The organism is Amycolatopsis sp. NPDC104819, from assembly GCF_055583145.1.
Map to the genome: position 1 here is coordinate 274,170 of NZ_JBVJON010000010.1, position 57,671 is coordinate 331,840.

Below are 57,671 nucleotides of genomic sequence, written 5' to 3' on the forward strand. Positions count from 1 at the left end.
ACGGGCGCGGTGAGCCGTCAAGCGTCCGAACGGGCGCTCGCTAGGCTGCCCGCCGAGGGAGGACCCGCATGGAGGACAAGGGAACCGGGCGCGTCCAGTCGGTGGACCGGGCGGTCGCGCTGGTCGACGCGGTCGCCGACGCCGGCCCGCTCGGCGAGACCGCGGCGACGCTCGCCGAGCAGTGCGGCCTCAACCGCGCGACAGCGTGGCGGCTGCTGGCCACCCTCGAACACCACGGCGTCCTCGAACGCGACCCGGCGAGCAACCGCTACACGATCGGCCTGACCGCCGACCGCTGGGCCGCGGGCGCCGGCGTCGACGGCCTGGTGCGGCGCGCGCACGACACCGTCGTCTCGCTGTCCGAGCAGACGGGCGAGACGGCGAACCTGGCCGTGCCACGGCAGTTCGGACTGACCTATGTGGACGAAGCCGTGCCGTCGGCGGTGCTTTCGGCGCGCTGGCTGGGCTGGCAGGCGCCGCTGCACGCGACGTCGACCGGCAAGGCGTTCCTCGCCGCGTTGCCCTGGTCGGAGGTCGCGAACCTGCTGCCGGAGGAGCTGACGCGCTACACGGACTCGACGATCGTCGACCGCGACCGGCTGCGCGCCGAGCTGGGCGGCGTGCGCGAGCGGGGGTACGCGCTGAGCGTCGGCGAGATGGAGACGAACCTGTACGGGGTCTCGGCCGCCGTGCTCGACCGGCGGCGCCGGCCGCTGGCGGTGGTCAGCGTGTGGGGCGCGCTGACGGCCACGGTGTCGTTGGCCGCGCTGGGCGAGCTGGCGACGAAGGCGGCGGCCTCGATCGAGACCGCCGTCAGCCGCCGAACATGACCTTCCACTCGTCCAGCGACCGCGGCCGGTAGACGAAGTTGGTGCGCTTCACCTCCGACAGCGCGGCCGACGGCTCGGCCGAGTACTGGTGCCCGGGGTAGACGACGGGATCCCCGGCCAGGCCGGCGAGCGCCTGGAGGCTGCGGTAGATCTCCTCGGCGTCACCCCCGGGGAAGTCGGTGCGGCCGCAGCCCTCGAGGAACAGCGTGTCCCCCGAGACGAGCTTGTCCTCGACGAGGAAGCACTGGCTGCCCGGGGTGTGCCCGGGCGTGTGCAGCAGCCGGATGGGAATGCCGCCGACCTCGAGCACGTCGTCGTGGTCGTGCGCGCGCAGGTCGGAGTCGGACACCCCGGTGACCCGGCGGACCCACTCGCTCTCGGCCCCGTTGACGTGGATCGGCACCGGCTGGAGGGCGAGCAGCTCGGCGATGCCGGGCAGCGAGAAGCCCATCATGTCACCGCCGACGTGGTCGGGGTGGTGGTGCGTGGCGAGCACCCCGGTCAGCCGCATCCCATCGGCCTCAAGGACCCCCAGCAGATCCTGGACGGCGTAGGCCGGGTCGACGAGCACCGCGTCCCGCGTCTCCCGATCGCCGATGAGGTAGGCGAAGTTCACCATCTGCGTCGCCACGGGATCCCCGACAGCGAAGTCCCGCCCGGCGAGCAGCTGCCGGAAGTAGAGCCGATCTGCCATGGCCACACCCTACGGGGCAGGGGTCCGAGCGCCGGGCGGTGCCCGGTGGGCAACAGTGCGATAACGGGCATCGGGTTGGTGAAACACCGCGGCGGCGAGCACGACCTGATCACCGTGACCGGTCCCGTCCCCTCCGTCGGCTTGACCGCCTTCGTCGCCGACTCACTCGAGCCCATCTCCTGGATCGCCGCCCTGGTCAGTCTCTTTTTCGCCGGGGGATCGGCCTACCTTGCCCGGCGGGACCAGAGGTCCGCTTCCGCTGCGGCAACGGCCGCGGTCCCGAAGGAAAGCCTCGCCGATCGCATCGAAGCACTGCGCTCGAACCTCAAGCAGTCGACCGTCTTGATGGACGAGATCAATGCCGAACTCGGCCTCCGGACGGCGGCGCTCGACCGCATTCGACGGGAGGCCGAAGAGAACCGGCGGCTGGCCGCGCTGCACGCCGACGAGGCCGAAGCCGTGAAGAACCTCGTCGCCAGCACGATCGAAGGTGCCCGGGCTCAAGCCGAGAAGCCCGCGAAGCGGCAGCAGTGGCTGTTCTTCCTGGCCGGGCTCTTCTTCTCGATCCCCCTCGGCGTCGGCGTCAACTTCCTCTACGACCTGATCGCGCACTGACGTCACTCCGCCGCCCACTGGTGGGCGCTCCCCTGGTGCAGGGCCGCGTAGACGCGGTCGCGCAGGACGTTCGCCTCGTGGTCGGACAGCGTGGTGCCCAGCGGGCGGAGGACCAGCCTCACCAGCAGGTTCTTCTGGTCCGGGCGGGCGCCGAGGCGAGCCAGCGCCCGCGGTGGCAGCTGCGCGCACAGTGTCTCCTGACGGATCTCTACCGACTCCACGACGGCCGAATCTTCGCCGAGCGCCTCGCGGACGCGGTCGCCGAGGTCCTCGGCGCGGTCGTCCGCCGCGACCACGATGGACAGGTCGCGGCGGACCGGCGGAAGCGATGACACCGGCCGGTAGGGCGCGAGGTCGGTGAGCTGCGCGGCGACCGCCGGGTCGGGTGAGCGCAGGAGGCGGATGTCCGGGACGCCCTTGAGCAGCATCAGCATCCGGTCGAGGCCCAGGCCGAGCGCGAGGCCCGACCAGCCGTCGCGCAGGCCGGCGCGCTGGAGGACAGCGGGGTGGGCGAGCCCGCACTCGGCGATCTCGACCCACTCGCCGTCGTGGTCGACGTCGAGCTGGGCGCCGTCCACTGTGTACGGATGGCGGCGGTCCTCGAGCCGCCAGTTCCGGTTCGGCAGCAGGGCTTTCAGCAACGACGTCACCATGTCTTCCAGGTCCGCGCGGCTCAGCGGCCGGCGGGTGAGGCGCCACAGGTCGAGCTGGTGCGGGGTGCCACTGTGGAGCCGGTCGATGCTGTCGCGCCGGTAGACGACGCCCGGGCAGACGAGCAGGACGTCGTCGGCCGGGCTCGCGGCCAGTGCCCGCAGCGCGGCCGGGACCATCGCGCTGGAGTGGCTGCGCAGCATGTGGCCGCCGTCGACGTAGCGGGTGTAGCGCGCGTCGCGGGTGACGTCGGCCGGGTCGTAGCCGAGGTTGTCGTAGTTGTCGGCGACCGTGACAACGCGGTCGCCGGGCCACCGCCGGACGGCGCAGTCCCACCGGCCGGCCACCACGGCGACGGCGCGATCGACGACAAGCTGGACGGCATGCGGCCCGGCGGCCGGATCGGTGAGATCACGGACGGCGAGATCACGGATGAGCTGGGCGCGGGTGAGGGTTGCGGGCATGACGGACCTCCGGAGCGTGCGGGTCGGCTGAGGGAGATGCGCTCCCCCTGGCCCGGACACCCGGCAGGTCGGTGCAACGGCGATCGTGGCGGATCGGACGGGCGCCGTTCAGGCAGCGCCCGCCGCGCGCGTGGCACCGAAACCCCGCTGGCACCCGGAAAGGGCCAGAGGGCCGGTAAATCGGCGGTATCCCGCGACGACGGCCACGGAGTCAGGTTAGCGAGCCGGTCACGCGATTTTCCGCGACGACCGCAGGTCACGTCAGCCGCGCACAAGCGCGCACCGCCGCCTTGTCCTCGCCGCGCAACAGACCGAGCGACCCCGCCCAACCACCGCGCCCGCGCACGCAGGGCAACCTCGCCTGCGCCGTCCCGCCGACCGAGCGACCCCGCCCAACCAACCGAACCGGCCCACCCAGCAGCCGCCCCAACCTCACCCCTCCCTCACTCACCCACCTCCCCATCCGCCAACTCCCGCAGCACATCCAAATGCCCCACATGCCGCGCAGTCTCCTGAACGACATGCGCCACCACCCACCGCACCGTGAACTCCGACCGCCGCCGGGTCTTGTCGTCCGGGCCCAACCTCCGCAGCGACTTCTCCGCCCGGGCCCACTCCGCGCGATACGCCGCCACCACCGACGCCGGAGTGTCCTCAGGAGCCAAATCCCAGCTCGGGTCCGGTGTCCCCACCCACAGCGACGGCAGGTCCACTCCCCCCGCCTCGATCGACAGCCACCACCGCTCGACCGCCGTCAGGTGCTTCAGCACCCCCAGAGCACTCAACCGGGGTGACGTCGGCAGCGGGGTCGCCGCCGCTTGGTCGCGGGTCAGGCCCGCCACCTTGTTCACCGCCGTCGCACGGAGGAACTGCAGGAAGTCCAGCTGGAGGCGCAGCTCGTCGGTGGCCAGCGGGGCAGGCCACGACCGATGCGTCTTCGAACTCGTGTTCGACATGACCGGAACCTACCCCACGGGTCCGACAAAATAGAGTGATCGGCATGTGGTGGGGTCTGCTCTGCGCCTTGGGCGCGGCATGTGCGTACGGCGTCGCGTCCGTGATGCAGTCCGTCGCCGCGCAGGCGACCGAGACGGGCGGCGACGGCGTCGACCCGAAACTGCTGGTGCGCGTGCTCGGCCAGTGGAAGTTCGTGCTCGGGCTGTCGCTCGACGTCCTCGGCTTCGTCGCGCAGATCGTCGCCCTGCACGTGCTGCCGTTGTTCGTCGTGCAGGCCGCGCTCGCCGCGAGCCTCGCCGTGACCGCCGTCGCCGCACGGTTCCTCGGTGTCCGGCTCGGACGGCGGGAGTGGGCCGCCATCGCCGTGGTGTGCGCCGGGCTCGCGCTGCTCGGCGCCGCCGCGGAAAGTGAGGGGTCGGACCCCGTCGGGCTCGGGTTCCGGCTGGTCCTGATCGGTGCGGTGGTCGTGCTGGCCGGCGCCGGGGTTGCTGCGGGGAAGGCGCCACGCCGGGTGCGGACACCCGCGCTCGGGCTCGTCGCCGGGCTCTGCTTCGGTGTTGTCGCGATCTCCGGGCGGATCATCCCCAGCCTCGCGCCGCTGGACCTGCTCACCGACCCCGCGACCTACACCGTCGCGGTCGCGGGCGGGCTCGCGATGCTGTTCTACGCGACAGCCCTGCAACGCGGGAGCGTCACCACCTCGACCGCGATGATGGTGCTCGGCGAGACGGTGTTCCCCTCGCTGGTCGGCGTGCTCGCGCTCGGCGACCGGACGCGGCCCGGGTTCGTCGTGGTCGCGATCGCCGGGTTTGCGCTCGCCGTGCTGGCCGCGCTGGCGCTCGCCCGGTTCGGGGAGCCGGCGACCGAATCGCGAACTGAGACGAAGCCGACCGTTTCCCCGTGAGTTCCTTACTTAGACTAGCCTTACCTATCCATAGAGCTGGACAGGGAGGCGCGGGTGAGCACGACCGGACGGGAAGTCCTCCGCCGTTCGATCGCCGGGCAACGGAAGTCGGTGGCGCTCGCGTCGCTGCTGACCGCGGGCCATCAAGGCGGTGAGGCGCTGGTCCCGGTGGTGATCGGCGTCGTGATCGACCAGGCGGTCGCCGGGGGGTCGGTGGGCACGCTGCTGCTCTGGCTGGCGATCCTGGCGGTGATCTTCGCCGGCCTGTCGACCAGCTACCGCCTGGGCGCCCGCTTCGGCGAACGCGCCGCCGAACGCGCCGCCCACGACCTGCGGCTCGACGTCGGCCGCCGCGTGCTGCACCCCGGTGGCGGCGCGGAGTCCGGCAACCTCGCCGGTGAGCTGGTGAGCATCGGGACGTCGGACGCGAAGCGTGTCGGCCAGCTCAACAGCGTGCTGCCGTTCGCCGTCGCCGGGCTCGCCGGGCTGCTCGTCAGCGCCGTCGTGCTGCTCACGATGTCGGTACCGCTCGGCCTGCTGGTGCTGCTCGGCACGCCGCCGATGCTCTACCTCGCGCACCTCGTCGGAAAACCCCTCGAGCGCCGCAGCGAGGCGGAGCAGGAACGCTCCGCCTTCGCCTCCGGCATCGCCACGGACCTCGTCGCGGGCCTGCGGGTGCTCAAGGGCGTCGGCGCGGAACGCGCGGCCGTCGACCGCTACCGGCGGACCAGCCAGGACTCACTCAGGGCGACGCTGAGAGCCGCCCGCGCCCAGGCCTGGCACAACGGCGCGCTGCTCGGCCTCACCGGCATCTTCATCGCCCTGGTCGCGCTGGTCGGCGGCAACCTCGCCGCGGCGGGCGACATCAGTGTCGGCGACCTGGTCGCCGCGGTCGGGCTCGCGCAGTACCTGATCACGCCGTTCTCGATCTTCGCCTGGGTCAACGGCGAGCTCGCGCAGGGCCGGGCCTCGGCCGGGCGCATCGCCGACGTGCTCACCGCGCCGCCCGCGGTCGGCGAAGGTTCCGCGACGCTGCCCGAGCCGTCGAGCGGCCATGTGCGGCTGTCCGCGCTGAGCCGCGGCGCCCTGCGTGAGGTCGACTTCGAAGCACGGCCGGGCGAGCTGCTCGGGGTGGTCGCCACCGACCCCGCCGCCGCGACCGACCTGCTCGACTGTCTCGGCCGCGCCGCCGATCCCGCGGCCGGCTCGGTGTCGGTCGACTCGGTCGACCTGTCCACTGTGGACCCGAGCCGGGTCCGGGAGGTGGTGCTGGTCGCCGCGCACGACGCGGACCTGTTCGCCGGGACGCTCGCCGAGAACGTCGAAACCGGGCCTCGCAGCAGCGAGGCGATGGCCGCGGCCGCCGTCGATGAGGTGGCGAGCGCGCTGCCCGACGGCGTCGCGACCGCCGTCACCGAACGCGGGCGGTCGCTGTCGGGCGGCCAGCGCCAGCGGGTCGCGCTGGCACGCGCGCTGGCCGTCGACGCGCCGGTGCTCGTGCTGCACGACCCGACGACCGCGGTCGACACCGTCACCGAAGCCCGCATCGCCGCGGGCCTGGCCGAGCTGCGGCGTGGCCGCACGACGATCCTCGTGACCACCAGCCCGGCGCTGCTGGCCGCCACCGACCGTGTCGTCCTGCTCGACGACGGGCGGATCGCGGGCGAAGGCAGCCACCGCGAGCTGGCCGGTCGCGCCGACTACCGGGCGGTGGTGCTGTCATGACCCGCGAACTCCTCCCCGTCGCCGACGGCCGCCGGATCCGCGCCGTCGTCGGCGAGCTGCTCGGCCGATCCAAGGGCCGGGCGACCGCCGCGGCCACGATGCTCGTCGCCGCCACCGCGATCGGCCTGCTCACCGCTCCCCTGCTCGGCCGCGTGGTCGACCTCGTCGCGACGCGCCACCCCGCGAGCGATCTCGTCACGCCCATCGTCGGCCTGGTGCTGGTCGCGCTCGCCCAGGCGGTCGCGACGGCGATCGGCGTCTCGATGGTGGCGCGCCTCGGCGAGACGATCCTGGCCGAGCTGCGCGAACGGTTTGTCGAGCGCGCCCTCGGCCTGCCGCTGGAACAGCTCGAGCGAGCCGGCTCCGGCGACCTCACCGCCCGCGTGACGAACGACGTCTCGGTGGTCGCGGAAGGCGTCCGGCAGGCGCTGCCCGAACTGGGCCGCTCGGTGCTGACGGTGCTGCTCACGCTGGGCGCGCTGGCCGTGCTCGACTGGCGGTTCCTGCTCGCCGCGCTGGTGGCCGTGCCGATCCAGCTGTGGACCGTCCGCTGGTACGTGCCGCGCGCGAAGCCGTTGTACGCCAGCCAGCGCGAGGCCGTCGGGGCCCAGCAACAGCAGCTGCTGGACACCATCGGCGGCGCGAAGACCGTCCGCGCGTTCCGGCTGGCCGACACCCACCTCGACCGGGTGCGCCGGCGGTCCGACACGGCCGTCGACCTGGCGCTGCGCGGGATCCGGCTGGTGACGCGGTTCTACGCGCGGCTCAACCTGGCGGAGTTCGTCGGGCTGTCGGCGGTGCTCGCGATGGGGTTCCTGCTCGTCGGGGCGGACGCGGTGACGGTCGGTGTCGCGACAGCGGCGGCCCTGTACTTCCACAGCCTCTTCGGGCCGATCACGACGGCGCTCGCGCTGGTCGACGACGCCCAGGCGGCCGCGGCCAGCCTCGCGCGGCTCATCGGCGTGGCCGACCTGCCCGCGGAAGCGGAGCCCGCGCACCCGGTGCGTCCGGCCGACGCGTCGGTGAAGACGGCGGCGGCCGGCTACTCCTATGTGGACGGTCATCCGGTGCTGCGGGACATCGACCTCGGCGTCGCGCCCGGTGAACGTGTCGCGCTGGTCGGCGCGAGCGGGGCCGGGAAGACGACGCTGGCCAAGCTGATCGCCGGCATCCACCGCACCGACACGGGTTCGGTCACGCTCGGCGGCGTCGGGCTGGACGAGCTGGGCCCCGAAGCCACCCGCCGGACGGTGGCGCTGATCAGCCAGGAGGTCCACGTCTTCGCGGGCCCGCTCGCCGACGACCTGCGCCTCGCGCGCCCGGCGGCGACCGACGCCGAGCTGCGGGCCGCGCTGGCGAAGGTGGGCGCGCTGACCTGGGTCGACAGTCTGCCGGACGGCCTCGCGACGGTGGTCGGCGAAGGCGGTCACCAACTGACCGTGACGCAGTCCCAGCAGCTGGCCCTGGTCCGCCTGGTGCTGGCCGACCCGCCGATCGCAATCCTCGACGAGGCCACGGCCGAGGCGGGCAGCGCGGGGTCGCGGGTGCTGGAAGCCGCGGCCGCCGCAGCCCTGGAAGGCCGGACCGCGCTGGTGGTCGCGCATCGCCTCACCCAGGCGGCGGCGTCGGACCGGATCGTGGTCCTCGACGCGGGCGCCGTGGTGGAGTCCGGGACGCACGACGAGCTGGTCGCTGCCGGAGGTCAGTACGCGACGCTCTGGGCGGCCTGGTCAGGGCAGCGTGCCGGTCACCCGGTCGCTTCGGCGAGCGCGTCCAGCACCGCCGCGACGGCGGGCGGATCGGGCGGATCGCCGTAGGTCGCGGCGTGGATCCGGCGGCTGACGCCGGTCTCCGTCGTGTGGATGCCGGGACGGCGGTGGGCTTCGAGCGCGAGGCCGGGCAGGATGGCGACACCCGCGCCGGCGGCGACCAGTGACTGCACCACGACCATGTCGTCGCTGAGCGAGGCGATGCGAGGGGTGAAACCGGCCCGCTCGCACACCGTGTCCAGCTCTTCCCGGCACCGGGCGCAGCCGCCGATCCACCCGGAGTCGCGGTGGTTCTCCAGGCGGTCGCCGGGTTCCCGGGTGACGAGGTGGATCGGATCGTCACCGAGGTGACGCAGCCGGAAGCCCTCCTCGCCCGGGCCTGCGACGTGGTTGAACACGACCGCGATGTCGATTTCGCCGTGGCGCAGCATGCGCAGCGCTTCGACCGGGTGCTCGTCGACGAGGCTCAGCTGGAGTCCCGGATGCACCAGCGCCAGCTTCTCGGCAGCTTTCGGCACGATCGTGGCCAGCGTCGAGGCGTTGGCGGCGAGCCGCACCACCCCCGCCCGCAGGCCGACCTGCGACGCCAGCTCGGTGGCGGCCGCGTCGACCCGGCCGACGATCTCCGCGGCCCGGTGGGCCAGCAGCCTGCCCTCCGGGGTCAACCGGATGCCGCGGCCGACCCGCTGGACGAGCCGGGCGCCGGTGGCGGCCTCCAGCCGGGACAGGTGGTGGCTCACCGACGGCTGCGAATAGTGCAGCTCACGCGCCGCCTCGGTCACCGAGCCGTGCCGCGCCACCGCGGCCAGCACCTCGAGCTGGACCAGGTTCAGCATTCATCAACATTATCAATGTGTCGGCGCCCGGTTTGGCATTGGACGCCATGGGTCCGGCCCGCCAAGCTGGTGCCCATGACGACGGTGACCTGCGACCTCACGATCTCCCTCGACGGCTACGCCGCCGGGGTGAACCAGACCGAACAGCGCCCCTTCGGCGACGACGGTGGCGACGGCTGGGGCGACAAGCTGCACGCCTGGTTCGGCGAAGGCGCCGAGACGCACCCGGACGAGTTCGCGAGGATGATGACCGCCAAGGCGTTCATCATGGGCCGCAACATGTTCGGCCCGGTCCGCGGTGACTGGGACCGGCCCTGGACCGGCTGGTGGGGCGACAACCCGCCGTACCACGGCCCGGTCTTCGTGCTCACGCACCACCCGCGCGACCCGCAGCCGATGGAGGGCGGCACCACGTTCCACTTCGTCACCGACGGGATCGAGGCCGCCTTCGCCCGCGCCCGTGAGGCGGCCGGCGACGGGGGCATCTCCATCCACGGGGGCGCCCACACCGTGAACCAGTACCTCGCCGCCGGGCTGATCGACGAAATGCGGCTGCACGTCGCCCCGCTCATGCTCGGCGCCGGGTCCCGGCTCTTCGACGGCGTCCCGCCGCTCGACCTCGAGCAGATCGACGCGCGGGCCGCGAAGTCGGTCACGCACCTGCGTTACCACGTCCGGCACTGACAGCGCCGGGAACCCGGGCGGGCTCCCGGCGCCGCGGTGCTCAGTCGTCCATGGCGTCGGCCAGGGACTTCGGCCGCATGTCCGTCCAGTTCGCTTCGACGTGGTCCAGGCACGCCTGCCGGCCCGCGGGACCGAAGGCGACCGTCCAGCCCGCCGGGACGTCGACGAACTCCGGCCACAGGCTGTGCTGGTTCTCGGCGTTGACCAGCACCAGGTAGGTGCCGTCGGGGTCTTCGAACGGGTTGGTCACGGGAGCCTCCTCAGGCGGTGATGTCGGTGCGGGCGCCCTTCACGACGTCGGCCAGCTTCTGGACGACCGGGGCCGCGAGCACCGGGTTGAACCGCGGTTCGGTCGACCAGTCGGCGACCTGGTTCGCCTTCACCGGGGCCAGCTGCGCCCACGTCGGGATCGCCCCCAGCTGCTGGCGCGACAGGGCGAAGGTACGGCTGTCGGACAGGATCAGGTCGGCCGGGTACTTGCCGGCCTGCTCCCAGCTGAGCGTCTCGAAGTACTCGTCCGGGCCGGCGCCGTCGACGATGTCCATGCCCAGCTCGCGGTAGTAGGCGAGGTCCGAGAAGAACTCCGGCTTGCAGACGTAGAGGTTGTCCTTGTCGCTGGAGACGACGAGGACCTTGAGCCCGGGCTTGCCCTTGAGCGCGGCCTTGAGGTCGTCGGACGCCTTCTGGAAGTCGTCCTTGCCCTTCTTGATGGCCGCGGAGTTAGCGTCGCCGCCCAGCGCCACGGCGAGCTGCTCGTAGCGCTCGATCACCTTGGGCAGCGTGACCTTGTACTCCGACATCGCGACGATCGGCGCGATCGCCTGCACCTTGGGGCCGAGGTCGTCCTTGAGCACCCACAGGTCGGTCGGCTTGGCGCCGGTCAGGCCGGTGACGACCAGGTCCGGCTTGAGCGCGGCGAACTTCTCCATGCTGAAGTCGTCCCAGGCGTTGCCGATCGAAGTGACGGCGTTCAGGTCGATGTTGCCGGCCTGGATCTCCTTGCCGCCGTCGGCCGTCTTCTGCGGGCCGAACACGCCCAGCGGGTGGACGCCGTAGTCCCAGAGGGCGGCGGCCGAGCTGGCGTAGGCGACGACGCGGGACGGCCGCTGGTCGCGGGCGGCCTTCTGGCCGCGGTCGTCGGTGAACTCCCACGGCCCCGAGGCGGCGGCCGCCGGCTTGTCGCCGCCGCTGCCGCACGCGGTGAGGACCGCGGTCGCCGCGAGGCCACCTGCCCCGATCAGGAAGCCACGACGGCCGAACCCGGCTTGAAACACGGACATGAGAACCTCTCACCAGTCTTTAGGATAGGCACACCTTATTTAGGCGAGCCTGCCAAAAGCAACCACCGCGACCGACCTGTGTCCACGCCCACCTGCGTCAGTTCCGACCGGACAGCTGGGCTTCCGCGCCGGGAACCGGCTCCGCCGGGTCGTGTCCCAAGTGGACCTGCCGGTTCTCGGCGTCGACGTGCACCACGCGCGGCCGGTGCCGGGCGCGCTCGGCCTCGTCGACCTGGGCGTAGGTGATGATGATGACCAGGTCGCCGGGGTGCACGAGGTGCGCGGCCGCGCCGTTGACACCGATCACGCCGGTGCCCGGCTCGCCGGTGATGGCGTAGGTCTCCAGCCGGGCGCCGTTGGTGATGTCGACGACCTGGACCTGCTCGCCCTCGACGATGTCCGCGGCGGCCATCAGGTCGGCGTCGATGGTCAGGGACCCGACGTAGTGCAGGTCGGCCTGGGTCACCGTGGCCCGGTGGATCTTGGCGTTCATCAGGGTGCGCTGCATCGGTTTCCTTGGTTGTCGGTCAGCAGGGCGGCGAGCCCGGCCGCGGTGGGGGTGCGGAAGAACTCGGCGATCGGGAGCTCGGTCCCGAGCCGTTCGGTGATCCGGTTGCGCAGGACCACCAGCAGCATCGAATGGCCGCCGAGGGTGAACAGGTCGTCGTCGGCACCGACGGCGTCGACGTCCAGCACCTCCGCGAAGACTTCGCAGAGGGTCTTCTCCAGCGGTGTTTCGGGCGCCCGGCCGCGCCGCTCGAACTCGGGCGCGGGCAACGCGGCCTTGTCGAGCTTCCCGTTGGGGGTCACCGGAAACGCGTCCAGCGGGACGATCGCCGCGGGCACCATGTACGCCGGCAGCGAGCGGGCCACGAACTCCCGCAGCCGCGCGGGATCGGCGTGGCCCGGGGTGGTGTAGGCGACCAGCTGCTTCTCCCGGTCCTCGCGGACGACGACCAGCGCCTGCGCGACGTCGTCGTGCCGGGTCAGGGCCGTCTCGATCTCGCCCGGCTCGATCCGGAAGCCGCGGACCTTCACCTGGTCGTCGGTGCGGCCCAGGTACTCGAGCTGCCCGTCCGGCCGCCAGCGCACCAGGTCGCCGGTGCGGTACATCCGCTCCCCCGCCGGCCCGAACGGGTCCGCGACGAACCGGTCCGCGGTGAGCGCGGGCCGGTCGTGATAGCCGCGGGCCAGCCCGGCGCCGGCCAGGTACAGCTCGCCCGGGACCCCGGCCGGGACCGGGGTGAGGCCGCCGTCGAGGACGTACGCCCGCGCGTTGTGCACCGGCCGCCCGACCACTGGACGTTCGCTGTCACCGATCCGCGCGACCAGAGCATCCACAGTGGCCTCGGTCGGCCCGTAGAGGTTGTACGCCTCGGTGCCGGGGAACGCGCGCAGTTCCTCCCACAGCGATGGGGAAACAGCTTCGCCGCCGACACCGACCACACCCAGCGCGCACTTCCCGTCGTCGACCACTCCGGCCGCGGCCAGCTGCGCGAAGTGCGACGGCGTGAGCTCGAGGAAGTCGAGCCCGCGGTCGCGCACCACGGCGGCCAGCCGGTCGGGATCGCGGCGGGTTTCGTCGTCGACGACGTGCACCTCGTGCCCGTCGAGCAGCCACAGCTGCGGCTGCCAGGAGGCGTCGAAGAAGAACGCCCACGCGTGCCCGACGCGCAGCCGCCGTCCGCCCGCGGCGGCCACCGCCGGGCGGTAAAGCGTCTCGCGGTGGCTGTGGAACAGGTTCACCAGCCCGGAATGCGGGACGACCACACCCTTGGGCTTGCCCGTGGAGCCGGACGTGTACAGCACGTACGCCGGGTTCGCGGGTGACGCCGGGGTCAGCGTCGCGGCACTGTCCACAATGTCCTCGACGAAGAGCGCACCAGGAACCGGCGCGGCCGAGGCGCGGCTCGTCAGCACCAGGGCGGCGCCGGCGTCGGCCAGGATCGCCGAGATCCGCTCCGCCGGCTGGTCCGGATCCACCGGCAGGTACGCCGCGCCCGTCTTGAACACGCCGAAGATCGCCTCGACGACCGCCGCCGACCGCGGCAGCACCAGCGCGACGACCTGCTCGGGACCCGCGCCGTGCGACGCCAGCCACCGCGCGAGGCGGTCGGTCCGCGCCGCGAACTCCGCGAAGGTGACGCTGCCGGAAGCGTCGCTCACCGCGGTCGCTCCCGGGGTCGCCGCCACCTGGGCGGCCAGCCGGTCGACCACCGTCGGCGCCGCGGTGGTCAGCGGCTCGCCGGCGCCCCAGTCGTGCAGGATCCGCCGCCGCTCCCCGGGCTCGAGGACGTCGATCCGGCTCAGCGGCCGGTCGGGATCCGCGACGACGGCCGTCATCAGCCGCACCAGCCGCTCGGTGAGCGTCCGCGCGGTCGGCTCGTCGAAGAGGTCGAGGCTGAACTCGAGGTCACCCTCGATGCCCTCAGGGGTTTCGACCAGGTCGAAGGACAGGTCGAACTTCGCCTGCCGCAGCCCGGTGTCCCGGTAGGCCGCATCCAGCCCGAGCAGCCGCTCCTGCTCGGCACCCGAGTGGTAGACGGCGAGCATGACCTGGAACAGCGGGTGCCGGGCCAGGGACCGGGCCGGGTTGAGCAGCTCGACGAGGTGTTCGAACGGCAGGTCCTGGTGGGCGTACGCGGCGAGGTCGGCCTCGCGGACGCGCTCCAGCAACTCCCGGAACGTCGGGTCGCCGCCGGTGTCGGTGCGCAGCACCAGCGTGTTGACGAAGAACCCGGCGAGGTCCTCCAGCGCGTGGTCGGTGCGGCCGGCCACCGGTGTGCCGAGCGGGATGTCGGTGCCCGCGCCGAGCCGGGTCAGCAGGGCCGCCAGTGTCGCCTGCAGCACCATGAACGTGCTGGTGTTGCTGCCGAGGGCCAGGTCCCGCAGGCGGCGGTGGATCCCGGCGGGCACGGTGAACGGCACCACGCCGCCCCGGTTGGTCGAGCGCGCCGGGCGCGGCCGGTCCGCCGGCAGCGCGAGCTCGTCCGGGAGCCCGGCCAGGGTGTCGCGCCAGAACGCGGCCTGGCGGCCAAGGAGGCTGTTCGGGTCGTCGGCGCGGCCGAACATCTCCCGCTGCCACAGCGTGTAGTCCGCGTACTGCACGGGCAATGGCGTCCACTGTGGACGTTCACCGCGCAGCCGTGCGGCGTACGCGGTGTCGAGGTCGCGCTTCAGCGGCGGCAGCGACCAGCCGTCACCGGCGATGTGGTGCACCAGCAGCACGAACACGTGCCGCTCAGGACCGGCCGACACGAGCGTGGCCCGCACCGGGATCTCGGCGTCGAGGGTGAAGCAGTACGACGCCGCGGCGGTGACGCTCTCGTCGAGGTCGGCCGCCGGTTCCGTGACCAGCACCGGCCGCGCGCGTTTGTCGCCCGGGTCCAGCACCACCTGACGGGGTGTGCCGTGGTCCTCGGCGAGGACCGTCCGGAGGATCTCATGCCGGGCCACGACATCCCCGAGCGCCGCCCGCAGCGCGCCGGTGTCGACCGGTCCGGTCAGCTCCCACGCCCACGGGATGTTGTAGGTCGCGCTCAGCCCGTCGAGGCGGTCGAGGAACCACAGGCGCTGCTGGGCGAACGACAGCGGCAGCACCTCGGGCCGGTCCGCCGGGACCAGCGCGGGGCGGCTCTCACGGCCCCTATCGAGCAGCGCGGCCAGGCGGGCCGGGGTCGGCGCGTCGAACACCGCGCGGATCGGGACTTCGACGTCGAGCAGCGCACGGATCCGGCTGACCAGCCGCGTCGCCAGCAGGGAGTGGCCGCCGAGGGTGAAGAACCCGTCGTCCGGGCCGACCCGCGGCACCCCCAGGACGTCGGCGAACAGCTCGCACAGCGCCTGCTCGGCCGGGGTCCGCGCGACCCGGTCCGAAGGCCGGACCTCGGGGTCAGGCAGGGCGGCGCGGTCGAGCTTGCCGTTGGCGTTCAGCGGCAGCTCCGGCAGCACGACGATCGCCGACGGCACCAGGTGCTCCGGCAGCCGCGCGGTCAGCGACGCCCGCAGCGCGGCCGGGTCGCCGGACGGTGCGACGTAGGCGATCAAGCGGTTGTCGCGGGCGATCACCGCCGCGCGGGCCACAAAGGCGGTCAGCGCGGCTTCGACCTCCCCCGGCTCGCCGCGGAACCCGCGGATCTTGATCTGCTGGTCCGCGCGGCCGAGGAACTCCAAGGCGCCGTCGGGGCGACGGCGGACCAGGTCGCCGGTGCGGTACATCCGCTCCCCAGGCTCGAACGGCGACGCGACGAACCGCTCCGCCGTCAACGCCGGCCGGCCGAGATAACCTCGCGCGAGCCCGGCGCCGGCCAGGTACAGCTCCCCGCGGACGCCCGGCGGCACCGGCCGCAGCGCGGCGTCGAGCACGTGCGCGCGGGTGTTCGCGACCGGCCGTCCGATCGCGACCGGGCCGCAGACCTGCGCCAGGCTGTCCCCCGCGACCTCCGAACAGCCGTAGAGGTTGACCAGCTTCGCCGACGGCCACTTCAGCGCGACCTTCTCGGCGAGAGCCGTGGAAAGCGGCTCGCCACTGGTGATCCACGTCGTCACGGAGTCGAACGCACCGTCGGCCGTGTCCTCGGCGAAGCTGTCGAGGAGGCTCGGCACCACGGTCAGCACCTGCGCGCCGGACGCCCGCACCAGCTCGGCGAGGGCGTGCGGATCGGTGGCCGTCGTGTCGTCGGCCAGGACCACCGGGTCGCCCGCGACGAGCCCGCCGAGCAGCTCGGTCGAGCCGTCGATGAACGTCAGCGCGCTCTTCGCGACCCGCACGCCTTCGGCGACCGCGCGACCCCAGTGCAGCCGGTTGGCCAGCGCGCGCTGGGTGCCCGCGACGGCCTTCGGGCGGCCGGTCGAGCCGGACGTGAAGATCACGTAGGCCGGGTTGTCCGGGCTGATCGACGGCCAGGAAGCCGGTTCTTCACCACGAGATCCGGGCCGGACCAACCGGTCGCCGAAGCCGTCTTCGGCGATGACCAGGTGCGGATCGGCGTCGGCCAGCATCAGCTCGACGCGCTCGGCCGGGTGGTTCAGGTCCAGCGGCAGATACGCCGCGCCGGTCTTGAGCACCGCCAGGAGCGCGGTGACCAGCTGCGCCGACCGCGGCAACGCGACCGCCACCACCCGTTCCAGTCCGGCGCCGCGCGCGAGCAGCGCCGAGGCGAGTTCGGTCGCGCGCGCGTCCAGCTCGGCGTAGGTCAGGCGTTCGCCGCCGAACACCAGTGCCGTGGCCTCAGGCGTGCGGGCCACCTGCGCGGCGAACAGTTCGGCGGGCGTCTGCGCGGGCAGGGGCGTCGCCGGGTCGGCGGCGAGCTGCTCGTGCTCGGCGCCGGTGAGCAGGTCGATCGCACCGATCCGGGTGTCCGGGTCGGCGACGGCGGCTCGCAGCAGCGCCCGGAGCCGGCCGAGGATCGCCTCGACGCTCGCGCGGTCGAAGACGTCGCTGTTGTACTCGGCGGTGCCGTGGATCCCGGCCTGGTGGCCGGGCCGCTCGCCGACGAAGAACACCAGGTCGGCCCGGGCGGTGCCGGTGCGGACCGGTTCCTCCGCGACGGTCAGCCCGGGGAGCGTGAGGTCGGCGACGGCGTTGTTCTGCCAAGCCAGCATCGTCTGGAACAGCGGGTGGTGGGCCAGCGACCGCGCCGGGTTCAGCGCCTCCACCAGCCGCTCGAACGGGACGTCCTGGTGGGCGTAGGCGTCGAGGCTGCGGTCCCGCACCCGCGCGACGAGGTCGCGGAACGACGGGTCGCCGCCGGTGTCCACGCGCAGGACCAGGGTGTTGACGAAGAACCCGACGAGGTCGTCGAGCGCCTGGTCGGTGCGGCCCGCGATGGACGTGCCGATCGGGACGTCGGTGCCCGCGCCGAGGCGGGTGAGCACCGCGGTGAGCCCGGCGTGCACGACCATGAACACACTGGCGCCGCAGGCGCGGGCCAGCTCGACCAGTCCACTGTGGAGCTCGGCGTCCCAGCCGAACGCGAACTGCTCACCCTCGTACGACGCCTCGGCCGGGTGCGGCCGGTCGGTCGGCAGCTCGATCCGCTCCGGCAGGTCCGCGAGCGCCTCGCGCCAGTAGGCCAGCTGCGGTTCGATCACGGGCTCGCCGAGGACGTCGCGCTGCCACAGCGTGTAGTCCGCGTACTGCACCGGCAGCGGAGCCCACTCGGGAGCGGCACCGGCCTGCCGGGCGGTGTAGGCCGTCGCGAGGTCCCGCCACAGCGGCGCGGTCGACCAGCCGTCGGAGGCGATGTGGTGGAACACCAGCACCAGGACGTGCTCCCGGCGGCCCAGGCGGAGCAGCTCCGCGCGCAGCGGGACTTCCGACTCCAGCTCGAACACCGTGCCGGCCACTTCGGACACCGCGTCCGCGAGTGTCGCTTCGGTGACCTCACGGGTGTTCAGCGGAATCTCGACGTCGTCGAGGACCCGCTGCCGGGCTTCGCCGTCGATCTCCGGGAAGACGGTCCGCAACGCCTCGTGGCGTTCGACCACATCGGACAGTGCGACGCGCAGGGCCTCGGTATCGAGGTCGCCGGTGAGCCGGACCGCGGTCGGCATGTTGTACGTCGCCGACGGGCCTTCGAGCCGGTGCAGGAACCACAGCCGCTGCTGCGCGAACGACAGCGGCAGCACGTCCGGCCGCGGCTCGGCGCGGACCAGGGCGGGCCGGGCGGCCGTCGAGTCCGAAGTGGCCAGGAGCGCGGCGAGCCCGGCGACCGTCGGGGTCTCGAACACCGACCGCACCTGCAGCTCGACGCCGAAGACCGCGCGCACCCGCGCGACCAGCCGCGTCGCCATGAGCGAATGCCCGCCCAGGGCGAAGAAGTCGTCGTCGACCCCGATCGCGGACGCGTCGAGGACTTCGGCGAACAGTCCGCACAGGACTTCCTCGACCGGGGTCCGCGGCGCCCGGCCGGCGGTGACCGCCTGCTGGTCCGGGCTGGGCAGCGCCCGCCGGTCGAGCTTGCCCGAGGCGAGCAGCGGCAGCCGGTCCAGCACGACGAACGCCGAGGGCACCATGTACTGCGGCAACCGGTCCCGCACGTGTGCCCGCAGGGCGGACACCAGCGCGCTCGTGTCCCGCTGCCCGGCCGGGTGGTTGCCCAGGGTCGCCAACGCGGCCCGCACCGGACGCGCGCGATGAATCCGTGTCGGCTCCCCCGTGGTGAACACGACCTCGAGCGCACCTTCGTGCGTGGGTGCCGCGTAGACGCGGTAGCCGGAATCCTGCAGCCGCTCGAAGTCCACTCCGGACGGCTCGGCGTCCAAGGCGGACAGTGCCGCGTCGGCATCACCGGCGGCGAGCGCGGCGACCGCGGCCAGCTCGCCGGACAGCCGCGCGTCCGGCACTCCGGTGACACGCAGGCGGGCCGGACGCTCGGCCAGCAGCCGCTCGAGCTCGTCGACCGAGGTGAACGCGACGACGGTCTCTTCGACCGCCGCCGGCTTCGGGGCCTTCCGCAGGACGACGTCGTAGCGGTGGCGGGTCAGCTCGTTGTGGGCGCTGCCGCGCTTGACCCACAGGTCGACGTCGTCGAACCCGTCCAGGCCGCGAGCCAGTGCCGGGAAGAAGTCCGGATCGAGCACGAGCTCGCCCTCGCGCGCGATGGCCTGGTCGACCGCGGCCGCGTCACGGCGGCCGTGGCGCAGCTCGGTCGCCGTGCGGAACGCCCGCAGCGAACGCAGGTTCCGGATGTCGCCGAGGAAGATCACCCCGCCCGGCCGGACCCGCGCGGCAGCCGTGCGGATGACCTCGGCGAGGTAGTCGACGCTCGGGAAGTACTGCGCGACGGAGTTGATGATCACCGTGTCGAACGGCTCGTCGGGCAGGTCCCCGAGGTCGTGCGCCGGGCGGGCCGCGACGTGGACCTTGTCCGCGAACGGCGTTGTCGCGAGCTCCCGCCGGAGGTTGGCGATCGCCTTCTCGGACAGGTCGACACCCCAGTACGCCTCGGCGTCCGGCGCGATCCGGGACAGGATCAGGCCCGACCCGACACCGATCTCGAGGACCCGCTTCGGCTCGAGCGCGCGGATGCGGTCGATCGTCGCCGCGTGCCACTCCCGCATCTCCTCGAGCGGGATCTCCGAGCCGTCGTAGCTGGAGTTCCAGCCGGTGAAGTTCTCCTCCAGCCCGCCGGCCGCCGCGTCGGTGAAGATGTTCTCGTGCAGCTCGCGCCATTCACCGACGTGGTCGAGCTCGGCTTCTTCGTCCCGGCCGGCCGCCGGGACGGCGTAGGCGATGAGCCGCCCGTCCTGCGCCAGCACCACCGACTGCCCGACGGCCGGGTGCTCGGTGAGCACGGCCTCGATCTCACCCGGCTCGATGCGGTACCCGCGGATCTTGACCTGGTCGTCGGCCCGGCCCAGGAAGACCAGCCGGCCGTCCGGCAGCCACTTCACCAGGTCAGCGGTCCGGTAGAGCCGCCCGCCGGAGCCGAACGGGTCCGCGACGAACCGCTCCGCCGTCAACCCGGGCCGCCCGAGGTAACCGCGGGCCAGCCCGGAGCCGGCGAGGTACAGCTCGGCCACCACTCCGGGCGGCACCGGCCGCAGCCCGGCGTCGAGCACGTACGCCCGGGTGCCGGGGTCGGGGATGCCGATCGGGACGACCGTCGCGTCCGCGAGCTCGACCGGGTCGCTCTCGCCGAGCGTCGAGTTGGTCGTGGCCTCCGTCGGGCCGTAGGCGTTGAACATCCGGCGGCCCGGCGCCCACCGGCGGACCAGGTCCGGCGACACGCGCTCGGTCCCGGCCAGCAGGACGCTGTCACGCGGCAGGTCGCAGTCCGCGGGCATGGCGTCGAGCAGCGCGGGCGGAAGGATCATGAAGTCTACCGCGTGCCGGTGCGCGTACTCGGTCAGCGCGGGCCCGGCGACCCGGCGCTCGGCCGGGACGACGACCAACCGGCCGCCCGAGAGCAAACCGAGGCACAGGTCCCAGAACGCGACGTCGAAGCTCGGCGACGCGAACTGCAGCACCCGGCTGTGCGGGCCGATCCCGAACCGCTCGGTCTGGGTGGCCACCAGCTTCGCGACTCCCGAATGCTGGAGGACAACCCCCTTCGGCCGGCCGGAAGAACCGGACGTGTAGATCACGTACGCCGCGTTCTCGGGCTTGACGGCCACCGCGGGGTCCTCAGTGGACATTCCGGCGAGCGCCGGGTCGTCCAGCAGCACCCGGGGCACCCCCGCGGGCAGCTTCGCGTCGATCTCCCGCGTCGTCACGACGCAGACCGGTCCGGCGTCCTCGACCATGTAGGTGATCCGGTCGCCGGGGTAGTCGACGTCGATCGGGAGGTACGCCGCGCCGGCCTTGAGCACGGCCAGCTCCGCGACGATCATCTCGACCGACCGCGGCACGGCGAGCGCGACCACCCGCTCGGGCCCGGCGCCCCGCTCGAGCAGCAGGTTCGCCAGCTGGTTGGCCCGCGCGTCGAGCTCAGCGTAGGTGAGTTCGACGTCCTCGAAGACCAGGGCGACCGCGTCCGGGGCGTCGGCCACGCGGCGGGCGAACAGGCCGGGGAACGTCTCGGTGCCCGCCGGTTCGAGCGACCCGGCCCACCAGGTCAGGACCTGCTCCCGCTCGTCCCCGGCGAGCAGGTCCAAGGCCGCGACCGGGCGGTCCGGCGCGGCCAGCGCCGCGCGCAGCAGGACTTCGAGGCGGCGCAGGATCGCGTCGGCGCTCGCGTGGTCGAGGACGTCGGTGTTGAACTCCAGCACCCCCGCGATCCCGGCTTCGCGTTCGGTCAGCGAGATCGACAGGTCGAACTTCGACGTCCCGGTGGTCACCGGGATTTCGGAGACGGTCAGCCCGGGCAGCGTCGCCTCCGCGCGGGTGTTGTTCTGCCCGGCGATCATCACCTGGAACAGCGGGTGGTACGAGAGCGACCGCGCCGGGTTGAGCAGCTCGACGAGCCGCTCGAACGGCACGTCCTGGTGGGCGTAGGCGTCGAGGTTGCGCTCGCGGACCCGCGCCACCAGGTCCCGGAAGGACGGCTCGCCCGCGGTGTCGACGCGCAGCACGAGCGTGTTGACGAAGAACCCGACGAGGTCGTCGAGCGCCTGGTCGGTGCGGCCCGCGATGGGTGAGCCGATCGGGACGTCGGTGCCCGCACCGAGGCGGGTGAGCAGCGCCGCGAGGGCCGCGTGCACCACCATGAACACACTCGCGCCGGACTCCCGCGCCAGCTCCGTGAGCCGGGCGTGCAGGTCGGCGTCCCAGGTGAACGTGTGCAGCTCACCGCGGAAGGTCGCGGTCGCCGGGTGCGGCCGGTCCAGCGGCAGCTCGATCCGGTCGGGCAGGCCGTCCAGGGTGTCGCGCCAGTAGTCGAGCTGGGCGCTCAGCACGCTGTCCGGGTCGTCCTCGCTGCCGAGCAGGTCCCGTTGCCACAGCGTGTAGTCCGCGTACTGCACCGGTAACGGCGTCCACTGTGGACGCTCGCCGCGCTGCCGGGCGGCATAGGCCGTGGCGATGTCACGCCAGAGCGGGGCCATCGACCAGCCGTCGGAGGCGATGTGGTGGAACACCAGGGCCAGCACGTGCTCGCGCTCGCCCACCCGCAGCAGCTCCACGCGCATCGGCGCCTGCTGTTCGAGGTCGAACGAGCCGCGGACCAGCCCGGTCAGCGCCGCGTCGAGATCGGTGACGTCCCGTACCGGCAGGTCGATCTCTCCGGCCGGGAGGATGTCCTGGTACGGAACGCCTTCGTGCTGCGGGAACCGCGTCCGCAGCGCTTCGTGCCGGGCGACCACATCAGACAGTGCGGTGCGCAGTGCCTCGACGTCGACTTCACCTTCGAGGCGCATGATCAGCGGGACGTTGTAGGTGGCGGACGGGCCTTCCAGGTGGTGCAGGAACCAGAGCCGCTGCTGCGCGCCGGACAGCGGCACCAGCGCCGGCCGGGCCACCGGGACCAGCGGCGGGCGGGCGGTTCCGCTCCCGGTGGCGAGCAGCCCCGCGAGGCCGGCGGCGGTCGGCGTCTCGAACACCGACCGGACCTCGAGCTCGGCGTCCAGCGTCGTGCGGATCCGGGCAATCAGCCGGGTGGCCAGCAGGGAGTGGCCGCCGAGGGCGAAGAAGCTGTCGTCCGGGCCGACCCGCGGCAGGCCGAGGACGTCGGCGAACAGCTCGCACAGCTGCCGTTCGACCGGGGTGCGCGGTTCACGGTCGGACGTCGGCGCGACCGGGTCCGGCGAGGGCAGGGCGCGGCGGTCGAGCTTGCCGTTGGCGGTCACCGGGAGCGTGTCGAGCACGACGATCGCCGAGGGGACCATGTGCTCCGGCAGCCGCTCGGCGGCCCGGGCGCGCAGGTCCGCGGTCAGCGTGCTGATCCGGCGGAAGCGGCCGGGGTTGCCGGTGTAGGAAAGCAGTGGGCCGGTCCCCGGCCGGAAGGCACCGGCGGGGTCTCCGGTCGTGAAGAGCACGTCCACCGAGCCGTCGCCGGTCGCGGACCAGGTGACGACCGTGCGGTAGCCGTGCGCGTCACCGAACGTGTACCAGTCTTCGGGGTTAACGCCGCCCGGTGTGACGCGGCCGTTCGGAACGCGTTCGATCCGGCTCGGACCGGCTACCTCGTCCACAGTGGACAGGTCGGTGCCCCACACGAGCGCGGGGACCTCGGCTGCCACGGCCGAGCCGGGGCGCAGGACCACGTCGTAGCGGTACTGGGTCAGCTCGTTCACCGCCCGGCCGCGCTTGACCCGGATGTCCGCGGTGACCCCGTCGAGCCCGGCGAAGAACTCGGGCGCGACGAGGAGCTCCTTCTCCCGCAGCAGGTTCTGCTCGACGTCGCCCCCGCGCGCTTCGGCCACCGCCGTGTGGAAGGCCCGGACCTGGCGCAGGTCGCGGACATCGCCGACGAACAACGCCCCACCCGGCGCGAGCAGGTCGAGGGCCTTGCGCAGCACCTCCAGCAAGTACGTCCCGCTCGGGAAGTACTGGACGACGGAGTTGAGCACGATCGTGTCGAAGAACCCGGCCGGCAAGCCGCTGACGTCGGCGGCGTCGCCGGTCCGCAGTTCGACACGATCGGCGAGCGCCGGGTCGGCCTCGACCCGGCGGCCCAGCGACGCGATGACCTCGGCGGAGAAGTCGGTGCCCCAGTAGGACTCGCAGTCCGGGGCCAGCTCGGTCAGCAGCAGGCCGGTGCCGACGCCGAGCTCCAGCACCCGCCTCGGCTGCAGCGACCGGATCCGCGTGACGATGGCGTCCCGCCATTCCCGCATCTCTACCCGCGGGATCGGTTCGCCGGTGTAGCTGGAGTTCCAGCCTTCGAACTCGTCGGCGGCGCCCGCGTACATCGAGTCGTAGAGTTCGCGCCACTCGCCGACCTGCTCGGCTTCGTCCACCGAGGACAGTTCGGCGGGCACGACGTACCCGACGAGGCGGACGTCGCCGGGCCGGTCCTCGCGAGCCACGACCACCGCGTGGGCGACGTCGTCGTGCGCGGCCAGCGTCGCGGCGATCTCGCCGGGCTCGACGCGGAAGCCGCGGATCTTGATCTGCTCGTCGCCGCGGCCGAGGAACTCAAGGACACCGTCGGCTCGGAACCGGGCGAGGTCGCCGGTGCGGTACATCCGCTCCCCCGGCTCGAACGGCGACGCGACGAACCGTTCGGCGCTCAGCCCGGGGCGGCCGAGGTAACCCCGGGCCAGCTGGACTCCGCCGAGGTACAGCTCACCGGCGCTGCCGGGCGGGACCGGGCGCAGGGCGGCGTCGAGGACGTAGGTCCGGGTGTTCCACACCGGACGTCCGATCGGGACGGTCGTGTCCTCGGGGGACGTCCGCCAGGAGGTGACGTCGACCGAGGCTTCCGTAGGGCCGTAGAGGTTGTGCAGCTCGGCGTCCAGGACCTGGCCGAATTGGACGACCGCGTCGGCGGGCAGCGCTTCGCCGCTGCACAGGACCCGGCGCAGGCTCGTGCATTCCCCCGCGGCCGGCTCCTGCAGGAACACCTGCAGCATCGACGGGACGAAGTGGACGGTCGTGACCCGGCGGTCCCGGATCAGCCGGGCGAGGTAAGCGGGGTCCTTGTGGCCGTCCGGCCGGGCGACGACCTCGGTGGCGCCGGTGACCAGCGGCCAGAGGAACTCCCAGACGGAGACGTCGAAGCTGGACGGCGTCTTCTGCAGCACGCGGTCGCCGGCGGTCAGGCCGTACTCGGCCTGCATCCAGAGCAGGCGGTTGACGATGCCCGCGTGCGGCACGACAACACCCTTGGGGCGGCCCGTCGACCCCGACGTGTAGATGACGTACGCGGGGTTTTCCGGCCGGAGGACGACGTCGAGGGGCGCGTCCGAAACTCCGTCGAGCAGGGGCAGGTCGTCGGCCAGGACCAGCGCCGGGGCGGCGTCTTCGAGCATGAACGCGATGCGGTCGGCCGGGTAGCCGGGATCGACCGGCAGGTAGGCCGCACCGGTCTTGAGCACCGCGAGGATGGCCGTGACCAGGTGTGCCGAGCGCGGCAGCGCCAGTGCGACGACGCGCTCGGGACCGGCGCCCCGCTCGGCGAGGACGCGGGCGAGGCGGTTCGAGACGGCGTCCAGCTCGGCGTAGGTCAGCTCTTCGTCTTCGAAGATGAGCGCCTTGGCGTCCGGGGTGCGCGCGACCTGGGCGGCGAACAGCTCGGGCACGGTGACCGCGGGGACGTCCTCGACGGTCCCCGACCAGATCGCGGGCAGGGCGTCGCGTTCGGCCGGGGTGAGGACGTCGAGGCCACCGAGGCGGCGGTCCGGCGCGGAGACGACCTGGCGCAGCAGGACTTCGAGGCGGTCGAGCAGGCCGGTCACCGTCGCGCTGTCGAACACCTCGGCGTTGAACTCGGCCTGGCCGTGGATGCCGTCGGCGCGCTCGGTGAAGGAGAACCAGAGGTCGAACTTGGCCGTGCCGGTGCCGACGGGCTGCTCGGTGACGGTCAGCCCGGGCAGCTCGACCCCCGCGCCGGGGGTGTTCTGCCACGCGAGCATGGTCTGGAACAGCGGGTGGTGCGCCAGCGACCGCGCCGGGTTCAGCGCTTCGACGAGCCGCTCGAACGGGACGTCCTGGTGGGCATACGCATCGAGGCTGCGGTCCCGCACCCGCGCCACGAGGTCGCGGAACGACGGGTCGCCCCCGGCGTCGACGCGCAGCACGAGGGTGTTGACGAAGAACCCGACGAGGTCGTCCAGGGCCTGGTCGGTGCGGCCCGCGATCGGGGTGCCGATCGGGATGTCGGTGCCGCCGCCGAGGCGGGACAGCAGCGCGGTCAGGCCCGCGTGCACGACCATGAACGGGCTCGCGCCGCACGCCCGCGCGAGGTCGGTCAGCCCGGCCTGCAGGCCGGCGTCCCAGGCGAAGGTGAAGAACTCGCCGCGGTAGGCCGACACCGCCGGGTGCGGCCGGTCGAGCGGGAGCGGGATGCGTTCGGGCAGGCCGTGGAGGGCCGTGCGCCAGTAGCCGAGCTGCGTGGCCTCTTCGGTGTCGAGCAGTTCCCGTTGCCACAGCGTGTAGTCCGCGTACTGGACGGGCAGCGGTGTCCACTCGGGAGCTTCCCCGCGCAGCCGGGCGCGGTAGGCCGCGGCGATGTCGTGCCAGAGCGGAGCGAGGGACCAGCCGTCGGCCGCGATGTGGTGCACGACGAGGACCAGAACGTGCCGTCGCGCGTCGACGGTCAGCAGCGCGGCCCGCACCGGGACGCCGGCGCCGAGGTCGAACACGCCACGAACCAGGCTGTCCACTTCGGGGTCCACATCGGACACCGGGCGGACGCTCAGCTCCACTTCGGCTTCGGGGAGTATCTCCTGGTAGGGCACGCCGTCGGCGGTCGGGAACACCGTCCGCAGGGCTTCGTGCCGCGCGAGGACGTCGTTCAGCGCGGACCGCAGCGCCTCGACGTCCAGCTCACCGGTCAGCCGCATGACGAGCGGGACGTTGTAGGTCGCCGACCCGCCTTCCAGCCCGTGCAGGAACCACAGCCGCTGCTGCGCGAACGACAGCGGCAGCCGCTCGGGCCGTTCGGTGACGCGGGTGAGCGGGTGCCGCTCGGTCCCGGTGGCGGCGCCGGCCAGCAGGTCGGCGAGCGCGGCCGGGGTCGGGGCGTCGAACACCGCGCGCACCGGCACCTCGGCGCCGACCGCCGCGCGGATGCGCTGGATCAGCCGGGTCGCGAGCAGCGAATGGCCGCCGAGAGCGAAGAAGTCGTCGTCCGGGCCGGCCTGCGGCACCCCGAGGACGTCGGCGAACATCTCGCACAGCAGCTGTTCGACGGGGTTGCGGGGCGCGCGGCCCGGCCCGGCGGTGAACCGCTCCGGGCTCGGCAGGGCCTTGCGGTCGAGCTTGCCCGAGGCGAGCACGGGCAGCTTGTCCAGCACCACGAACGCCGAGGGCACCATGTACAGCGGCAGCCGGTCGCGCACGTGGGCGCGCAGGGCCGCCACGAGCGCGCCGGTCTCCCGGCGGGCGGCCGGGTTGTTGGCGTACGACGAGGGATTGGCCCCCTGGCCGCGCGTCGGCCGGTAGGCGGCGGGCCCCTCGTCGCCTCGGGTGTAGACGGCTTCCAGCTCACCGGCCGCGGCCGCCCAGGTCACCGCGACCCGGTACCCGGCCCGGTCGCCCAGCCGGTGCAGGTCCTCGGGGTCGACGCCGTCCCGGCGGTCCAAGGCGTCGAGCGCCGCGGACAGGTCGCTTGTGTCGAGGGCGCGCACGGCGGCCAGCTCCCCGGCCAGCCGCGCGTCCGGCACCCCGGTGACCCGCAGCCGCTCCGGCGCCTCGGCGGCCAGGAACCGTTCCACCGCCCCGAGATCACCGAACGCGACCACCTGCTCCTCGGCCGCGGAACGCCTCGGCGCCTTGCGCAGGACGACGTCGTAGCGGTGGCGGGTCAGCTCGTTGTGCGCCTCGCCGCGCTTCACCCACAGGTCGACGTCGTCGAAGCCGGCCAGGCCGCGGGCCAGCGCCGGGAAGAAGTCCGGGTCGAGCACCAGCTCGCCCTCGCGGGCGATCGCCTGGTCGACGGCGGCGACGTCACCTCGCCCGTGCCGCAGCTCGACGGCCGTGCGGAAGGCCCGCAGCGAACGGAGGTTGCGGATGTCCCCGAGAAAGATCGTCCCGCCCGGAGCGAGCAGCCCGGCGGCGGTCCGGACGACCTCGGCGAGGTAGTCCGCGCTCGGGAAGTACTGCGCGACGGAGTTGACGATCACGGTGTCGAACGGCTCGGCCGGCAGCTCGCCCAGGTCGTGGGCCGGGCGGGCAGCGAGGTGGACCTTGCCGGCCAGCTCCGGGATCGCGGCGACCTCACGCCGGACGTTCTCGACCGCGCTCTCGGAAAGGTCGACACCCCAGTAGGTTTCGGCGTCCGGCGCGATCCGCGAGAGGATCAGGCCACTGCCGACGCCGATCTCGAGGACTCGTTTCGGCCGTAGCGACCGGATGCGCTCGATCGTCGCCGTGTGCCACTCCCGCATCTCCCCGAGGGGGATGTCCGAGCCGTCGTAGCTGGAGTTCCAGCCGGCGAAGTTCTCTTCGATCCCGGTCGACCCGGCGAGCATCTCTTCGTGGACGGCGTGCCATTCCTCGACGTGGCCCTGCTCGGCGGCCGGGTCGCGGTCGGGCACCGGCACGGCGTAGGCGACGAGCTGCCCGTCCCTCGCGACGACGACCGACTGGCCGACCCGCGGGTGTTCGGCGAGCACCGACTCGACCTCGCCCAGCTCGATCCGGTACCCGCGGATCTTGACCTGGTCGTCGGCCCGGCCGAGGAACACCAGCCGGCCGTCCGGCAGCCACTTCACCAGGTCGCCCGTGCGGTAGAGCCGGCCGCCGGAGCCGAACGGGTCGGCCACGAACCGCTCCGACGTCAGCGCGGCGCGCCCGAGATAGCCCCGGGCCAGCCCGGATCCGGCGAGGTACAGCTCCCCCATCACGCCGACGGGCACCGGCGCGAGGAAGCCGTCGAGGACGTACGCGCGGGTGCCGGGGTCCGGGACGCCGATCGGCACCGCCGAGCCCGGCATCACGTCGGGGTCGCAGAGGCCGAGCGTCGAGTTGGTCGTGGCCTCGGTCGGGCCGTAGGCGTTGAACATCCGCCGCCCCGGCGCCCAGCGCCGGACCAGCTCCGGCGAGACGCGTTCGGTTCCGGCCAGCAGGACGCTGTCGCGCGGCAGGTCGCAGTCCTCGGGGAACTCGGCGAGCAGCGCCGGCGGCAGGATCATGAAGTCGACACCCTGGGCGTGGGCGTACTCGGCCAGTTCGGGGCCGGGCACCCGCCGCTCGGCGGGGACGACGACCAAGCGGCCGCCCGAGAGCAGGCCGAGGCACAGGTCCCAGAAGGCGACGTCGAAGCTCGGGGAGGCGAACTGCAGCACCCGGCTGTGCGGGCCGATGCCGAACCGCTCGGTCTGGGTGGCGACCAGCTTCGCGACGCCCGCGTGGGGCACCACCACACCCTTGGGCCGCCCGGTCGAGCCGGACGTGTAGATCACGTACGCCGCGTTGGCCGGGACGATCGCCGCGTTTGGGTCCGTGTCCGGCGCGTCGTCGAGACCGATCTCGTCCAGGAGCAGGACGTCGCCGTCGAAGCGGTCGGCCAGTTCGCTCGTGGTCACCACGCACACCGGGCGGGCGTCGGACACCATGAACGCGATCCGCTCGGCCGGGTAGTCCTGGTCCAGCGGCAGGTACGCGGCGCCGGCCTTGAGCACCGCCAGCTCGGCCACGATCATCTCGACCGAGCGCGGCACGGCGAGCGCGACCACCCGCTCCGGCCCGGCGCCGCGCCCGATCAGGACGTGGGCGAGCCGGTTCGCGCGGGCGTCGAGCTCGGCGTAGGTCAGCTCTTCGTCTTCTAAGACGAGCGCGACGGCGTCCGGCGCCTCGCGGACCCGGGCGGCGAACAGCTCCGGCAACGTCGACAGCGGCGTGTCGAGGTCCGTGTCGTTCCAGTCGTCGCGGATCCGGCGCAGCTCCGGCTCCGGCACCAGGTCCAGCCGCGCGACCGGCCACTGTGGACGTTCCAGCGCGGCGGCCAGGAGGTGCTCGAGGTGGCCGAGCATGCGATCCACAGTGGACTCGTCGAGCACGTCGGCGCGGTAGTGCACCCCGCCGGTGGTCAGGTTCAGGTCGAGGGGCCGGTCCGTCTCGGCGCCGAAGCCGACGTTGACGAGCATCGATCCGCCACGACCGGGCTCCGGCCGCAGCTCGGCGACGAGGTCGTCGAACGGAACCCGGTGCGCCCACGCTTCTTCACGCGCCGCGCGCACGCGCTCGACCACTTCGGCGAACCCGGGCGCACCCCCCAGGTCGACCCGCAACGGCACCAGCGCGCCGATACCGACGACCACGTCCGAGGTCCGCGCGTAACGAGACAGCAGCACCGTGAACGCCGCGAGCACCGTCAGCTCGTCGACCGCCGGGGGCGACCAGGCCAGCCGGGCTGGGACGGGCTCGGCCGGGTACGGGCGGTCGACCGGCAGCGGCAGCTCCTTCGGCGCCGACGCGAGGCGATCACGCCAGAAACCGAGGTCCGCGACCTGCTGCACAGCGTCACCGTTGCTCACCGGTAGACCAGCCTCCTGCTGCTAGCGACGCCCCGAACGGGGCGCGAACTTAGGTGAACCTAACAAACAGATGGTGAGGATGCACTCCTGTACCATCGGTTAGCCTTACCTAAAATGAGTACCAGTCGGAGGTGCGGTGCGAACAGACCCCGGAGGGATCGCTCTCACGCGACGCCCGCCACACACGGGCCGCGCGCTCGGTCTGCTGGCCGCCTTCGGCGTGCTCGTTTTCCTGTGCCTGCTGAGTGTCTGGCTGGGGTCGAAGGAGATCTCGTTCGACGCGGTCTGGCAGGTGCTGTGGCACAACGACGGCTCCGCGGACGCCGTGATCATCCACAGTGTCCGCCTGCCGCGCACGCTGCTCGCGGTGCTCGTGGGCGCCGGGCTCGGGCTCGCCGGCTGCGTGATGCAGGCGCTGACCCGCAACCCGCTGGCCGACCCCGGGCTGCTCGGCGTCAGCGCCGGGGCCGCGTTCGCCATCGTGTTCTCGATCACCGTGCTCGGCATCAGCTCCGCCTACGGCTACATCTGGTTCGCCTTCGCCGGCGCGCTCGCCGCGACCACCGTCGTCTACTTCCTGGGCACCCGCGGCCGGGCCGGGTCGAGCCCGGTCAAGCTGGCGCTGGCCGGGGCCGCCGTCACGGCGTTGCTCGCCTCCTTCACCAGCGCGATGGTGCTGTCGGACCCGGTGGCGCTCAACCGCTACCGCTTCTGGTCGGCCGGCTCGCTCGCCGGGGTGGACAGCGGCGCGCTGCTGCAGGTCCTGCCGTTTCTCGTTGTCGGTGTGGTGCTGGCGATCGCGAGCGGGCCCGCGCTGAACAGCCTCGCGCTCGGGGACGACGTCGCCGTCGCGCTCGGCCGGAAGCTCGGCCCGCTGCGGCTGCGCGGCGCACTGGCGATCACCCTGCTCACCGGCGCGGCCGTCGCCGTCGCCGGGCCGATCGTGTTCCTCGGGCTGATCGTCCCGCACGCGGTGCGGTTCGTCATCGGGCCGGACCACCGCTGGCTGCTGCCCTACACCGCGGTGCTCGCGCCGTGCCTGCTGCTGGCCGCCGACATCCTCGGCCGGATCCTGGCGCGCCCCAGCGAGATCCGGGCCGGGGTGATCGTCGCGTTCCTCGGCGCGCCGTTCTTCATCTACCTGGTCCGCCGGCGCAAGCTCGCGGAGGCGTGAGATGACCCAGCTCCACGTGCGGCGCGACCGGGTCACCTTCCGCCTCGCGAAACCGCCGGTGTCGGCCCGCGTCCGGCCGCGGCTGCTCCTCGTCTGCCTCGTCCTCGCGGTGCTGACGTTCGTCCTGTTCTGCGTCGGCATGACGATCGGCGACGTCCCGATGAGCGTGTCCGACGTCCTTTCGGGCCTCTTCGGCGGCAGCGACAGCGGGAACGGCTACATCGTCCAGGAGCTGCGGCTGCCCCGGGCGCTCACCGGGCTGCTGGCCGGGATCGCGTTCGGCGCGTCCGGCGCGGTGTTCCAGACGATCACCCGCAACCCGCTGGCCAGCCCGGACATGATCGGCATCAACGCGGGCGCGGCCACCGCCGTGGTCGCCGGGATCTCGTTCGGCTTCGGCGGCGGCCTCGGCACGACGACGCTCGGTCTCCTCGGCGGCCTGGTCACCGCGCTGCTGGTGTACGCGCTCGCGTGGCGGCGCGGGACCACCGGTTACCGGATCCTTTTGGTGGGCATCGGCATCTTCGCGATGTGCACCAGCCTGACCGACTACCTGCTCAGCAAGGCCCAGATCACCGAGGCGCAGGCGTCGATCGGGTGGATGGTCGGCAACCTCGCCAACCGCGGCTGGGAGCACGTCGTGCCGCTGTTCGCCGCGCTGTGCGTGCTGCTTCCGCTGGTGCTGGCGCTCTCGCGGTGGATGAGCACGCTGTCGCTCGGTGACGAGGTCGCGGCCGGGCTCGGCACGCCGGTGCAGCCGGTGCGGCTCGGTCTGCTGCTGGCGGGCGCGGGGCTGGTCGCGTTCGCGACCGCGTCGGCGGGCCCGATCTCGTTCGTCGCGCTGACCGCGCCCCAGATCGCGCAACGGCTCGCGCGGCTGGCCGCCCCGCCGATCACGGCGTCCGCGCTCACCGGCGCGGTCGTGGTGCTGGGCAGCGACATCCTCGCGCGTGAGATCACGGCGTCCGCGCTGCCGGTCGGCATCGTCACCGGTGTGCTGGGCGCCCCGCTCCTGCTCTGGCTGCTGGCCAGGGCCAACCGATCCGGTTCCGGAGGCTGAGAAGATGACATCGGACGCACCCTCGCTGCGCGTCGAGGGGCTACGGGTCGCCTACGACGACCGGGTGGTCATCGACGGCCTCGACCTCGACCTCCCGCCGGGGGAGATCACCGCGATCATCGGCGCCAACGCGTGCGGGAAGTCGACGCTGCTGCGCACGATCGCCCGGCTGCTCACGCCGAAGTCGGGCGGGGTGTACCTGGACGGCCGCTCGATCCACGACCTGCCGACGCGCCAGGTCGCCCAACGGCTCGGGATCCTCCCGCAGTCACCGGTGGCGCCGGAAGGCATGACGGTCGCCGACCTGGTCGGCCGCGGCCGCGCCCCGCACCAGAGCTGGTGGCGGCAGTGGTCGACGTCCGACGAAGGCGCGGTGCAGGCGGCGCTGGAGGCGACGGAGATGACCGACCTCGCCGACCGCCCGGTCGACGAGCTTTCCGGCGGCCAGCGCCAGCGCGCGTGGATCGCGATGGCGGTCGCGCAGGGCACCCCGGTGCTCCTGCTGGACGAGCCGACGACCTACCTCGACCTGGCGCACCAGATCGACGTCCTCGACCTGGTCGTCGACCTCAACCGCGCCGAGGGCCGCACGGTCGTGATGGTGCTGCACGACCTCCCGCAGGCCTGCCGCTACGCCGACCACGTGATCGCGATGAAGGCCGGCCGTGTCGTGGCTTCGGGCAAGCCGGTCGAGGTGATCACCGAGGAGCTGGTGGACGAGGTCTTCGACGTCCGCTGCCAGGTGACCCCGGACCCGATCAGCGGGACGCCGATGGTGATCCCGATCAGCCGTCACCACCCGGCGCCCGCCCGGACCTGAAAGCCGTGAAGGCCTTCCCACCGGTGTGGTGAGAAGGCCTTCACGGTGTTTCGACGTCAGCGGGCGCTGACCGCGTACTCCCCTTCGGGCGCGCGCACCACTCGTCGGTCCACAATGGACTGCAGGATCTCCCCCACCCGCACCGCGGTGTTCGACAGCAGTGACGACGTGATGCCGTGCGTGTGCTCGGTGCCGCCCTGCAGGTAGATCCCGCCGGCCAGAGCCGGTTCCGTCGTCAGCCGGTAGTCCCGCTCGACGCGCAGGCGGCCGGACTCGTCGCGCGCGCAGCGGGGGCCGAGCTCGCCGAGCAGCGGGGTCGGGTCCGCGGGGCGGTAGCCGGTCGCGTAGACGACCGCGTCGGCCTCCAGCGCCGTGCGCTCGCCCGTCGTCAGAGACTCGACCGTCGCCGTCACCGCGGTCCCGGTGTCGGTCACCTCGACCGGGCGGGAGACGTTGAACAACCGCAGCCGCTCCACCCCCAGCACCTTCTCGCGGTAGACGCGGCGGTAGAGCTCGTCGATCAGGTCGACGTCGACGGCCGAGTAGTTGGTCGCGCCGTGGTAGCGCATCAGGCGGTCCTTCACCGGCTCGCCCGCGGCGTAGAACTGGTCGACGGCCTCCGGGTCGAAGATCCGGTTGGCGAACGAGCTGTCGTCGGCCGGGCTGTAGCCGTAGCGCGCGAACACCGCGCACACCTCGGCGCGCGGGAACTCGTCGTGCAGCAGCGCCGCGACCTCCGCCGCGCTCTGGCCGGCGCCGACCACGACGAACCGGCGCGGGTCGGTGCCGCGCATCGCCTCGACGCGGAACAGCAGCTCGCTGTTGTGCCAGACCCGCGCGCCCGCGGTGACACCCTCGGGCAGCTGCGGCCGCAGGCCGGTGCCCATCACGAGGTTCCGGGCCCGCAGCGACGAGCCGTCGGAGGCCTCGACGTCGAAGTACGCGACCTCCCCGCCGTCGTACACCGGCGTCACGGAGACGACTTCGGTGCCGTAGGAGACGACGTCGTCGACCTTCGCCGCGGCCCACTCGAAGTAGTCGTGGAACTCGACCCGCAGCGGGAAGAGGTTCTTGTGGTTGATGAAGTCGACCAGCCGCCCGACCGAGTGCAGGTAGTTGAGGAAGCTGAACTCACTGGTCGGGTTGCGCATGGTGACGAGGTCCTTGAGGAACGACACCTGCATCGTGGCGGTGGTGATCAACATCCCGCGGTGCCAGCCGAACCGGGGTTGCCGCTCCAGGAAGTGCGCGGTCACCGGCCGGTCCGAACCGGCGTTGTGCTCGGCGAGCGCGATCGCGAGTGCGAGGTTCGACGGCCCGAACCCCACCCCGACGACGTCGTAGATCGGGACCTGTTCGCCGGCCTCTGCAGTCATGTTGCTCCCTAGCGCGTTCCGGTACCGTTCAGGGAACCCTAACCTAACTTAGGCGAGCCTCGCCTAGTACGTTCGTGGTGATGTTCGTCCCCCGATCACGAAAGGGCACTCTCGAATGCGCGTGGCGATGTTCGGCTACCAGACCTGGGGGCACCGGACCCTGCAGGCGCTCATCGACGCCGGTCACGAGGTCGCCCTCGTGATCACGCACCCGAAGAGCGACCACGCCTACGAGCGGATCTGGGCCGACTCGGTCGCCGACCTCGCCGAGGCCCACGGCATCCGCGTCCTGCTGCGCACCCGCCCGGACGACGCCGAGCTGCTGGCCGAGCTGAAGGCGGCCGAGCTCGACCTGATCGTGGCGAACAACTGGCGCACCTGGCTGCCGCCGGAGATCTTCGAGCTGCCGCGCCACGGCACCCTCAACATCCACGACTCGCTGCTGCCGTCCTACGCGGGGTTCTCCCCGCTGATCTGGGCGATGATCAACGGCGAGCCCGAGGTCGGCGTCACCGCCCACATGATGGACGGCGAGCTCGACGCCGGCGACATCGTGCTGCAGCGCGCGATCCCGGTCGGGCCGACGGACACCACAACCGACCTCTTCCACCGCACCGTCGACCTGATCGCGCCGATCACGGCCGAGGCCATCCAGCTCATCGAGACCGGCTACACGCCCGTGCCGCAGGACCGGACGAAGGCGAGCTTCTTCCACAAGCGCGCCCGGCGCGACAGCCTGATCGACTGGACGGCGCCGCCCGCCGAGATCGAGCGGTTCGTGCGCGCGCTGTCCGACCCGTACCCGAACGCGTTCGCCTACCACCGCGGCGAGGAGCTGCGCATCCTCGAGGCGTCGGTGTCCGAAGGCCACTACGGCGGCACACCCGGCCGCATCTTCATCAAGGAGGGTGACGGCGTGGTGATCGTCGCCGGCCCGGACGCCCGCCGCGGCCGGTCCCCCGGCCTGCGCGTCGAGCGGGTCCGGACCGCGGACGGCGCCGAGCTGGCCGCGCACGACTACTTCAAGACCATGGGCGGGTACCTCACCGACCGTCCCTGACCGGTCAGCGGGACATCCGCTTGGCGGCCCGGCGCCGCCGCAGCAGGATGTCCCGCATGGCCGGGATCCGCTACCTCGAGGACCACCGAACCTGGGTGCTCACCGGGGAGTCGAGCACGTATGCGTTGCGGCTCAACGAAGACGACGTCCCGACCCACGTGTACTGGGGCCCGGCGCTGCAGGAGCAAGGTCAGCGGGTAGGAGATCTCGGCTCGGATGACGTCGGCGATCCGCCCGAAATGCGCCACAAGAATTACAGCGTCAGCCGATGCGGGCTCAGGTGAGGATCTTGACCATGGTGTCGGAGTCCGCGGAACCGGCGCCGACGATTTCGTAGCCTTCGGCGAGATACAGCCGTTGGGCGAAGTTCTTCCGTTCGACGCTGAGCCCGATCCGCCCGATTCCCGCTTCGACGGCGCGGGCTTCGAGGGCGCGCAGCAATGCCCGCCCGACCCCGCGGCCCCGCCACGCCGAGGCGACGCCGATCGTCAGCTCCGGGACGTCGGCCGCGACGAAGCCGTATCCCGGTTCCTCGGCCGGAAAGAAGCGCAGCCAGGCCGCGCCGACGCGTTCACCGTCCACCTCGGCGACCACGCCCAAGTCGTCTTCGCGCGGCCAGCCCGCGATGTAGTGCGCGGTGTTCGGCGCCGCCAGCACGCGGCGCCGGCTCTTCTTCTTCCACTCCGGCGACCAGTTCACGGCCGCCACGAGCATGTCGGCGAGGAAGTCGCCGTCTTCGCGAGCCGCCTCGCGCACGATCACAGCTCGCGGACCTTGCCGCCGTCCACCTCGAGCCGGCGGGTGACGTGCACCGCGTCGAGCATCCGGCGGTCGTGCGTCACCAGCAGGAGCGTGCCCGGGTACTTGTCCAGCGCCGCCTCGAGCTGCTCGATCGCCGGCAGGTCGAGGTGGTTGGTCGGCTCGTCCAGCACCAGCAGGTTGACCCCGCGCGCCTGCAGCAGCGCGAGCGCCGCGCGGGTGCGCTCCCCCGGCGAGAGCGTCGCCGCGGACCGCAGCACGTGCGCGGCCTTGAGCCCGAACTTCGCCAGCAGCGTCCGGACGTCGGCGTCGGGCAGCTCCGGCACTTCGCGGGCGAACGCGTCCGCGAGCGGGACGTCGCCGAGGAACAGCTTCCGGGCCTGGTCGACCTCGCCGACCACCACGCCGGGCCCGAGCGCGGCATGACCTTCGTCGAGGGCGATCCGGCCGAGCATCGCGGCCAGGAGCGTCGACTTGCCGGAGCCGTTCGCGCCGGTGATGGCGACCTTGTCCGCCCAGTCGACCTGCAGGTCGACCGGCCCGAGCGTGAACCCGCCGCGGCGGACGACCGCGCCGCGCAGGGTCGCGACCACCGCGCCCGCCCGCGGGGCCGCGGCGATCTCCATCCGCAGCTCCCACTCCTTGCGCGGCTCCTCGACGACGTCCAGCCGCTCGATCATGCGCTCGGTCTGACGCGCCTTCGAAGCCTGCTTCTCGGTGGCCTCGGTGCGGAACTTGCGGCCGACCTTGTCGTTGTCGGGCTGCTTCCGGCGGGCGTTCTTGACGCCCTTCTCCATCCACGACCGCTGCATCCGCCCGCGCGCCTCGAGCGCGGACTTCGTCCCGGCGTACTCCTCGTACTCCTCGCGCGCGTGCCGCCGCGCGACCTCGCGTTCCTCGAGGTAGGCCTCGTACCCGCCGCCGTAGACGTTCACCTGCTGCTGCGCGAGGTCCAGCTCGACGACGCGGTCGACGGTCCGGGCGAGGAACTCGCGGTCGTGGCTGACCAGGACGGTCGCCGAACGTAGCCCGGACACGAACCGCTCCAGCCGGGCCAGGCCGTCCAGGTCGAGGTCGTTGGTCGGCTCGTCGAGCAGGAAGACGTCGTAGCGGCTCAGCAGCAGCGATGCGAGCCCGGCGCGCGCGGCCTGGCCGCCCGAGAGCGACGTCATCGGCTGGTCGAGGTCGACGGCGAGCCCGAGGTCGGCGGCCACTTCGGCGGCCCGGTCGTCGAGGTCGGCGCCGCCGAGGGCGAGCCACCGGTCGAGCGCGGCGGCGTACCGGTCGTCCGCGCCGGCTTCGCCCGCGGTGAGGGCTTCGGTCTCGTGGTCGAGCTCCGCCTGGGCCGCCGACACGCCGGTGCGGCGCGCCAGGAACCCCCGTACGGACTCGCCTTCACGCCGCTCGGGCTCCTGCGGCAGGTGCCCGACGGTGGCGGTCGGCGGGTTCAGCCGGATCTCGCCGCCGTCGGGTTTCGCGAGCCCGGCCAGCGTCCGCAGCAGCGTCGACTTGCCGGCGCCGTTGACCCCGACCAGGCCGACGACGTCGCCCGGCGCGACCACGAGATCGAGGCCGGAGAAGAGGATGCGGTCACCGTGGCCCGCGGCCAGGTCCTTCGCGACGAGAGTTGCGCTCATGAGGTAGCCGAGTCTACGGGCACGTGGTGAACTGTCAGATCAAGGTCAAAGCCACCGACGGTGTGTGTCCGGTGGCGCTTTGATCACTGAGTGTGGGTAACCTGTTCGGTTGTCGATACCCCCCGTGCAGTGAGGTTGGTGAACACAGATGGGCGAATCCGCTCCCCCGGTCACCCTCGGCCGCAGGCCGAAACCGAGGGAAGGCCGCCCGTCCGCGCCCCGGCCGCAGGTCAGCCGCCGGCGCGAGGTCAGCCACGCCAGCGCCCGGTCGCTGCTGATGACCGTGCTCGGCGAGTACGCGCTGCCGCGCGACACCCCGGTCTGGACGTCGATGCTGGTCGAGGTGCTCGGCATGCTCGACATCGAGGAGAAGTCGGCACGGCAGGCTCTGGCCCGGTCCGCGGCCGAGGGCTGGGTGGTCTCCGAGCGCGTCGGCCGCCGGGTGCGCTGGTCGCTCACCCCGCCCGGCCGCCGGCTGCTGACCGAGGGCGCCGACCGGATCTACGCGTTCGGCCGGGAGGAACGCCGCTGGGACGGCCACTGGCTGATGCTCATCGTCTCGGTGCCCGAGGCCAAGCGTGACCTGCGTCACCGCCTGCGCACCCGGCTGACCTGGGCAGGCTTCGGCTCGCCGGTGGCCGGGGTGTGGGTCAGCCCGGACCGCAGCCGCCAGCGGGAGGCCCAGCAGATCGTCAACGAGCTCGGCCTCGACGCCCAGGCGATGTCGTTCACCGCGGCGTACGGCGAGATCGGCGAGCAGGAGTCCATGGTCGCCCGGTCGTGGGACCTGACCGAGCTGAAGGACCGCTACGAGGACTTCATCGACCGGTTCACCGGCCTGCACCCGACCGGCGGCCGCGCGGTGCTGCGGGCGCAGACCGAGCTGGTGCACGAGTGGCGGCGGTTCCCGTTCCTCGACCCGCAGCTGCCCGCCGAGCTCCTGCCGGCGAAGTGGAGCGGGACGAAAGCGGCGGAGCTGTTCCATCACAAACACGTCGACTGGCGCCCCGAGGCCCAGCAGTATTGGGACGACATCGTCGAAGCCGAAGAAGCAGGGTGAACATGACTCAGCAGGTCCGCCTCGATCGTGACGGCGGGCTCGCCGTCCTGACCGTCGACGCCCCGCCGTTGAACCTGTACACGGCTTCACTGCAGACCTCGCTGGCGTCGGCGATCAGCTCCCTCGAAGAAGCCCCCGCGCGGGCGCTGCTGATCCGCGCCGAGGGCAAGATCGTCAGCGGTGGCGTGGACGTCTCGCTGTTCGACGCCCAGGGCTCGCCCGCCGAGGCGAAGGTGCTGTTCGACGAGATGCTGGCGGTGCCCGACCGGATCGCCGCGCTGCCCTTCCCGACCGTGTTCGCCGCGCATGGCCTCTGCCTGACCTGGGCTTTCGAGGTCGCCGTGGCCTGTGACCTCATCCTCGCCGCTTCGCGGGCGAAGTTCGGGCTGGTCGAGAAGGTCGTCGGCCTGACCCCGACCATGGGCGGCACCCAGCGGCTCGCCGCGCGGGCGGGCGTCGGCCGGGCGAAGGAGTTCGTGATGACCGGCGACACCTACGACGCCGCGACGCTCGAGCGCTGGAACGTCGTCAACCGCGTCCTGCCGGACGAGGGTTTCGACGACGCCGCCCGGGCGTTCGCCGCGCGGCTGGCGTCCGGTCCGACCCAGGCCCACGCGGCGACCAAGCGCGTCCTCGACCACTTCTCCGCCGGCGGGGTGCCCGAAGCCAACGCGCACATCACTTCCATCGCCGCGTCGCTGTTCGAGACCGAGGACCTTCGCAACGCCGTGAAGTCGTTCCTCGCCGACGGACCGGGGAAAGCGACCTTCACCGGACGGTGAAACCTCCGTTCGGACAACGGCTTCGGCCGTTCGGGCGCGCACCCGTTTCGTCTTGATCGATGTGGTCTAGACCGGTTATCCGGTGCGGGTTACATTCGGACGTGGTCTAGACCACAGTCCGTCAGCTTCGTGCCGCTTGGAGAACCGCCATGAGACGCACTCCCGCACGACTACGCTCCGCGCTCGCCGCCGTACTGATCGCGGTCGGCGGCGTGGCCGCGTTCGCGCCACCCGCCGCCGCAGCCGGTTCGCTGACCGCCACCCTGGCGATGAGCGGCACCACCGGCACCTACACCGTCGCCAACACCGGAACCGCGTCGGTGAGCAACTGGGCGATCACCTTCACCCTGCCCGCCGGCGTGACCGCCGGCACCGGCGAAAACGGCACGGTGACCCAGAACGGCACCCAGGTCACGCTCACCCCGGCGTACTACATCGCGACCCTCGCGCCGGGCCGCACCACCTACCCGTACAGCCCGACCTTCCGCCTCAGCGCCGCGGCGACACCGGCGCAGTGCCGCGTCGACAACGCCAACTGCGACGGTTCACCGGACACACCGCCGAGCGCGCCGGCGAACCTGCGCCTGGTCGCGAAGACGACCAAGGCCGTCTCGCTGGCCTGGAACACTTCGGCCGCCGGATCGCTGCCGGTCACCGGCTACGACGTCTACCAGGGGACTTCCCTGGCCGCGTCGGTGACCGGGACCAGCGCGACGATCAGCGGGCTGACGCCGGGCACCGCGTACTCGTTCACAGTGAAGGCCAAGGACTCGAAGGGGACGACGTCCCCGGCGAGCGCGGCACTGGCCGTGACGACGAACAACCCGGCCGACGACACTTCGCCGCCGTCCGCGCCCGGTTCGCTGCGCTCGACCGCCGCCGACGCGACCTCGGTGTCGCTCACGTGGGCCGCGTCGACCGACAACACCGGTGTCGTCAGCTACGACGTCTACCGCGGTTCCACTTTGGCCACGACGGTGACCACGACGTCCGCGGTCGTGACCGGACTGGCACCGTCCACTTCGTACACTTTCACGGTGCGAGCCCGGGACGGCTACGACAACGTGTCCGCGCCGAGCAACGCCGTCACCGCGAAGACCGGCGACATCGTCGCGGGGTACGCGAAGGTCGGGTACTTCGTGCAGTGGGGCATCTACGGGCGCCAGTACTTCGTGAAGAACCTCGAAACGACCGGCGCGGCGGCGAAGCTGACGCACCTGCTGTACGCGTTCGAGAACATCGACCCGGTGAACCTGACGTGCCTTTCCGGCGTCACGAAGGGCACCACGGCGAACCCGCAGGACCCGAGCCAGGGTGACGGCGCGGGTGACGCCGAAGCGGACTACTCGCGGCCGTTCGCGGCGGCGCAGTCCGTCGACGGCGTGGCCGACACGGGCTGGGAGTCGTTGCGCGGCAACTTCAACCAGCTGAAGAAGCTCAAGGTGAAGCACCCCAATCTGAAGGTGCTCGTGTCCCTCGGCGGCTGGACGTACTCGAAGTACTTCTCCGACGTCGCGGCCACGGACGCGTCGCGCAAGAAGTTCGTCTCCTCGTGCATCGACACGTGGATCAAGGGCAACATCGCGTCCTACGGCGGCGCCGGCGGCCCGGGCACCGCGGCCGGGATCTTCGACGGCATCGACATCGACTGGGAGTGGCCCGGCAGCGCCGACGGCCACCCCGGCAACCACTGGAGCCCGAACGACAAGAACAACCTGACGGCGCTGATGGCCGAGTTCCGCACGCAGCTCGACGCGTACGGCGCGACCACCGGCAAGCGCTACCAGCTGCAGGCCTTCACCCCGGCGGACCCCGCGAAGGTCACCGCCGGGTGGGATCTGTCGAAGATCTTCAGGTACCTGGACGTCGCGAACGTGCAGGGGTACGACTTCCACGGCTCGGGCAGCGACAACTCGTGGGAGCCGAACCGCACCGGCCACCAGGGCAACCTGTACGCCGACGCGGACGACCCGTACAACTTCCACTTCAGCGCGGAAGCCGCGATCAACGCGTACACGAACGCAGGCGTCGATCCACGGCGGCTGACGCTCGGGCTGGCGTTCTACGGCCGGGGCTGGCAGGGCGTCGCCGACGGCGGGAAGCACGGCGAATGGCAGTCCGCGACCGGCGCGGCGCCGGGGCAGTTCGCCGAGGAGGCGGGCACGCGGGGTTATGCGAACCTCCTCGCGAGCGTGCCCGCGTGCACGGTCTACCACGACACGGCGGCGGTGGCGACGTCGTGCTTCACCGGCAACGGCGGCCAGTGGTGGACCTACGACGACGCGTGGTCGATCGGGTTGAAGACCACGTGGCTGAAGCAGCGCGGGCTGCTCGGCGTCATGGCGTGGGAGATGTCGGGTGACAACGGGACGTTGATGAACGCGGTCAGCGCGGGTCTCGGCTAGCGGTCACCGGATTCAGCCCGCTGAACGGAAAACGCCTTCCGTTCAGCGGGCTGAACATTTCCCGGGTCTTTTATTCAGAACCCGAAGAAAGGGCTTCCCGAGCCTTGACGGGCGGTGGTCTGGACCATGAAACTACAGACGCAGCCGCGCGCTGGTGACCCAGACACCGTCGTCTCGAGGAGAGCCATGTCCGCATCCCGCGTGAGAAAAGTCTTCACGCTCGCCGCCCTCGTCCCGCTCGCCCTGGGCTTGATCGCCACGCCGGCGCCCGCCGCGCCGGCGACGTTCACCCACCCGGGCGTGCTGGTCAGCCGTCCGCAGCTGGACTTCGTGAAGGCGCAGGTGAACGCCGGCGCCCAGCCGTGGAAAAGCGCTTACGACCAGGCCAAAGCGAGCACGTACGCATCGCTTTCGCGCACCGCGAAACCCCGTTCCGTCGTGGAATGCGGCCCGTATTCGGACCCGAACTACGGCTGCACGGACGAGCGCGAGGACGCGATCGCGGCGTACACCGACGCCTTGATCTGGTACATCTCCGGCGACGCGAGGTACGCGCAGAAGGCGATCGCGCTGATGGACGCGTGGTCGGCGACGATCACCAACCACACCAACAGCAACGCGCCCCTGCAGACAGGATGGGCGGGCTCGTCCTGGCCCCGCGCGGCGGAGATCATCAAGTACACGTACACGAGCTGGCCGAACTCGGGCCGCTTCGGCACGATGCTGCGTAACGTGTATTTGAACAAAATCATCAACGGCAGCAACAGCAACGGCAACTGGGAACTGTCCATGATGGAGGCCGCGGTAGGCATCTCGGTGTTCCTGGAGGACAAGACGAACTACGACAAGGCGGTAACCCGATACCGCAACCGCGTGGCGGCGTACATCTACCTGTCCTCGGACGGCGCGCTCCCGAAGACGGTCCCCGGCAGCGGTCTGTCCACCCGGGACCAGATCGTCGGCTACTGGCAGGGCCAGGGAACATTCGTGGACGGCCTGACCCAGGAAACATGCCGCGACTTCGTCCACACGGGTTACGGAATAGCGGCGATCGCGGACGTGGCCGAGACGCTCCGCATCCAGGGCCAGGACGTGTACGGCACGGACGTGGGCGAGCGCCTGCGCCAGGCCCTGGGGTTCCAGTCGAAGTACGAGCTGGGCACGGCGGTGCCGTCGTGGCTGTGCAAGGGCAGCGTGAAGAAGGGTCTGGGCCCGGTGACGGAGGTGGGGTTCAACGCCCTCCACGGCCGCCTGGGCATCGCGATGGCCAACACACAGACACTGACGGAGTCCCGCCGCCCGGCCGGCACGAACGCCCTGTTCGTGGCGTGGCAGACGCTGACCCACGCGAACAACCCAGCGTGACCTCGTCCCTCGCCCGCCCTGCCCGCGGCTCCGGCTTCCGCCAGGTTTCCGCAGGTCAGGCGGGCGGGGGACCCTGGTTACAAGGTCCTTTCGGAGGCGCGCTAGAGTACTCGTACGCACTGAGAAGTGCGGGTCCGGGCTGTGGCGCAGTTTGGTAGCGCACTTGACTGGGGGTCAAGGGGTCGCAGGTTCGAATCCTGTCAGCCCGACCGGATCAGCCACGTTCACTTAGGTGGGCGTGGCTTTTTTCATGTCTGAGACAACTTCGGACACTAAATGCCTCGTCCAATGCAAGATAGTGCGACATCGGCACAGGGCATTCAGGTCGGAGGCGGCCGTGACCGCGAGGACTCGGCGACCGACGAGCCCGCATGTGCGGCGACCACAGGATCTCGGGCACACCGCGCCGTGCACGTAACAGCTCCCCCACCTCCTGCGACCGTGCGGATACAAGGTCGCGAAGGAGATCCCTATGGCGGACAGCCTGATCGAACTCGGCATGATCACCCCACGGGAGATGAACAGCCCCGAGCTGATCCCGGTGGTCAGCCGGATTCTGCAAGCCGACAACACCGATGAAGCCGACCTTCAGCTCAAGCTTGAGACGCTCCTGGCCATCTACAAACTCAAGCGGATGCTGCTCACGGTTCTCGTCCTCATCCCCATCCTCGTCACCATCGCAACGATCGTGATCGTCGTCGTCTCGAACGGGCGCTGAGCGAGTCAGCGAAAGCGAAGCGGCCCGGCACCCCCGACCGCTAAGGTGGCCCGAGCCTGTGAAGAGGGGGAGCTGTGACCGACCAGGAAGGCGCCGACTGGATTCCGCCTGGAGCTGACATCTCCAGGCCCAGTGCCGCGCGTATCTACGACTACCTGCTCGGCGGAGCCCACAACCTCGCCGCGGACCGGGCCGTCGCGCAACAACTCGAGGCCATCCAACCCCAAGTCGCCACCGTGGCCCGGCGCAACCGGGCCTTCCTCCGGCGGGTCGTGCGGTTTCTGCTCGACCAAGGCATCCGGCAGTTCCTCGACCTCGGCTCCGGCATCCCCACCGTCGGCAACGTGCACGAAGTCGCGCAGGAAGTCGACCCCGCCTCCACGGTCGTCTACGTCGACCATGAACCCGTTGCCGTCGCGCACAGTCTCATGTTGCTCAAGGGCAACTCCCGCGCCGCCGCGTTGGAAGCCGATGCCACCGATCCCGAGGCCATCCTGGCGTCCGAGCCCGTCAAGGAACTCCTCGACCTCGGGAAACCCGTCGGACTGCTGGCCATCACCCTCGGGCACTACCTGCCGCCCGAGCCGGACATCCATGCCGTCTTCCGTGCTTACCGGGACGCGCTCGCGCCCGGGAGCTACCTTGCCCTCACGCACCTCACCAACGACTTCGCCGTGCTGCGGGATCCGCGGGTTGCCGAGACCATGAAGTCGACGCAGGACCACATCTACCCGCGGACGCGCGCCGAAGTTCTCAGTCTCTTCGACGGCTTCGAGCTCGTCGAGCCCGGGTTGACCACCTCGGCGAACTGGCGGCCCGACCGGCTGGCCGCCGTTGTCGACCCCGAAGAAGACGGCCTTTACGCCGGCGTTGGCCTCAAGCCGTAGAGCCGAAACGCTCCCACGCCGACTGGCGGGTCATCCCCAGCGCCTCGCCGATCTGTGCCCACGTGCCGCCCAGGGAACGGGCCTTGCCCACCCATGCGGCCAGGTTCCGCTGCACCTGCGCGCTCGCCGCCGCTACCGGGCGCAGGTTGGCCAGGACCTGCTCCAGTGACAGGTCGTGCTCCCACGGCGCGATGTGCGGAGCCGATGCCGGCTTGCCCGCTATCACCGACACGCACAGCTGCACGCAGCCGTCGCAGATCAGCACTCCCGGGCCGCTCACCAGCGTCTCGACCTCGGTGCTGGGCTTTCCGCAGAACGAACAGTGCGCAATCACAGCCACGTCGGCCTCCCTTGTCAGGGTGGACCTTACATCCGTAAGGGTGACCCTGACAAGGACAGGAACGCCGACGTCCAGCCGGCGAGCTCGGTCAGCCGGGCCGTCAGCTCCTCGATCTCGGCCCAGCGGCGGTGCTCGCGCTCCAGGTCCGGGACCAGGAAGTCCTCCACCAGCAACAAGAGCGTCGCGATCTCGTAGGCGACGTCGGCGAGCTGCAGGAACGGCCGGTACTCGGCTTCGGCGCCCGTCCCGTTCCGCGCGGCCCAGTCCCGGGCGCCGTGCCCGGCCGTGCGGCACACCGCCACGACCGTGCGCCGGAGGTCGCCGCGGCGGGAGTCCGGTGCGCCTTCGGCCAGCGGGGCGACGTTCCAGGCCACCGACAGCAGGCAGCACCCCGCGTCGTCCATCGAGTTGTTCATCACGGACGTACTCTGCGGACCCGCGGGCACAGTCCCGCCGTTCCGACTCGCGGGGTCACGCCATCGTGTGAAGAACCGGCCCCGATCGAGGAGTCAGCTCCGGGTGAGCATCGGCAGGGAAACGAAGTCCGCGAGCGCCTGCTGGCCGGCGGCGTTGGCGTGGATGCCGTCACCGTTGTCGTACGCGGCCAGGATGCTGTTGGGCTTCAGCGGATCCTTCAGCACCTCGTCGAAGTCCACGACACCCGAGCACAACCCGCCGCACGTGTTCCACTTCTGGACGAACAGCGCGATCTCGTGCCGGTCCAGGTTGTTCCGGTCGCTGTACCCCGGCCGGGGCGTGCTCGGCGTGACGTAGACGCTGATGCCCGCGGCCCGCAGCCGCCGGAAGACCTCGCGGTAGCTGTCGAGGATCGTCGTGGCGTCACAGCCGAACGCGAGGTCGTTGGTGCCGTAGTAGTAGAGCACCGACCGGACGCCGTGCAGCGCCAGCACGTCCCGGTCGAGACGGCTGAGCGCGTCCAGCCCGGTGATCGACGGCGGCGAGCCGGGACAGCTCTTCGCGCTCGTGGTGCCCGAGACACCTGCGTTCGCGACGGCGAGCGGGGCCGACGCCGCGACGATCCGCCGTGCCAGGTCGTCGGTCCAGCGCCGGTCCGCGCCGAGCCGGGTGCAGCCCGGGCCGCAGTTCGTGCTGCCGATGCCGTCGACGACCGAGCTGCCGAACGGGACGACCGTGCCCGTCAGCGCGAGGTTGTGCACGTCGACCGCGCTCACCACGTACGTCGAGCCCACCGTCGAAGTGAAGGCTCCGCCGGAGACGTCGGCGGTGTGGTCACCCGATCCCGGCGGGGTGAGGTAGTTGTCCCGCAGCGCCGCGCCGTGCCGGCCGGGTGTGGCCGTGCCCGGCACGAACATGCTCACCGCGAGGTTCGTGTCCGGGCGCGTGACCAGCCGGGTTTCGTCGCTCCAGACCTCGCCGCCGGCGGGGATCGTGACGGCGCGCCCGCCCGCGAAGGTCAGATCACGCGCTTCCGCGACCGCGGCGCCGTCCGTGGTGACGCCCGCGGTGGTGTGCCCGATGGTCAGCGGCCCGGCGCCGAACGTGTTCTGGAGCCGGACGCGCACCGCGTCCCCGCCCTGGCTCAGGTGGGTGATCATCCGCAGCGACCGGCCGGACACCGGCGCGTCGGCCCGGCCGTCCTGCGACTGGGCCCACGAGGTGAACCAGGCGGGCCGCGCCCCCGCCGCGCCCGGCGCGGAGACGACGACGGCCGCGGCTACGGAAACCGCGGCCAGCAAGGCGATCCTGCGCACGGCGCCTCCCTGGTCCACAAAGGACATCCGGGGTGACACCGGCGTCACCGCTCCTGACCGATCGTAGGGAGCCGGTCACGGGGCGACAAGGACACCGGGGCGGTCCTGTCCGATCTTGTCAACCACCCCCGTTTCGAGTTCGATGGGGGAACATGACCCTCAGAGGCCTGCCGCGACCAGGCGAAGCCCCTCCCCGGCTCTTCGGTGACCCGTACGAGACCCCGGACGGCACCACCGTCATCACGGTCAGCAGGCCACCCGGCGTGTTCGCGATCCGCGACGGCCAGGCCAAGTGGGAGCCGGCGGTCAACGCGACCCTGGTCGCGGTGCTGGCCGTGACCACCGGGCTCGTCGCGGCGACGCTCGGCACCCTCGCGGTGCTGCGGCGGCCGCCGTGGCCGGACCTGTCCGGCTGGAACAGCTAGGCCTGCTGCCCGGCGGCGAGCGCCTCCACCCGGCCCATCGGGCCGTTGTAGTAGTTCTGGTCGCCCGGCAGGCCGCCGCCGCGGGCGAACTGCCAGATGCTCTGTTTGTCCCAGCCCGCGGGCAGCTCGCCGACCTCCGGGCCGTATCGCGCCAGCCACAGCGGGTCGGTGTTGCCGAACCGGTCGGTGTTGCCGGTGCAGGTCTTCCACCACGACGTGCTCGTGTAGATGAGCGCGCTGCGCTTGGCCTTCGCCAGGTAGGTCCGGGTGAAGTCGGCGATCCACGCCGTCATGTCGGCCGGGCTCTTGCCGTAACAGACGTCGCCGTACGGGTTGTACTCGATGTCCAGCGCGCCCGGCAGGGTCTTCCCGTCCGGGCCCCAGCCGCCGCCGTGGGCGATGAAGTACTCCGCCTGCTCGGCGCCGCCGGAGATGTCCGGCCGTGCGAAGTGGTACGCGCCGCGGATCAGGCCCGCCGAGTGGGCGCCGTCGTACTGGCCGATGAACTGCGGGTTGAGGAACCCGGTGCCCTCGGTCGCCTTGACGTAGGTGAACTTCGCGCCGGCGGCGGCCGCGGCACCCCAGTCGACCGGGCCCTGGTGCCCGCTGACGTCGTGGCCGAGCGTCTGCCCGGCCGGGTCGACCCGGGCACTCCCCTGCACCCCTTCGTGCAGCGCGATCTGCGTGCCCGCGAAGTTCGTGTCCGCGAGTGAGTAGTCGGGCGCGGCTTCGGCGGGGACCGCGACGACCACCGAGGCGAACGCGGCCAGCGCGCCCGCCGCGGCGAGCCGGGCCCGCCACCGCTGTTCGTCGTGTCCGGCAACGGTTCGGCTCATCGGGGCTCCGATCTCGGTACGGGCACGTTCGCAGCCCATGGTGCCTGCCCGTGTCGCTCCCCGCGAGCGGTGTGTCACTCGATGTAGTGATCTATAACTCGGTGGTGATGATCGCTTCGACCAGCACCTCCCCCACTGGGGTGAGTTCGACGACGCCGTCGTCCGGACGCAGCCGGACGAGCCCGCGCGAGGCCAGCGAGCGGAACTTCCCGAGCCACGGCTCCGCGAACAGCGACCGGCCGGGGAACCGCTCTGCGTGCAGGGAGTCCCGCAACGGCTGCAACGTCGTCAGCGCCATCTTCACCGCCCGCGCCTCCTGCGCTTCCGCCGTGAAGCGCGTCGCCGAGCCCAGGGGAATCCGCCCCGCCTCCACGGTTTCGATGTAGCGCTTCGAGTTGACGTCGGAGATGGCCTCCGACGCGCGGCAGCTCGAGCTGCCGCCCAGCCCGATGGCGACCTCGGCCTCCTGCTTGTCCTGGTCGACCATGATGGACTTCCACTTCTCGGGCCCGAGGCCGTCGCGCGCGAAGTACATCGTCGGGTGCTCGGCGTAACCCGCCTCGCGCAGGCCGTCGGTGAGCAGCTCCCGCATCTGGTACTGCTCGCCGAGCGTCGGCCAGCGGTGGCCGTCGCGCACCAGCTTGTCCCGGTAGGACGGCAGCTGCCACGCGGCCGGCTTCTCGCCGGTGACACCGGTGCGGGTGTCGCTGTAGGACGCCAGGTGCAGCTTGGTGCACACGACCGCCGTGACCTCGTTCTCCAGCACGACGTCGAGGTCGCGGCGGACGCTGTCGAGGGTCTGGTCGAGCAGGCCGTACATCAGGTCGATGCTGACCCACTCGAAGCCCGCCGCCGTCGCGTTGCGGACGAAGTCGACGCACATCTGCGCGCTGTGCTCGCGTCCGCACAGCTCCAGCACGTGGTCGTCGAAGGACTGCACTCCGCTGGACAGCTTGGTGCAGCCCAGGTCCCGCAGCAGCTCGAGCTTCGCCGGGGTGAACGTGCTCGGGTCGCCCTCGAACCGGATCGTCGTGTCGGCCGTGAAGCCGAACTCCGACCGGTAGAAGTCCAGCAGGCGGCGGATCTCCGGCTCCGGCAGCAGCGACGGCGTGCCGCCGAAGACGTTGAACTCCCCCACTTCGGCGCCGGCCAGGTGCGGTACGGCGTCGAGCCACATCCGGGCCTCGGCGATGTTGAGGTCGACCCAGTGCTTCGCTTTTTCGTACTGCACCTCGGGTTTGCCCTTGACGAGCACCACCGGGTACTGGCAGAAGCGGCAGCGGTAAGCGCACGTCGGGATGTAGGACCAGAGGTGGATCGGGCCGGACGACGCCAGCTGCGTGTCGAGGTCACTGAGGAACTCCGACGGCGAACCGGGGATATTGCCCGGGAACACGTGCGCCCCGAACGGGTCCTCCTGGACGAAGTCGAGCAGGTGCCGGTTCTCCGGCGCCTCGAGGACGTCGAGCACGGCGGGCCGGGGCCACGCCGGATCGAGCCCGTGCAGCGAGCCGATCGCCGCTTCGTACGCCAGCGTCATCAGAACACCCCTCCGTTGCCGAAGTAGTTGTGGGCTTCGCCCGATTCCCGGTCTTCGCAGTAGTAGTGGACGAACTCGGCGAAGCGGTCGGGTGGCACCTCCGCCAGGCACGGCGGCAGCGGCGGCGGGTGCCCGATGTCTTCGCCGACGTGCTTGCGCAGGCAGGCGAACAGCTCGTCGGCGAACTCGAGGTACAGCCGGTACGACGGGGTCTTGTACGCGTGGATCGGCGTGAAGTCGACCACGCGCATCTCGGCGCGGATCTCGGCGATCCGCCGGGCGAGCCGGGCGGCCAGGTCCGTGCCGAAGAACGCGATGACGGCGTCGTCCTCCAGGAGCGCGGGCGTCAGCAGCACCGGCAGGATCGTGTTCTTCGGGGTGAAGTCCTTGATCGAGAACTCCCACGCCTGCCGCGCCTCGGCCTCGGTGAGGTCGACGGCGGTCGTCGGCACCGAAGGCCGGATGTCGCGCATGACGATGATGCCGTCCGAGCCGTAGGCGCGGCCCGCGATGACCTCGTCGATGGCGTGGTCGACGCGCCGCGGGTTGATCTCGACCCGCGAGCGCGGCGCGTAGGTGATGGCGTCGCCGCCGCTGGCGACCTTGATCCCGAAGTCCCAGTCGTCGGAGAGGTGGTTGACGAACTTGCCGTCCTGCAGCTGGTAGAAGATTTCGATGCCGCCGGCGCGTTCGTAGGCGTCGCGCTCGACGGCGAAGCCTTTGCCGTCCGGGAAGCCGCCGAAGAGCGAGAACGTGACGGCGCGGCAGCGCAGCGTCCGCTGGATCGCGTCCCACAGCCGTGGCCGGTTCGTGAAGTGCTCCGCGTTGTAGTAGTAGTCGCAGACGCCGATCGCGGCCTTGCTCGTCTCCATCGCCGCGAACAGCTCGGCCAGCCAGTGCGGGTCGACCCGGCAGTCCGCGTCGGCGGACACGAGGTAGAACCGCTCCCCCGGGTCGGTGTCGGGCCGGTTGCGGCTGCGCGCCGCGGCGAAGTCCATGCCCGCCCGCCGCGCGCACGAGACACCCTGCTCGGGTTCGGCGATCACGTGCAGCGCCAGCTCCGGATGGGACGCCGCGAAGGCGTGTGCGATGGCCACGGTGTCATCGGTCGAGTTGTTGTCGACCAGGACGACTTCGTAGCTTTCCTTGTCCAGGTCCTGCTGGTCGTGCAGCGTCCGCAGCACCTCCGGCAGGTTCGCGGCCTCGTTGTACACCGGCAGCACGACGCTCAGCCGCGTGCCGGCGCCCATCGGCGGCGGGTACAGCCGGTCCACCAGCTCGTCGACGACCCGGGTGCCGAACCGCGCCTGCCCGAGTTCGGAGTTCGCCCGCACCACTTCCGCTCGTTTCCCTTCGTCGGTGATCAGCTCGGCCACTTCGCGGGCGAACGCCGCGTCCGGCAGGTCGCGGGTCCGGATGTCCAGCACCGGCGCCCGGAACCCCTTACTGCCGTAGACGACGTCGTAGAGCTCGTACCCGCTGGTCGCGTACGGCGTCCCGGAGGCGATCGCCTCGCTGACCGGGTTGCCGTAGCTCTCGTAGTCGTAGGAGGTCAGGAACAGCACGACCGACGTATGCGCCAGGAGGTCCCGCACCGAATGGCGGCCGGGCACGGCGGTGTCGTACGGCGTCAGCCAGCCGCCGAAGACGACGCGGTCGCGCACACCGAGCCGGTCCGCCAGCGCCGTGAGCCGGACGTGCTCGGCGGGCGCTTCGCCGACGTCGCCCGCGACGAACAGCCACACGTCCGGCAGCAGCGCGAGCAGGTGGAGGTCGCGGTCGATGCGCTTCTGCGGGATGATCCGCGTGATCCGGGCCAGCAGCGGGACGTCCTCGGGAATGCCGTGGTCACGCCGGAAGGCCGCGTTGCGCTCGTCGAGCCGCGCGGGCGCGATGGTGAACGCGTTGGGTAGGACGTCGATGTTCCGCAGGCCGGGCACCCATTCGAGCGTCCGCGCCCGGGCCTCCTCGTGCAGGGCGAAGTAGTGGATGTGCGGCGAGTTCCGCGGCGCGGGCACCCCGGGGTACGGGAACCGCCCGTACTTGGCGATGCCCGGCTCGCTCTGCCACATCAGGTCGTGGTCGCGCCAGAACACGAACCGGCCGAGCCGGTGGCGGGCGCCGTACCGGTCGATCGCGCGGTAGAGCGCCTCGGTGTAGGTGAGGTTCTCCGGCAGCGTGCCGTTCTCGACCATCACCATGGTCACGCCGAGGCGTTCCCAGGTGGCGACGATCTTCGCGGCCAGCTCGCCGGCGATCCGGTCGACCTCCGGCCGCAGGCTCTCGTCGCCGCGCTGGACGACCTCCGCCAGCACCCGTTCGACAAACGCGCCGTCGTAACCGCGGACGTCTTCGACGCCCTCGACGCGGTCGAGCGTGACCCACTCGGGCAGCAGCCCGGCCTCGTCGCGGTAGGGCCGGAAGAAGGCGCCCTTGTCGGCCTTGATGTCGTAGCCGAGGTCGAGGTGGACGCGGAGGCCCCGGGCGGCCGTCCGGCGCGCCGTCTTGAGGAACTCGACCACGACCCCGGACAACGGAGTGGCGTCGAAAGAAACGCCCCAAAGGACTGACATCGATGTCGGACTCCCGTCTCGGCTTCGCCGTCGCCCCAACCCTAACCGCGCCCGCCGGCGGCGGCCGCGTGAACGAGGAAGCGCTTTCCTTTTGCCGGAAGTGCTTGACCAGCGGCCCCGGACGCCTCAGCATGTCGCCATGAACCGGGCACTGGGGGTGCTGACCTGCGGTGCCTTCCTTTCGGTGGTGCTCGGGGTCCTCGGGTCCGGGGAGCCCGTGCTCTCCCTCGTCCTCGGCGCCGTCTTCGCCGTGCTGGCCACCGCCGGCTTCGGCTGGGTGCGCGAGCGCGGCCGGGCGGTGTGGTCGGCCGCCTATGTCGCCGTCCAGCTCCCCCTGGCCTTCGTCGTCTTCACGATCAACGCCGGGGTCGGGGCGACGCTGTTCCTCGTGGTGCTGGTCAGCCAGTGCGTGGTGCTGCGGCTGCCGCGGCCGGCGATCGCGCTGGTCATCGCCGTGGTCCCGCTGGTGCACCTCGGCATGTCGCTGGGCGAGGGCCTGCGCGAGGGGCTCGGCACGCTCGTGTCGGTGCTGTTCGCGGCCGTGGTCACCGAGCTGCTGCTGCGCGAGCAGCAGTCCCGCGGCGAGCTGGCCGAAGCGCACGAGAAGCTGCGTGACTACGCCGCCCAGGCCGAGCGGCTCGCGACGGCGCAGGAGCGCAACCGCGTCGCCCGCGACATCCACGACGGGCTCGGGCACTCGCTCACCGTCGTCCAGATGCAGGTCAAGGCCGCGCGGGCGGTGCTGCCGACCGATCCCGGCAAGGCCGACGACGTGCTCGCGAAGGCGCAGGAGCAGGCCGAGACCGCGCTGGCCGAGGTCCGCCGCTCGGTGAAGGCGTTGCGTGAGCCGCGGCCGGCGCCGTTGGCCGACGCGTTGCGGACGCTGGCCTCGGAAGCCGGCGTCCCGGCCGAGCTCACGATCTCCGGCGCCGAGCGGCCGCTGCCGGAAGAGCACCGCGAGGCGCTGTTCCGGACGGCGCAGGAAGGCCTGACGAACGTCCGCAAGCACGCCGCCGCGGACCGCGTCGACCTGGTCCTGGCCTACGCCGACACCTCGGTCCGGCTCGTCGTCCGCGACGACGGCGCCGGCAGCGACGGCGCCGCGTCCGCCGGGTTCGGGCTGCTGGGGCTGCGGGAACGCGCCGAGCAGCTGGGTGGCAAGCTCGACTTCACCTCGGCGCCGGGCGAGGGCAGCGCGCTGAGCATGGAGGTCCCGGGATGACACCGGTCCGCGTCCTGCTCGTCGACGACCAGGCGCTGTTCCGCGAAGCCCTCGCGACGCTGCTGGCGACCCACGACGGCATCACCGTCGCTGGCGAGGCGGGCAACGGCGAGGAAGCCTTGCGGCAAGTTGCTTCCGTGCGCCCCGACGTCGTCCTGATGGACCTGCGCATGCCGGTCCTCGACGGCGTCGGCGCGACCCGGCGGCTGCGGCTGGCCCACCCGGACGTCCAGGTGATCGCGCTGACGACGTTCGACGACGACGAAGACGTCTTCGCGGCGTTGCGCGCGGGCGCGGTCGGGTACCTGCTCAAGGACGTCTCGTCGGCCCGGCTGATCGAAGCGGTGCTGGCGGCCGCGCGGGGCGAGTCGGTGCTGCAGCCGTCGGTCGCCGCGAAGGTCGTCGCACGATTCGCGGTGCTGTCCGAGCCGACTCCCGAGCCGCTGGTGGTGCCGCTTTCGGAGCGCGAGCGGGACGTGCTGCGCCTGCTCGCCGACGGCCGCAGCAACCGCGAGATCGCCGCGACGCTGTTCCTCGCCGAAGGCACCGTGAAGAACCACGTGACGAACGTGCTCGGCAAGCTCGGCGCCCGGGACCGCACCCAGGCCGCGCTGTGGGCCCGGGACCTCGGCCTTCTCTGAGCGGTCACATGACCCGGGTCATGACTTCCGGCACGTCCCCGCGCGGCCGGCACCCGGGACTCTCGTCCAGGAGCGAAACCGCACTGGAGGGAACCCGAGATGACCACCACCGCCCCACCCCGCAGCACCGCCCGCAAGCTCGCCCGGTTCACCGGGCACTACGTCGAGATGGTCGTCGCCATGCTCGTCGGGATGATGGCGCTCGGCGCGCTGTGGCCGGCCGCCTGGCTGGAGCGCGCCGACGTCGACGCGATCGTGATGGCCACCGACATGACCGTCGGCATGGTGGCGGTGATGGCCCTGCGGCGGCACTCGTGGCCGCGGATCGCCGAGATGTCCGCGGCGATGTACCTGCCGTTCGTGGTCCTGCTCGTGCCGTTCTGGCTCGGCGCGATCTCCGGGTCGACGCTGATGGTCGCCGGGCACGTGATCATGTTCCCGCTGATGCTCGCCGCCATGGTGTGGCGCAGCGCCGAGTACTGGCACTGACGTGCGCACCGTCCTGAAGTGGTTCGCGCTGGTCGTCGCCGTGCTCGCCGTCCCGGCCGGCGGTGCGGCGATCGCCGCCCTGTCCGCGTTCGACGCCCTCTACTCCCCCGGCCCGGCCCGTCCCCTGCCCGCCGCGACGGCGCCGGTCCACGACCCGGCCAAGCCGACCGCGGTGGTCGTGGTCGGCGACCGCGGGGCCGTCGTCTCCGACACCCTCGCGCCGTACGAGATCCTGACCGCGACCGGCAGGTTCAACGTCTACACCGTCGCGCCGGAGCGCGAGCCGAAGCCGCTCACCGGTGGCCTCGACCTCGTGCCGGACCTGAGCTTCGACGACCTCGCCGCGCGGCTCGGCCCGAAGGCGCCGGACCTCGTGGTCGTGCCCGCGCTCCCGGACGTCGACGAGGCCGGCACCGAGCCGGTCAAGAGCTGGCTGCGCACGCAGGCCGCCCACGGCGCGAAGCTGCTGAGCGTCTGCAACGGCGGCGGTGTGCTCGCCTCCGCCGGGCTGCTCGACGGACGGCCGGCCACCGCGCACTGGCTCAAGATCGAAGCCTGGGAAGCCGACTACCCCGCCGTGAAGTGGGTGCGCGGGCAGCGGTTCGTCGACGACGGCGACGTCGTCACCACGGCCGGGATCCTGTCCGGCATCGACGGGACCCTGCACTGGGTGGAACGGCTGGCCGGCCGACAGGTGGCGGCCGACGCGGCGAAGGCGGTCGGCTGGACGCGGTACGGCACCGACGTCCCGGTCCACGCCCCGGCGTCGGCGCCGGACGCGGCCGCGATCGTCAACGCCGCCTTCCGCTGGAACCCGGGCGAGATCGGCGTGCTGCTTTCCGACGGCGTCGGGGAGATCGAGCTCGCCTCGGTGTTCGACACCGAGGGTCAGTCACTCTCCTCGCGGACGCTCGCCGTGAGCACCGACGGCGCCCCGATCCGGTCGCGGCACGGCCTGACCTTCGTGCCCCGCGCGGCTTTGGCCGACGCCGACCTCGACCGGCTGATCGTCCCGGGCGCGACGCGCGGGGTGACGCCCCCGCCGGGTGGCCCGGCTCCGGAGTACGTCCACGACCGGCCCGGCTTCGCCTACGACACCGCGGTGAGCGCGCTCTCGCGCAGCACGGACGTCGCGACCGCGCGCTGGACCGCGAAGGTCCTCGAGCTGCCCACCGACGGAGTCGTGTTCGAAGGCCAAGCCTGGCCGTGGCTGCCCACGGCGGTGCCGATCGTCCTGGTCGGGCTGGGGATCGCCGGAGTCGTGGTGGTGCTCCGGCTCCGCCGGCGCCGGGCGTGAGTCCTGGCCGGGCAGCCCTGCTTCGGCCGGGGCCGCCCGGCCTAAAACGATTCAGCAAATAGTCCGTCGAGCTGGGGGGCAGGTCCTCGCTGCTTCCAGTGGAGTATTGCGGTCGCGTGATCCTCTTATTACAGTCACATATCACACCGTATTGAAACGTTTAAATACTCCAGTCCCCGCCGTTAGGGAGCCCGCAATGCTGCGTCCCAAGCTCTGGCGCGCGACCACCACCACGCTCGCCGCGATCCTGGTCCTGTCCGCCGCCGCGGTCCCCCCGGCGGGCGCCGCCCCTCCCCCGGATCTCGCCGGGGCGCACTGGATCTGGTACCCGGAGGGCGACGCCCGCGTCTCCGCGCCCGCCGCGACCCGGTACTTCCGCACGACGTTCGACGTGGCCGCCGGATCCGTGTCCGACGCCCAGCTGCTGCTGACCGGGGACGACACCGCCGACGTCTGGCTCAACGGCAAGCCCCTCGCGTCCTCGGCCCGCACCGCGGACTCCTGGCGGACGGCGCTCGGCGTGGACCTGCGGCCCGCGCTCACCGCCGGGACCAACACCCTCGCGGTCGCCGTCCGCAACTCCGGTGGTCCGGCCGGGCTGCTCGGCCGGCTGCGCGTCACAACCGCGTCGGGGACCACCGACCTGGCCACCGGCGCCGGCTGGAAGAGCGCGACGACCGCGCCGGAAGGCTGGGAACAGCCGGGCTTCGCCGACGGAGCGTGGTCCGCGGCCGCGGACCTCGGCGCCTACGGCACCGCGCCGTGGGGCAGCGAGGTCGGAACCGCGCTCGCCCCGGCGCCGGTGTCGGTCGCGAGCGCCACGGTCGGGCAGCGGGTGAACCCGATCGGCGTCGACCCGGCGCAGCCCCGGTTCGGCTGGAAGCTGACGTCCACGGCCGCGCAGCAGCGGCAGTCGGCGTACCAGATCGTGGTGTCCGCCACCGGGTCCGACGTCTGGGACAGCGGCCGCGTCGCCTCCGCGCAGCAGGCCGACGTCGCTTACGGCGGTCCCGCGCTGGCGTCGCTGACCGCGTACACCTGGCGCGTCCGCGTCTGGGACGGCCAGGGGCGGACGAGCGGCTGGAGCCCGGTGCAGCGCTTCGAAACCGCGCTGCGCGACCCGGCCACCGAGTGGACGGGCGCGTTCCTCGGCCGCGCCGCGGCCGGGCCGGACCTCGCCGGCGCGAGCTGGATCTGGTACCCCGAAGGCGATCCGGCCGGCGGGGTGCCGCCGTCGACCCGGTTCTTCCGCAAGGCGCTGACCCTGGCGGCCGCGCCGGCGAAGGCCACGCTCGTGGTGACCGGCGACGACAGCGCGACCGTGTGGGTCAACGGCACGCAGGTCAGCGACTCCCCGCGGGTCACCGACTCGTGGAAGACCGCCGCCGTCCTCGACGTCGGCCCGCTGCTGACCGCCGGCGCGAACACGATCGCGGTCCGGAGCGAGAACACCACGCAGAGCCCGGCCGGGGCGATCGTGAAGCTGACCGTCCCGGGTGGACCGGCGGTGGTGTCCGACGGTTCCTGGAAGGCGAGCC

The 57,671-nt window shown here is 72.0% G+C and carries 40 protein-coding genes and 1 tRNA gene (1 of these 41 only partly in view); 24 read left to right on the forward strand and 17 right to left on the reverse strand.

The window, feature by feature from the left end; all coding sequences use genetic code 11:
* The first annotated feature begins 68 nt into the window (after positions 1 to 68).
* Positions 69 to 830 carry an IclR family transcriptional regulator gene (locus tag ACZ63E_RS31350; protein ID WP_465339743.1) on the forward strand — a complete coding sequence of 254 codons (762 nt, stop codon included), beginning with the start codon at positions 69 to 71 and terminating at the stop codon, positions 828 to 830.
* On the opposite strand, the gene ACZ63E_RS31355 is transcribed toward ACZ63E_RS31350, so the two are convergent.
* Positions 814 to 1,524, reverse strand: coding sequence for an MBL fold metallo-hydrolase (locus ACZ63E_RS31355; RefSeq protein ID WP_465339745.1), 711 nt, complete (start codon positions 1,522 to 1,524; stop codon positions 814 to 816). The genes ACZ63E_RS31350 and ACZ63E_RS31355 overlap by 17 nt on opposite strands.
* 45 nt (positions 1,525 to 1,569) lie before the next feature.
* Between ACZ63E_RS31355 and ACZ63E_RS31360 the strand changes: the two genes are divergently transcribed.
* Positions 1,570 to 2,139 carry a hypothetical protein gene (locus tag ACZ63E_RS31360; RefSeq protein ID WP_465339746.1) on the forward strand — a complete coding sequence of 190 codons (570 nt, stop codon included), beginning with the start codon at positions 1,570 to 1,572 and terminating at the stop codon, positions 2,137 to 2,139.
* A 2-nt stretch (positions 2,140 to 2,141) separates the two neighbouring features.
* On the opposite strand, the gene srmL is transcribed toward ACZ63E_RS31360, so the two are convergent.
* Both srmL and ACZ63E_RS31370 read right to left on the reverse strand, forming a co-directional pair.
* Positions 2,142 to 3,254 (reverse strand): PheS-related mystery ligase SrmL, encoded by a 1,113-nt coding sequence (gene srmL, locus ACZ63E_RS31365; RefSeq protein WP_465339747.1) that lies wholly within the window; start codon positions 3,252 to 3,254, stop codon positions 2,142 to 2,144.
* A 443-nt stretch (positions 3,255 to 3,697) separates the two neighbouring features.
* Positions 3,698 to 4,210: a DinB family protein gene (locus tag ACZ63E_RS31370; protein WP_465339748.1), complete on the reverse strand. Its 513-nt coding sequence runs from the start codon at positions 4,208 to 4,210 to the stop codon at positions 3,698 to 3,700.
* Between the two features lie 44 nt (positions 4,211 to 4,254).
* Here ACZ63E_RS31370 and ACZ63E_RS31375 point away from each other — a divergent pair, with 44 nt between their 5' ends.
* The 3 genes from ACZ63E_RS31375 to ACZ63E_RS31385 are packed head-to-tail and all read left to right on the forward strand — an operon-like array spanning position 4,255 to position 8,657.
* On the forward strand, positions 4,255 to 5,115 hold the full coding sequence (locus tag ACZ63E_RS31375; protein WP_465339749.1) for a DMT family protein: 861 nt from the start codon (positions 4,255 to 4,257) through the stop codon (positions 5,113 to 5,115).
* A gap of 54 nt (positions 5,116 to 5,169) precedes the next feature.
* Complete coding sequence (locus ACZ63E_RS31380) at positions 5,170 to 6,840, forward strand: ABC transporter ATP-binding protein (RefSeq protein WP_465339750.1); 1,671 nt, start codon at positions 5,170 to 5,172, stop codon at positions 6,838 to 6,840.
* Positions 6,837 to 8,657, forward strand: coding sequence for an ABC transporter ATP-binding protein (locus ACZ63E_RS31385; RefSeq protein ID WP_465339751.1), 1,821 nt, complete (start codon positions 6,837 to 6,839; stop codon positions 8,655 to 8,657). The genes ACZ63E_RS31380 and ACZ63E_RS31385 overlap by 4 nt, the downstream gene beginning before the upstream one ends.
* Here ACZ63E_RS31385 and ACZ63E_RS31390 read toward each other — a convergent pair.
* Positions 8,588 to 9,445, reverse strand: coding sequence for a LysR family transcriptional regulator (locus tag ACZ63E_RS31390; protein WP_465339752.1), 858 nt, complete (start codon positions 9,443 to 9,445; stop codon positions 8,588 to 8,590). The two genes, ACZ63E_RS31385 and ACZ63E_RS31390, sit on opposite strands and share 70 nt — an antisense overlap.
* A gap of 75 nt (positions 9,446 to 9,520) precedes the next feature.
* On the opposite strand from ACZ63E_RS31390, the gene ACZ63E_RS31395 reads away from it, so the two are divergent.
* The gene (locus tag ACZ63E_RS31395; protein ID WP_465339754.1) at positions 9,521 to 10,129 is read left to right on the forward strand and encodes a dihydrofolate reductase family protein; all 609 of its coding nucleotides are present in this window, start codon (positions 9,521 to 9,523) and stop codon (positions 10,127 to 10,129) included.
* Positions 10,130 to 10,169: 40 nt separating this feature from the next.
* On the opposite strand, the gene ACZ63E_RS31400 is transcribed toward ACZ63E_RS31395, so the two are convergent.
* The 4 genes from ACZ63E_RS31400 to ACZ63E_RS31415 all read right to left on the reverse strand — a co-directional run bounded on the left by ACZ63E_RS31400 (position 10,170) and on the right by ACZ63E_RS31415 (position 29,934).
* The gene (locus tag ACZ63E_RS31400; protein ID WP_465305384.1) at positions 10,170 to 10,379 is read right to left on the reverse strand and encodes an MbtH family protein; all 210 of its coding nucleotides are present in this window, start codon (positions 10,377 to 10,379) and stop codon (positions 10,170 to 10,172) included.
* 10 nt (positions 10,380 to 10,389) lie between these two features.
* Complete coding sequence (locus ACZ63E_RS31405; RefSeq protein WP_465339756.1) at positions 10,390 to 11,409, reverse strand: ABC transporter substrate-binding protein; 1,020 nt, start codon at positions 11,407 to 11,409, stop codon at positions 10,390 to 10,392.
* A 97-nt stretch (positions 11,410 to 11,506) separates the two neighbouring features.
* Positions 11,507 to 11,917 (reverse strand): aspartate 1-decarboxylase, encoded by a 411-nt coding sequence (gene panD, locus ACZ63E_RS31410; RefSeq protein WP_465339757.1) that lies wholly within the window; start codon positions 11,915 to 11,917, stop codon positions 11,507 to 11,509.
* Positions 11,902 to 29,934: an amino acid adenylation domain-containing protein gene (locus tag ACZ63E_RS31415; RefSeq protein WP_465339758.1), complete on the reverse strand. Its 18,033-nt coding sequence runs from the start codon at positions 29,932 to 29,934 to the stop codon at positions 11,902 to 11,904. Before ACZ63E_RS31415 ends, panD begins: the two co-directional genes overlap by 16 nt.
* Before the next feature lie 136 nt (positions 29,935 to 30,070).
* On the opposite strand from ACZ63E_RS31415, the gene ACZ63E_RS31420 reads away from it, so the two are divergent.
* From ACZ63E_RS31420 to ACZ63E_RS31430, 3 genes are read left to right on the forward strand one after another with little or no spacing between them, the layout of a single operon-like run.
* The gene (locus tag ACZ63E_RS31420) at positions 30,071 to 31,108 is read left to right on the forward strand and encodes a FecCD family ABC transporter permease (protein WP_465339759.1); all 1,038 of its coding nucleotides are present in this window, start codon (positions 30,071 to 30,073) and stop codon (positions 31,106 to 31,108) included.
* 1 nt (position 31,109) lies between these two features.
* Positions 31,110 to 32,168, forward strand: a complete 1,059-nt coding sequence (locus ACZ63E_RS31425; protein WP_465339760.1) for a FecCD family ABC transporter permease — start codon at positions 31,110 to 31,112, stop codon at positions 32,166 to 32,168.
* Positions 32,169 to 32,172: 4 nt separating this feature from the next.
* On the forward strand, positions 32,173 to 32,988 hold the full coding sequence (locus ACZ63E_RS31430; RefSeq protein ID WP_465339762.1) for an ABC transporter ATP-binding protein: 816 nt from the start codon (positions 32,173 to 32,175) through the stop codon (positions 32,986 to 32,988).
* A gap of 56 nt (positions 32,989 to 33,044) precedes the next feature.
* On the opposite strand, the gene ACZ63E_RS31435 is transcribed toward ACZ63E_RS31430, so the two are convergent.
* Positions 33,045 to 34,364, reverse strand: coding sequence for a lysine N(6)-hydroxylase/L-ornithine N(5)-oxygenase family protein (locus tag ACZ63E_RS31435; protein ID WP_465339764.1), 1,320 nt, complete (start codon positions 34,362 to 34,364; stop codon positions 33,045 to 33,047).
* A 115-nt stretch (positions 34,365 to 34,479) separates the two neighbouring features.
* Here ACZ63E_RS31435 and ACZ63E_RS31440 point away from each other — a divergent pair, with 115 nt between their 5' ends.
* Positions 34,480 to 35,424, forward strand: a complete 945-nt coding sequence (locus ACZ63E_RS31440; RefSeq protein ID WP_465339765.1) for a methionyl-tRNA formyltransferase — start codon at positions 34,480 to 34,482, stop codon at positions 35,422 to 35,424.
* Between the two features lie 56 nt (positions 35,425 to 35,480).
* Positions 35,481 to 35,708 carry a hypothetical protein gene (locus ACZ63E_RS31445; protein WP_465339766.1) on the forward strand — a complete coding sequence of 76 codons (228 nt, stop codon included), beginning with the start codon at positions 35,481 to 35,483 and terminating at the stop codon, positions 35,706 to 35,708.
* Here the strand turns inward: ACZ63E_RS31445 and ACZ63E_RS31450 are convergent.
* The gene (locus tag ACZ63E_RS31450) at positions 35,701 to 36,186 is read right to left on the reverse strand and encodes a GNAT family N-acetyltransferase (protein ID WP_465339767.1); all 486 of its coding nucleotides are present in this window, start codon (positions 36,184 to 36,186) and stop codon (positions 35,701 to 35,703) included. The genes ACZ63E_RS31445 and ACZ63E_RS31450 overlap by 8 nt on opposite strands.
* Entirely contained in the window at positions 36,183 to 37,820 is a 1,638-nt protein-coding gene (locus ACZ63E_RS31455) for an ABC-F family ATP-binding cassette domain-containing protein (protein ID WP_465339768.1), read from the reverse strand. Before ACZ63E_RS31455 ends, ACZ63E_RS31450 begins: the two co-directional genes overlap by 4 nt.
* Before the next feature lie 148 nt (positions 37,821 to 37,968).
* Between ACZ63E_RS31455 and ACZ63E_RS31460 the strand changes: the two genes are divergently transcribed.
* From ACZ63E_RS31460 to ACZ63E_RS31490, 7 genes are all read left to right on the forward strand, one after another.
* Positions 37,969 to 38,880 (forward strand): PaaX family transcriptional regulator, encoded by a 912-nt coding sequence (locus ACZ63E_RS31460; RefSeq protein ID WP_465339769.1) that lies wholly within the window; start codon positions 37,969 to 37,971, stop codon positions 38,878 to 38,880.
* Positions 38,881 to 38,882: 2 nt separating this feature from the next.
* The gene (locus ACZ63E_RS31465) at positions 38,883 to 39,662 is read left to right on the forward strand and encodes an enoyl-CoA hydratase/isomerase family protein (RefSeq protein ID WP_465339770.1); all 780 of its coding nucleotides are present in this window, start codon (positions 38,883 to 38,885) and stop codon (positions 39,660 to 39,662) included.
* A gap of 149 nt (positions 39,663 to 39,811) precedes the next feature.
* On the forward strand, positions 39,812 to 42,067 hold the full coding sequence (locus tag ACZ63E_RS31470) for a glycosyl hydrolase family 18 protein (protein ID WP_465339771.1): 2,256 nt from the start codon (positions 39,812 to 39,814) through the stop codon (positions 42,065 to 42,067).
* A 186-nt stretch (positions 42,068 to 42,253) separates the two neighbouring features.
* A complete protein-coding gene (locus tag ACZ63E_RS31475; RefSeq protein ID WP_465339772.1) occupies positions 42,254 to 43,432 on the forward strand; it encodes an alginate lyase family protein in 1,179 nt (392 codons plus the stop codon).
* 135 nt (positions 43,433 to 43,567) lie between these two features.
* Positions 43,568 to 43,641: transfer RNA gene (locus ACZ63E_RS31480), tRNA-Pro, on the forward strand.
* A 263-nt stretch (positions 43,642 to 43,904) separates the two neighbouring features.
* Positions 43,905 to 44,150, forward strand: a complete 246-nt coding sequence (locus ACZ63E_RS31485) for a hypothetical protein (protein ID WP_465339773.1) — start codon at positions 43,905 to 43,907, stop codon at positions 44,148 to 44,150.
* Positions 44,151 to 44,224: 74 nt separating this feature from the next.
* Positions 44,225 to 45,037 carry an SAM-dependent methyltransferase gene (locus ACZ63E_RS31490; protein WP_465339774.1) on the forward strand — a complete coding sequence of 271 codons (813 nt, stop codon included), beginning with the start codon at positions 44,225 to 44,227 and terminating at the stop codon, positions 45,035 to 45,037.
* On the opposite strand, the gene ACZ63E_RS31495 is transcribed toward ACZ63E_RS31490, so the two are convergent.
* From ACZ63E_RS31495 to ACZ63E_RS31505, 3 genes are all read right to left on the reverse strand, one after another.
* Positions 45,027 to 45,371, reverse strand: coding sequence for a ClpX C4-type zinc finger protein (locus ACZ63E_RS31495; protein WP_465339832.1), 345 nt, complete (start codon positions 45,369 to 45,371; stop codon positions 45,027 to 45,029). The genes ACZ63E_RS31490 and ACZ63E_RS31495 overlap by 11 nt on opposite strands.
* A gap of 32 nt (positions 45,372 to 45,403) precedes the next feature.
* Positions 45,404 to 45,793 (reverse strand): hypothetical protein, encoded by a 390-nt coding sequence (locus tag ACZ63E_RS31500; RefSeq protein ID WP_465305649.1) that lies wholly within the window; start codon positions 45,791 to 45,793, stop codon positions 45,404 to 45,406.
* 93 nt (positions 45,794 to 45,886) lie between these two features.
* Positions 45,887 to 47,110 carry a GDSL-type esterase/lipase family protein gene (locus tag ACZ63E_RS31505; RefSeq protein ID WP_465339775.1) on the reverse strand — a complete coding sequence of 408 codons (1,224 nt, stop codon included), beginning with the start codon at positions 47,108 to 47,110 and terminating at the stop codon, positions 45,887 to 45,889.
* 152 nt (positions 47,111 to 47,262) lie between these two features.
* Here ACZ63E_RS31505 and ACZ63E_RS31510 point away from each other — a divergent pair, with 152 nt between their 5' ends.
* A complete protein-coding gene (locus ACZ63E_RS31510) occupies positions 47,263 to 47,535 on the forward strand; it encodes a hypothetical protein (protein WP_465339777.1) in 273 nt (90 codons plus the stop codon).
* Here the strand turns inward: ACZ63E_RS31510 and ACZ63E_RS31515 are convergent.
* From ACZ63E_RS31515 to ACZ63E_RS31525, 3 genes are all read right to left on the reverse strand, one after another.
* Entirely contained in the window at positions 47,532 to 48,371 is an 840-nt protein-coding gene (locus ACZ63E_RS31515) for a GH25 family lysozyme (RefSeq protein ID WP_465339778.1), read from the reverse strand. The genes ACZ63E_RS31510 and ACZ63E_RS31515 overlap by 4 nt on opposite strands.
* Positions 48,372 to 48,462: 91 nt before the next feature.
* A complete protein-coding gene (locus ACZ63E_RS31520) occupies positions 48,463 to 49,911 on the reverse strand; it encodes a radical SAM protein (protein WP_465339779.1) in 1,449 nt (482 codons plus the stop codon).
* Entirely contained in the window at positions 49,911 to 52,484 is a 2,574-nt protein-coding gene (locus tag ACZ63E_RS31525; protein WP_465339780.1) for a glycosyltransferase, read from the reverse strand. The genes ACZ63E_RS31520 and ACZ63E_RS31525 overlap by 1 nt, the downstream gene beginning before the upstream one ends.
* 139 nt (positions 52,485 to 52,623) lie before the next feature.
* Here ACZ63E_RS31525 and ACZ63E_RS31530 point away from each other — a divergent pair, with 139 nt between their 5' ends.
* The 5 genes from ACZ63E_RS31530 to ACZ63E_RS31550 form a co-directional block, all read left to right on the forward strand.
* Positions 52,624 to 53,706, forward strand: a complete 1,083-nt coding sequence (locus ACZ63E_RS31530) for a sensor histidine kinase (RefSeq protein WP_465339781.1) — start codon at positions 52,624 to 52,626, stop codon at positions 53,704 to 53,706.
* Positions 53,703 to 54,347, forward strand: coding sequence for a response regulator (locus ACZ63E_RS31535; RefSeq protein WP_465339782.1), 645 nt, complete (start codon positions 53,703 to 53,705; stop codon positions 54,345 to 54,347). The genes ACZ63E_RS31530 and ACZ63E_RS31535 overlap by 4 nt, the downstream gene beginning before the upstream one ends.
* A 99-nt stretch (positions 54,348 to 54,446) precedes the next feature.
* Positions 54,447 to 54,836 carry a hypothetical protein gene (locus ACZ63E_RS31540; protein ID WP_465339783.1) on the forward strand — a complete coding sequence of 130 codons (390 nt, stop codon included), beginning with the start codon at positions 54,447 to 54,449 and terminating at the stop codon, positions 54,834 to 54,836.
* Position 54,837: 1 nt separating this feature from the next.
* Entirely contained in the window at positions 54,838 to 56,133 is a 1,296-nt protein-coding gene (locus tag ACZ63E_RS31545; protein ID WP_465339784.1) for a DJ-1/PfpI family protein, read from the forward strand.
* Between the two features lie 196 nt (positions 56,134 to 56,329).
* On the forward strand, positions 56,330 to 57,671 hold the start of the coding sequence (locus ACZ63E_RS31550) for a family 78 glycoside hydrolase catalytic domain (RefSeq protein WP_465339785.1). The gene runs 2,306 nt beyond the window's last position; the window shows 1,342 of its 3,648 coding nt (coding positions 1-1,342); the start codon lies at positions 56,330 to 56,332; the stop codon falls past the right edge of the window.

Excerpts from the sequence above, each read along its gene's own strand:
- ACZ63E_RS31470 (WP_465339771.1), top strand. The coding sequence starts at position 39,812 with ATGAGACGCACTCCCGCACGACTACGCTCCGCGCTCGCCGCCGTACTG.
- ACZ63E_RS31465 (WP_465339770.1), top strand. The coding sequence starts at position 38,883 with ATGACTCAGCAGGTCCGCCTCGATCGTGACGGCGGGCTCGCCGTCCTG.
- ACZ63E_RS31355 (WP_465339745.1), bottom strand. The coding sequence starts at position 1,524 with ATGGCAGATCGGCTCTACTTCCGGCAGCTGCTCGCCGGGCGGGACTTC.
- ACZ63E_RS31370 (WP_465339748.1), bottom strand. The coding sequence starts at position 4,210 with ATGTCGAACACGAGTTCGAAGACGCATCGGTCGTGGCCTGCCCCGCTG.
- ACZ63E_RS31455 (WP_465339768.1), bottom strand. The coding sequence starts at position 37,820 with ATGAGCGCAACTCTCGTCGCGAAGGACCTGGCCGCGGGCCACGGTGAC.
- ACZ63E_RS31395 (WP_465339754.1), top strand. The coding sequence starts at position 9,521 with ATGACGACGGTGACCTGCGACCTCACGATCTCCCTCGACGGCTACGCC.
- ACZ63E_RS31390 (WP_465339752.1), bottom strand. The coding sequence starts at position 9,445 with ATGCTGAACCTGGTCCAGCTCGAGGTGCTGGCCGCGGTGGCGCGGCAC.
- ACZ63E_RS31515 (WP_465339778.1), bottom strand. The coding sequence starts at position 48,371 with ATGAGCCGAACCGTTGCCGGACACGACGAACAGCGGTGGCGGGCCCGG.
- ACZ63E_RS31460 (WP_465339769.1), top strand. The coding sequence starts at position 37,969 with ATGGGCGAATCCGCTCCCCCGGTCACCCTCGGCCGCAGGCCGAAACCG.
- ACZ63E_RS31510 (WP_465339777.1), top strand. The coding sequence starts at position 47,263 with ATGACCCTCAGAGGCCTGCCGCGACCAGGCGAAGCCCCTCCCCGGCTC.
- ACZ63E_RS31375 (WP_465339749.1), top strand. The coding sequence starts at position 4,255 with ATGTGGTGGGGTCTGCTCTGCGCCTTGGGCGCGGCATGTGCGTACGGC.
- ACZ63E_RS31540 (WP_465339783.1), top strand. The coding sequence starts at position 54,447 with ATGACCACCACCGCCCCACCCCGCAGCACCGCCCGCAAGCTCGCCCGG.
- ACZ63E_RS31425 (WP_465339760.1), top strand. The coding sequence starts at position 31,110 with ATGACCCAGCTCCACGTGCGGCGCGACCGGGTCACCTTCCGCCTCGCG.
- ACZ63E_RS31445 (WP_465339766.1), top strand. The coding sequence starts at position 35,481 with ATGGCCGGGATCCGCTACCTCGAGGACCACCGAACCTGGGTGCTCACC.
- ACZ63E_RS31485 (WP_465339773.1), top strand. The coding sequence starts at position 43,905 with ATGGCGGACAGCCTGATCGAACTCGGCATGATCACCCCACGGGAGATG.
- ACZ63E_RS31385 (WP_465339751.1), top strand. The coding sequence starts at position 6,837 with ATGACCCGCGAACTCCTCCCCGTCGCCGACGGCCGCCGGATCCGCGCC.
- ACZ63E_RS31520 (WP_465339779.1), bottom strand. The coding sequence starts at position 49,911 with ATGACGCTGGCGTACGAAGCGGCGATCGGCTCGCTGCACGGGCTCGAT.
- panD (WP_465339757.1), bottom strand. The coding sequence starts at position 11,917 with ATGCAGCGCACCCTGATGAACGCCAAGATCCACCGGGCCACGGTGACC.
- ACZ63E_RS31530 (WP_465339781.1), top strand. The coding sequence starts at position 52,624 with ATGAACCGGGCACTGGGGGTGCTGACCTGCGGTGCCTTCCTTTCGGTG.
- ACZ63E_RS31500 (WP_465305649.1), bottom strand. The coding sequence starts at position 45,793 with ATGAACAACTCGATGGACGACGCGGGGTGCTGCCTGCTGTCGGTGGCC.
- ACZ63E_RS31405 (WP_465339756.1), bottom strand. The coding sequence starts at position 11,409 with ATGTCCGTGTTTCAAGCCGGGTTCGGCCGTCGTGGCTTCCTGATCGGG.
- ACZ63E_RS31475 (WP_465339772.1), top strand. The coding sequence starts at position 42,254 with ATGTCCGCATCCCGCGTGAGAAAAGTCTTCACGCTCGCCGCCCTCGTC.
- ACZ63E_RS31535 (WP_465339782.1), top strand. The coding sequence starts at position 53,703 with ATGACACCGGTCCGCGTCCTGCTCGTCGACGACCAGGCGCTGTTCCGC.
- ACZ63E_RS31440 (WP_465339765.1), top strand. The coding sequence starts at position 34,480 with ATGCGCGTGGCGATGTTCGGCTACCAGACCTGGGGGCACCGGACCCTG.
- ACZ63E_RS31435 (WP_465339764.1), bottom strand. The coding sequence starts at position 34,364 with ATGACTGCAGAGGCCGGCGAACAGGTCCCGATCTACGACGTCGTCGGG.
- ACZ63E_RS31430 (WP_465339762.1), top strand. The coding sequence starts at position 32,173 with ATGACATCGGACGCACCCTCGCTGCGCGTCGAGGGGCTACGGGTCGCC.
- srmL (WP_465339747.1), bottom strand. The coding sequence starts at position 3,254 with ATGCCCGCAACCCTCACCCGCGCCCAGCTCATCCGTGATCTCGCCGTC.
- ACZ63E_RS31525 (WP_465339780.1), bottom strand. The coding sequence starts at position 52,484 with ATGTCAGTCCTTTGGGGCGTTTCTTTCGACGCCACTCCGTTGTCCGGG.
- ACZ63E_RS31350 (WP_465339743.1), top strand. The coding sequence starts at position 69 with ATGGAGGACAAGGGAACCGGGCGCGTCCAGTCGGTGGACCGGGCGGTC.